The sequence below is a fragment of the Paraburkholderia sp. Clong3 genome (assembly GCF_050436485.1).
Lineage (GTDB): Bacteria > Pseudomonadota > Gammaproteobacteria > Burkholderiales > Burkholderiaceae > Paraburkholderia > Paraburkholderia tuberum.
The window spans coordinates 1,667,872-1,720,000 of record NZ_JBNDMH010000003.1 but is presented as its reverse complement, the minus strand read 5'-3'; the positions used below and the strand labels follow the sequence as shown (position 1 = coordinate 1,720,000).

The following is a 52,129-nucleotide window of genomic DNA, read 5'->3' as shown; positions in this document are numbered from 1 at the left end:
TCCCGCACCGCCGAAGCAGATCAGCGCAGCCTCGGCGCGCATCGCACTCGCACGGTCGAACAAGGCAGTCAGTAGACCCTTCGCCAACGCGAGGCGTTGGCCCGCCAGCATCGACCCGGAGCAATCGAGCACGAAACAATGCAGCACACCGCCACGCGGCACTTCCCGTACGAAGCGCAGATGCTCACGACGCAGCGTGTGTTCGCGCATCGCGGCGAGCGTCGGTGGCCATGCAATGCGCCTGCCCGGTTCGCCGCGCGACGTGTCGCGCGAATCCGCCCCCACGCCTCGTCGCCATCGAAAACCGCTGCGCGAGTCAGCGGCGGCGCCTTTCCGATGGCTCAGCGTTTTTTTGCGTCGAGCGCAATGACGCCTTTGACAGGCAAAGCCGCGGCCGGCTCGGGCGGCAGGTAGCCCCACTCGGAGTCGGCGGAAGGTGTCGTGGATCCAGCCGTATCGCCAGACGCACCCTCAGCGAGCTCCCGTGCCGGCGCCTCGCTTTCTGGCCGGCGCTGATTCGCATGTTGCGAATCATGCTGACGCCGCCGATGAAGCAGCACCGGATCGGCAACGCGCTCCACATGTCGCACCGTCACCGCACCTGCCCGTTCGAATGCGGCCAGCGCGCGCGCCGCGCGCAGCATCACGAGGTCGGCGCGCAGGCCGTCGACGGCCGCCTCGATGCATAGCGCGCTCACGCGCGCATGGACGGCGTCATCGAACGACAGCAGCGGCAGCGCCGCGCGCGCCGAGCGAATTCGCTGCACGTATGAAGCCTGCTGCTCCGCGTAAGCGGTACGAAACCCAGCGGGATCGAGATCGAACGCGAACCGCGCTTTGACGATCGCCTGCCGCACCTGCGGCTCGAACGCGTTCTGCAACTCCACCATCAGACCGAAGCGGTCGATCAATTGCGGCCGCAACTCGCCCTCTTCGGGATTCATCGTGCCGATCAGCACGAAGCTCGCGTCATGACTATGCGACACGCCATCGCGTTCGACGGTATTCACGCCGCTCGCCGCCGCATCGAGCAACGCATCGACGAGCGCATCGGGCAGCAGATTGACTTCGTCGACGTACAGCACGCCGCGATGCGCCTTCGCGAGCAGCCCCGGGGAGAAGCGCACCGAGCCGTCGCGCAACACCCTTTCGATATCGAGCGTGCCGATCAGACGATCCTCGCTCGCGCCAAGCGGCAGATTCACGAGCTCTCCCTCCGGCAGCAGTTCGGCGAGCGCGCGCGCGGCAGTCGACTTCGCAGTGCCACGCGGTCCGCTGATCAATACGCCGCCCAAGCCCGGATCGATCGCCGCGAGCACCAGCGCCTGCTGCAACGAGGCCTGGCCGATCAGCGCCGCAAACGGAAAAACGGGCCGCGCCGCCGTACCCGATACACAGGCGGAGCAACCCGCGTCGTCCGCTCCTCGCATCGCTCCATTCATGTTTGTCTTCCTTCGATCTGCTGTTCGCTCGCCAGCAGATGCGTTTCCACCTGCGCGCGATAGTCACCCGGCTGCTGCCACAGCCCCCGCTGCATCGCCTCGAGCAAACGCTCGCAGATCGAATGCAGCGCATGCGGATTGTGCCGTTGCATGAATGCGCGCGTATCGGCGTCATTCAGATAAGCATCGGCGACGAGCGCGTATTGATGATCCGCGATCACGCGCGCGGTCGCGTCGTAGCCATACAGATAATCGACGGTCGCGGCGATCTCGGCCGCTCCCTTGTAGCCGTGGCGCTTCACGCCGTCGAGCCATTTCGGATTGACCACGCGCGAGCGGATCACGCGCGCGATCTCCTCCTGCAACGTCCGCACGCGCGGCGCGGCCGGATTGCTGTGATCCGCGTGATAGACGCGCGGCTGCTGACCTGCCAGATGCCGCACCGCCGCGACCATGCCGCCCTGAAACTGGTAGTAGTCGTTCGAATCGAGCACGTCGTGCTCGCGGTTGTCCTGGTTCTGCAGCACGAGGTCCATCGCTGCGAGGCGCGTGCCAAACGCTTGATGCGCTTCCTCGCCCGCGCTCTTCTGCGCGTACGCATATCCGCCCCACGCCTGATACGCGTTCGCGAGATCGGCGTCGGTCTGCCATTGGCGCGAGTCGATCATCTGCTGCAGACCCGCGCCGTACGTGCCCGGCCGCGCGCTGAACACGCGCCAGCCCGCGCGCTTGCGCGCTTCGACCGGGTCCATGCCGCGCGCGATCAACGCATCGCGTTCGCGCTGCACGCGCGCGCGAATCGGATTCAGCTCCGCGGGCTCGTCGAGTTCGGCAACCGCTTGCACGGCCGCATCGAACAGATGCATCACGTTCGCGAACGCATCGCGAAAGAAACCGGATACGCGCAACGTGACGTCGATACGCGGCCGATCGAACGCGTCGATCGGCATGATCTCGAAGTCCGTCACACGGTGGCTGCCCGGCGCCCATTTCGGCCGCACGCCGAGCAGCGCGAGCGCCTGCGCGATATCGTCGCCGCCGGTGCGCATCGTCGCAGTGCCCCAGACCGACAGGCCGATCGCGCGGGGATAATCGCCGTGCTCCTGCAGATGCCGCTCGATCAGTTGCTGCGCCGATTTCAGGCCGAGTGCCCACGCGGCTTGCGTCGGCACCGCGCGCGTGTCGACCGAATAGAAGTTGCGGCCGGTTGGCAGCACGTCGGACCGACCGCGCGACGGCGAACCGCTCGGACCTGGCGGCACGAAACGTCCTTCGAGGCCCCGTTTAAGCTGCGTCATTTCCTGCGGGCCGCAGGCGTCGAGACGCGACAGCACGTCGTCGCGCAGGCGTGCGATCACCTGTGCCGCTTGCGGCAGACTTTCGTCGGCTACGGGGACGGCCTGCGAACGATCCGCGTCATCGCAATCGACACCGCAGACGCCGCGCAACAGCTCGCCCGCGAGCAATTCCAACCGCTCGCGCGTATCGCCGCAATGTCGCCACGGTGCATCGCTGACCCGCTGTAATACCTCGGGTCGCGGGCCGTCCCATGCGGCGGCCCAATCCACCGTCAACGGGTCGAACCGATGATCGATGCGCAGATCGCGCGCCAACGCGTCGACGAGCCCCGCCTTGCCGCCCTGCCCATCGCCGACCGGAAAGCGCCCGAGCGCGAGCAGCGTGTCGCGCCGCTGCACGCCGCGCGGCGACTGCCCGAACGTATGCAGGCCATCGCGAATCTGCGCTTCCTTCAGCTCGCACAGCCACGCATCGACGCGTGTGAGCAGCGCGTCTTCATCGTCCTGTCCGTTCGGCGCCGCGAGACTCAGCTCTTCGTGCAACCGATGCTCGACGATCGTCGTCAGAATCGTGCGACGCAAGAGCTTCGCGCGACGCGAATCGACCATCAATGCCTCGTAGTATTCGTCGACCTGGCGTTCGAGGTCCTGCAGCGGCCCATAGTTTTCGGCGCGTGTAAGCGGTGGCATCAGATGATCGATGATCACCGCCTGCGCGCGCCGCTTCGCCTGGCTGCCCTCGCCCGGATCGTTGACGATGAACGGATACAGATGCGGCATCGGTCCGAGAATCAGATCGGGCCAGCATGCGTCGCTCAAGGCGACGCTTTTGCCCGGCAGCCATTCCAGGTTGCCGTGCTTGCCGACGTGCACGACCGCGTCGATGCCGAACTGATGGCGCAGCCAGAAATAGAACGCGAGGTATGCGTGCGGCGGTACGAGCTCCGCATCGTGATAGCTCGCGTAGTCGCCGTGCTCGCGCGAACGCGCAGGCTGAATGCCGACGAACACCTGGCCGCAGCGCCAGCCGGCGATCATGAAGCGGCCGCGCCGCAGCGTGGGGTCCTGCTCGGGCTTGCCCCAGCGAGCGTTCAACGCGTCGCGCACGCTCGCCGGCAACGCGTTGAAATGCGCGAGATAGTCGTCGAGTGCGAGGCTTTGCAGGGCCGGACGCAGATCGCGTACGACCGGATCGTTGGTCACGCCTTCGGTCAGCCTGTTCAACAACGCGTCGCCGTTTTCGGGTAATTCGCCGACACGATAACCTTCATCGCGCAGCATCGACAGAATGCCGACCACCGACGCCGGCGTATCGAGCCCGACGCCATTGCCGATGCGCCCTTCGCTCATCGGATAGTTGGCGAGAATCAACGCGACTTTCTTGTCGGCGTTATCGAGCGAACGCAAACGGCACCAGCGCCGGCTCAGCTCGGCGAGAAAGCGCACCCGTTCGAGGTCGGGCTGATAGCGGACCACGTCGACCTGCGTATGCGCACAGCGATACGCGAGCCCCTTGAAGCTGATCGCGCGCGTGATGATGCGCCCGTCCACTTCGGGCAGCGCGATATGCATGGCGATGTCGCGCGAATTGAGGCCGTGGTTGTCCTTCAGCCAGTCTTCGCGATTGCCGCCGCTCAGGATTACCTGGAACACCGGCGCGTCGCCGGCGAGCGCGAGCGGCTCCGGATCGTCGATCGCGGAAGCGGCGAACGCGGTCGTGTTCAGCACGAGCGCGACACCATGTTGCGCGCACAGCGACTGCACGACATCGCGGCTCACCGCATCCTTCAGCGACGTAATCGCGAGCGGCAGCGGATTGAGCCCTTGCGCTTCGAGCGCGTCGATCAGCGCATCGAACACCGCGGTATTGGCGGCCTGCAGATGCGCCTTGTAGAACAGAATCGCGACGACCGGCGCGTCTTGCCGCCAACGCGCCTGCCAGTCGGCGACGATGGGGATATCGCGCTCGGGGTGATACAACGACGCGGCCGGCAACGCGCGCGGCGGATCGGGTTCGCGCCCCCAGTCGAGCGCGCGATACGCGATGCAGCGCAAAAACGCCTCGGCGTTCTGCGGACCGCCCTCGCGCAGATAGCGCCACAGCTGCTGACACAACTCCGCGCTCGCGGTGCTGCGCGCGAGCAGGTTCGGGTCTTCCTGCAGATCGCCGGAAAACATCGCGAGTGTTTGCTGTTTGCGCTGCGCGAGCGCGACCACCTGCTCGATGCCGTACGGCCAATACGTTTCGCCGCCGAGATGATCGACGACGACCACGCGCGCATGCCGCAACACGTCGTCCAGATAGAAATCGACCGAGGCAGGCTGACGCAGATACGTGACGTTCGCGAGCCGCACGCTCGGAAAGCCGTCGCCGAGACGCGGCACGACGCTCGCGAGCAGCGACAGCGTGGTGTCGGCGGAACTGAGCACGACGATCTCGGCGGGCTGCTGATCGATGCGGATCACGCCCTGCGTATCGTCGACGAAGCCGCCCGGCGTCGTGCGCAGCAGATGCATGCTGGTGCGCCCGTTTATGCCGTCGCGTTCGACGTCGCGCCGAGCGCCGCGTCGAACGCCTGTTGCAGCGCGTGCTGGTCGAGGTCTGCACCGATCAGCACGAAGCGGCTCAACGCGCCGTCGCCATTTTCACCCGCTTGCCAGCGCCGGTCGAAGTAGCTGTCGAAGCGCCGGCCCACGCCCTGGATCACGAGACGCATCGCCGCGCCCTGCAGTGCCGCGAAGCCTTTGACACGGTAAATCGTGTGGGTTTCGACGAGCGTCTGCAAGGCGGCGAGCGCCGCGTCGCGCGACGGTACCGATGCCTGCACGACGACCGAATCGAATTCATCGTGGTGATGATCGGGGTCGTCGGCGGAACCGTGGTGGTCATGACGCAGGTGGATCGTCTCTTCCGACGCCGCTTCGAGGCCCAGCAGCGTATGCAGGTCGAGCCGCCCCTGCTGCGCGCGCACGATCTTCACCTGCGGCGGAATCTCCGCGCGGATCGCGGCTTCGACCTCGTGCTGCCGCGCGTCGTCGATCAGATCGGTCTTGTTCAGAATCACCAGATCGGCCGCCGACAACTGGTCTTCGAACAGCTCGTGCAGCGGCGACTCGTGATCGAGATTCGGATCGGCCTTGCGCTGTGCATCGACGGCGAGCGGGTTATCGGCGAACTGGCCGCTCGCGGCGGCCGGGCCGTCCACCACCGTCAGCACCGCGTCGACCGTGAAGCCATTGCGGATCTGCGGCCAGTTGAACGCCTGCACGAGCGGCTTCGGCAACGCCAGGCCCGACGTTTCGATCAGCACGTGATCGAGTTCATCGCGGCGCTCCGCGAGCTTTTCCATCACCGGGAAAAATTCTTCCTGCACGGTGCAGCACAAACAACCGTTCGCGAGTTCATACAATTGCCCTTCGGTCTCGACGCCGTTTTCATCGCAACCGATGCCGCAGCCCTTGAGGATTTCGCCGTCGATGCCGAGCTCGCCGAACTCGTTGACGATCACCGCGATGCGCTTGCCGCCCGCATGCTGAAGAATGTGCCGCAGCAGCGTGGTTTTGCCGCTGCCGAGAAAGCCCGTGACGATCGTGACGGGGATCTTGCGCAATTGAGTTTGCATCGTGAGGTCCATCCCTTGGCGTTGATCGGTATGCCGGAAAGTCCGCGCGTGGGTCCGCGTCGGCTGGCGAATGGAGCGAATGAAGCACGCGCAGCAGTACCAGCGATCACCAGACACGGGGACGAACGACGGCATGGCCGCGACAACGGAAATACAGAAAGCGGAACTGAGGTCATGAACGCGCCGCCGCATCCCCGCGGCGGTCGTTCTGCTTCTTTGGGCCGGTATCCGGGCTGGCGAAAGCGCCGCTTCCCCTTCCCGGCCGAGTGGTTTCTCGTCCAGTGGTGAAATGTCCACGCGACCTTGCGCGAGGACATCGAAGCCGGCACTGCGGTGCCCGGCTATCAAGCCGGAACCGCTTTTCGCTTACCGTTGCGGGGACAGCACAGGTTAGCCGCTCCAGAGCAGGTGGCTCCCTGTTTCCCGTTTAACTGCATGCGCACGAGCGCGCACGCGAGCACCCAAAGTGCGTGCGAGTGTAGGCCCGGGGACTTGCGCAGTCAAGCAACGCACCGACCCGGAAAGCGCCGCCGAGGCTTATCCGGCAAGGCGCCATGTGCTATCGTATGCGCGCGTTTGGTGCCCGCACATGCGCTCGCGTGTGCAGTTAAACGGGAAACAGGCAGCGCCTCGCGCGTTCAACCTGTGCTGTCCCCGCAACGGTAAACGACCTGCGGCGCGCGATTCGATTCGCCTTCGATTCCGACGTGCCGCGCATGCGTTTTTTGATGCCACTGTCCCGCGAATCCACAAACCGGGACGGGAAGGCGAAGCGCATGAGGCCGCCAGCCCGGATACCGGCCAGACGCGGAGGCGGTGCCGCATTGCATCCGTGCATCACGTGGCGCCGCCGGCCGCCGGAATCCGCGGGGAACGGATGTGAAGGCGTAGCAGCGCGGCATCGCGCGTGCCCGGATTCGCAGTTGCGCATGACCTCTATATTCACCGCCGCGCGCGCTGTCGCACGCCGCTTCTCTTCTTCCATCACCGCATGGCGCGCGCCATGCACGCCGCGATGACGCGCGCCTGGCTGATCGGCGCCGGTCCCGGCGACGTCGAACTGATCACGCTGAAGGCCACCCGCGCGCTCGCGCAGGCCGATGTCGTGCTCGTCGACGATCTGGTGAATCCCGACGTGCTGCAGTTCGCGCGCACCGACGCGCAAGTCGTGTACGTCGGCAAACGCGGCGGCCATCCGTCGACGCCGCAAGCCGACATCGTCGCGCAAATGCTCGGGCATCTGCGCGCGGGGCGCAGCGTCGCGCGGCTCAAGGGCGGCGATCCGTTCGTGTTCGGCCGCGGCGGCGAAGAGTTGCAGGCACTACAGGCCGCGGGTAGCGAAGTCGACGTGATCAACGGCATCACGGCCGGCATCGCGGCGCCCGCGGCGCTCGGTATCGCAGTCACGCATCGTGATCACGCGCAGGGCGTCGTGTTCGTCACCGGCCACGGCGCCGGCGGCAGTGGTGAACCGGACTGGGCCGCGCTCGCCGCGACGCGCATGACGCTGGTGATCTATATGGGCATGCGCCGGCTCGGCGAGATCGCCCGCGAATTGCTCGCGGCCGGCATGTCCGCCGACACGCCGTGCGCGGCGATCGAGTCAGCGACGCGGCCTGAGCAGCGTCATGTGCTCGCGCCGCTTCGCGAGTTCGCCGAGGCGGTGGCGCGCGCGGGGCTCGGCTCGCCGGCGATCGTCGTGATCGGCGGTGTGGCGTCGCTCGCACTGGCGCGTCATGCGGCCAAACGCGAGGCCGGCGTTGCTCACGAACTGGCAGCGAGCGCGACAAGACACGGACTCGGACGCGCGATCAAAACGCTGAGCGTCGGCATCGGTTGCCGCTTGCACAGCGAAGCCGCTGAGATCGAAGCCGCCGTCCGCGCAGCGCTCGGATCGAATGCCTTCGAGCAGATCCGCGCGATCGCGACGATCGACACCAAAGCCAACGAAGCCGGTCTGCTCGAATTCTGCTCACGTCATCAGCTGCCGCTGCAACTGTTCAGCCGCGAGCAGATCGCCGCGGTACCGGTCGCGTCGCCGTCGGCGGCGGCACACGCGCATCTCGGCGTCGATGGTGTGTGCGAGCCGTGCGCGCTGCTGGCGGCAACGGCGCCGGACTCCACCACAACCGCGCAAAACGCGCGTCTGATCGTACGCAAGACCGCGCACGCCGGCATCACGGTGGCGATCGCAGCGGCGAACAACGCTGCCCTTAGCGACGCGACCCCATCCCATCCCGCCTCTCAAAACCAGGACCCCCGATGAAAACCGATCCGGAATCACATCAACGCATGACCGAACGCCGCCGCGAAGGCCACGAAAAGAAGCAGGCCAGCGCGACCGTCGAAAAAGGCCTGCTGATCGTCAACACCGGCACCGGCAAGGGCAAGAGCACGGCCGCGTTCGGCATGGCCGTGCGGGTGCTCGGCCACGGCATGCGGCTCGGCGTCGTGCAGTTCATCAAGGGCGCGCTGCATACGTCGGAGCGCGATTTCCTCGGCGCGATCGCGCAATGCGATTTCGTCACGATGGGCGACGGCTACACGTGGAACACGCAGAACCGCGAGGCCGACATGGCGACCGCGCGCAAAGGCTGGAACGAAGCGCGGCGGATGATCGAAAGCGGCGACTACCAGATGGTGATCCTCGACGAGCTGAACACCGTGCTGAAGTACGAATACCTGCCGCTCGACGAAGTGCTCGCGGTGATCAACGCGCGTGCGCCGATGTTGCACGTCGTCGTGACCGGACGCCATGCGCCGGACGCGCTGATCGAAGCCGCCGACCTCGTCACCGAAATGCGCGCGATCAAGCATCCGTATCGCGAGCAAGGTGTGAAGGCGCAGCGCGGCGTGGAGTTCTGAGCGATGTCGGCGTCCCCCAACGGGGCTTGGTCCGGGGCGCCCCCCAAGGGGAGTTGCTCCGCGGCGTGCCCCCAGGGGACTTGCTCCGCGGCGTGCCCCGCGCTGTTCATCAGCGCGCCCGCGTCGGGACAAGGCAAAACCACGATCACCGCCGGTCTCGCGCGCTATCACCGGCGGCTCGGACGTCGCGTGCGCGTGTTCAAGACCGGACCGGATTTTCTCGATCCGATGATCCTCGCGCGCGCGAGCGGCGCGCCGGTGCTGTCGCTCGATCTGTGGATGGTCGGCGAGAGCGCATGCCGCAACCTGCTCGCGCGGGCGGCGCAAGAAGCCGATCTGATCCTGATCGAAGGCGTGATGGGCCTGTTCGACGGCACGCCGAGCAGCGCCGATCTGGCGACCACGTTCGGCGTGCCGGTGCTCGCGGTGATTTCCGCGCAGGCGATGGCGCAGACCTTCGGCGCGCTCGCATTCGGCCTTGCGCGCTTCAGGCCGCAACTGCCGTTCCACGGCGTGCTCGCGAATCGCGTCGGCTCCGCCCGGCACGCGCAGATGCTGCAGGAAGCGCTGCCGCCCGGGTTGCGCTGGTGCGGCCACCTCGCCGCGAGCGACGAGATCACACTGCCCGACCGCCACCTCGGCCTGCACCAGGCCGATGAAATCGACGATCTCGAAGCGCGCCTCGAACGCGCGGCGGATACGCTCGCGTCGACCGCGCTCGCCGAACTGCCGCCGCCGGTCGATTTCGGCGTGCCCTCGCCCGAAGTGCTGCCGCGTCTGCTCGAAGGCAAGCACATCGCGATCGCGCGCGACGCCGCGTTCTCGTTCATCTATCCGGCCAACGTCGCGCTGCTCGAAGCGCTCGGCGCGCGGCTCAGCTATTTCTCGCCGCTTGCCGACGAAGCGTTGCCCGCCGGCACGCACGCGCTCTATCTGCCGGGCGGCTACCCCGAGCTGCATCTGGCGACGCTCGCGGGCAACTCGACCAGCGCAGCATCGATCCGAGCGCACGTCGAGGCGGACAAACCGCTGGTCGCCGAGTGCGGCGGCATGCTCTATCTGCTCGACACGCTGACCGACGCGCAAGGCACTAGCACGCCGATGCTGGGCCTGCTGCCCGGTCACGCGACGATGCAAACGCGCTTCACGTCGCTCGGCATGCAGCAGATCGATGGCGTCCACGGCACGCTGACCGGCCACACGTTCCACTACTCGAAGCTCGCGACGCCGCTAGCGCCGCAGCGCTTCGCCACGCGCGCGCACAGCGACGCGCGCGGCGAAGCGGTGTTCCGCGTGGGCCCGATTGTGGCAACCTATATGCACGCTTACTGGCCCTCCAACCCGGCTTTCACGGCCGCCCTCTTTCATGGCGAAACCTTTTGACGACTCCGAGCGCGATGCGGTCTATCGCGCGATTTACGAACGCCGCGACATGCGCCACTTCGTGCCCGATCCGGTCGATCCGGCGGTGCTGCGGCGTCTGCTCGACGCGGCGCATCACGCGCCGAGCGTCGGCTACATGCAGCCGTGGCGGATCGTGCGCATCACCGACGCGGCGCTGCGCACGGGCTTGCGCGACATCGTCGAGCGCGAACGGCTCGCCACCGCCGACGCGCTCGGCAAGCGCCGCGACGAGTTCATGAAGCTGAAGGTGGAAGGCATGCGCGAATGCGCGGAGCTGCTGGTGATCGCGTTGATGGACGGGCGCGAGCGACACGTCTTCGGCCGTCGCACGCTGCCGGAGATGGATCTCGCGTCGGTCGCGTGCGCGATCCAGAACATGTGGCTCGCCGCGCGCGCGGAAGGACTCGGGCTTGGTTGGGTGTCGCTATTCGATGTCGACGCGGTGCACGAGCTACTGGAGATGCCGGAAGGCGCGCGGCCGGTCGCGATTCTGTGCCTCGGCCACGTCGCTGCCTTCTATAGCGAGCCGATGCTCGAAACGGAGCGCTGGGCGAGCCGTCTGCCGCTCGCCGATTGCGTGTTCGAAAACCGCTGGCCGCGAGACGAGCCGGCGCAGGAATAACTGATACTCGCGGCCCCGGCGATCCGAGGCTGTGTTTTAACGCTGCAGCGGCTCCATCGAGTCGACGTTCGGCACACCGCTCGTCTTGTCGATGCTGAGCTTCACACGCCAGTCGGCCGGCGCATCGAACGGCAGCTTCGCGAGCGCGGTTTTCACGAGCAACGGCAGTGCATGCAGCGGGTCCGCATCGCGATCCATGAACACCGCGCCGACCTTGTAGCGCTCGGCGCCGCTCGCGTAGTCGAAAAAGCGCAGCGTCAGCGCGTGCTGATACTTGTGCCCAAACAGCAGCGCGCCTGGACCGTCGCTGCCCGCGCCGCAATCGGCGGGCGCGCAATCCTCACCGCCGATGCCGATCGACGCCGGCCGCGTGCTGTACGCGATCGACAGCAGATAATGCGCGGGCTTTCCCGCCGTATCGACGAACCCGTGTTTCGCCAACTCGTCGCGCAACAGCTTTTCGACTTGAGGATGGTCGACGCTGTCGTCCTGCGGCTGCGTGCGCGCGAGCGAATAGGTCTGCTCGCCTTGCAGCGCAACGGCGCGGTCGGCGCCGTTAGCGGAGACGGTGTGCACGTCGGCGCTCAGGCCCGCGCAAGCGGCGAGGCTCGCCGCGGCCAGCGCGGCACAGAGGTGAGCGATCTTTGCCATTTTTTGTTTTCTCTCTAGTACATCGAATACATCAAACGCGCATCAGACGCGCGGTGCGATCGATTCGTCGAGGGGCGCGTCGTCGAGCGCGGGCAGCCAGATCGTGAAGGCCGTCCCCTCGCCGGGCGCGCTGACGACTTCGACGCTGCCACCATGGCGCGTGACGACGGTTTTGACGAACGCCATGCCGAGTCCCGCCCCACCCACTTCCGGCCGCTCCGCCTCGTGAAAACGGCGAAAGCGCTCGAACAATCCCGCTTGCTGCTCCTCAGGAATGCCATAGCCCTGGTCGCGGATCGTGCACGACACGCGCGGCGCCTCGCTGCCCGCGCGCTTTGCCGCTGGCTGGCCAGTGAAGCTGCACACGATGCGCGTGTCGGGCGGACTGTACTTGACCGCGTTGTTCAGGATATTGACGAGCGCGCGTGTCATCAGCGAGCGGTCGGCACAGATCCAGGGATCGTCGTCGGCGTCGTCGCCGGATTCCGTATGCAGCGCGATGCGCTTCGCATGCGCCTGCGGCCAGACCTCGTCGCTCGCATCGATGACGAGTTCGGTCAGACTCAGCGGCTCGAGCACATAGGCCTGCGATTCGGCGCGGGCCAGTTGGACGAAGTCGTCGGCAAGCGTGAGCGCGCGTTGCGCGTAGCGTTCGATGCGCTCCAGCACGCTGCGCGCGAGCGCAGGCTCGGTCCGCGCGCGCTCGATCTCGACCAGCGCAATGATCGACGCCTGCGGCGAGCGCATGTCGTGCGACAGCAGCCGCAGCGCGTCTTCGCGCTGACGCTCGGCCGCATGGAGCGCCGACACGTCGACGAGACCGGCGATCCAGCCGGTCGTCTCGCCCTGCGCGTTGGTGCAGGTCGCATAGCGCAGCAGATGGTCGCGCTCGTTCGCGTCGCGCACCTCGACGCCCTGCGCCATCAGCGCCGCGAACTCGCCGCGCGTCGGATCGAGCAGCGCCGGCCAGTGCGCGTGCGCGGACAGATTGCGCTCGTGGTCCGTGGCCGCACCGGTGTCGATCGTCTTCACGAGCGTGAGGCCGCCGAGCACGCTCTGCATCGGCTGGCCTTCGGGCATCGGCGCGCCTAGCCGAGCGAAATGCGCTTTCGCCGCGTGATTCGCGATCAGCACGACGCCGGCCACGTCGCTGACGAGAATCGGCTCCGGCACGCTATCGAGGCTGTCCCACACGAAGCGCTTCATGTCCTGCACCCGTTGCGCGGCCTGCGCCATCAGCGCCATGTGCTGCGCGAGCACGTCGCCGCCGAATTCGCGGCGGCGCTTCGGCGTCTCGGGCAGCAGATGCGGCTCGTCGGCGAGACGTTGCAGTTCGCCGCGCAGATACGCCATCGTCATTTCGAGGCGTCGCCAGTTCCAGATCGGATAGACGATCACGACGCCGAGGATCGCCGGCACCGGCGAGATCCACAGCCTGCCGCCGTACAGCAGCAGCGCGCTGCCGGTCGCGGCGAGCAGCACCAGCGCGCCGGTCAGCAACAACGAGCGGCGCGGCGACAGCACGAGGAAGCCGGCGAGCAGCGCGGCGAGCGGCCCGAGCGCCGCCGCGAACACGATCCACAGCGCGACCGGCTGGATCTCGCGGCCGCTCAGCAGCGTGTCGAGCACGTTCGCGTGGATGTAGACGCCGGGCAGCGGACCGAGCTCGCCCGATACCGGTGTCGCGAAGCGGTCGTACAGACCCGACGCCGTCACGCCGATCACGACGATGCGCCCGCGCAACTGATCGGCCGGCACCTTGCCGGCGAGCACGTCGGCGAAACTGAGCTTTCGGTAGTTCGCGGCGTTCGGGCCGAACGGAATCAGGAAGCGCTCTTCGCCGCCGTCGTCGCTGCCGCGTGCGGGCTCGTTCGAGGGGCGCGGCGGCCTGCCGCCGCGCAGATGCAGCTTGCCGTGTTCGACCGCGTCGGCGACGAGCACCGTCAGTTGCGGCCAGCGCGAGCGCTCGTCGCCCTGGAAGCGCGCGACGCTGCGCACGATGCCGTCGCTGTCCACTTCGAAATTGATATGACCGAGCCCGGCAGCAGCCTGCGCGAGCGGCGCGACGGGTTCATCGACGGTGCGCTTGCCGCTCGCATCGGGCGGCGTCAGCAGCACGGGCAGATAGGTCGGGCTCAGCGCAATTGCGTGGGCGAGCTGGACGTCGTCGACATTGGGCTCGGTGAACAGTACGTCGTAGATCACCGCGGCGGGTTTGGCCGCGGCGATCTGCTCGAGCAGCCGGGCGTGCACGCTGCGCGGCCATGGCCAGCGGCCGAGTGCGTCGATGCTCGCGTTGTCGATCTCGACGACGACGATGTCGGACAGCCGCGGCTGCTCGCGCAGCTTCAGAAACTGGTCGTACACCAGCAGATCGATGCCGGCGCCGACGCGCCCGAACGACGTCAGCAGGATCACCACGAGACCGAGACAGCCAACGCTGACCCACTCGATCAGAAAGCGCCGGCCCGCCCGCCGTCCGAGACGGGCGCGCGGATCGAGGCTCATTCGCGTAGAAGTGGCGGGCACGGGACGATGTAGTCGGGAACGGGAGGACGGACCGGCCAGCAGGCCGGCCCCGAGAATCTACCAGCGTCAGCGCGCAAGCGTAAAGGACCGGACCGGACTGCTCTTTTCGTAGAAGCGGCCGTTGTCGAACTGCTCGGCGACGATCGTCCAGTAGTAGACGCCCGGGGGCAGATCGCTGATCACGAGTTCGCCGCCCGGCAGATCGGGGCGATCGATTACCGGATGGCTCAGTTCGGCCGTGTTCGCGAGCAGGAAGCGGAAACGGGTCGGCACGTTGCTGCGGCTGACGAACCAGCGGAACTCGTAGTCGCGGCTACCCGCGCGCTGCGCGGCCGAAGCGTCCAGCCCCAACTGGCGGCGCTCGAACGCATACACGTTCGGCAGGCCGTCGAGACCGTTGCTATCGGTCGACGCGACGCGCACGAAGTACGTGCCGTCGGGCAGATCGCCGAAGTCGGCATGCGGCGCGCTCACGCGCAGGTCTCGCACCAGGTCCAGTTGATCGGCGTCGTGCGAAATCTGCAGCCGATAGCCGACCGCGTGCTCGGCCGGGTTGACGTCGAACGCGACGCTCTTGCCGTCCTGCACGCTCGCCGGCCGCGCGAGCGCGGGTGCGGGCAACAGCTGGACCGGACTGCCGACCGCGCCGCCCGAGTGCGTGACGTTGCCGAAGCTTGCCTCGACCAGCTGCTCGGACGCCTGCAACGGCCTGCCTGGCGCCGGCGCGGCGCTCTGGCCATGCTGCGCGGCCGGATCGACGCCGACCGCGCCGTCGAGCACCGCCACCGCGGTGGTTTGCGTGTCGCCGTCGTAATCGACGCGGAAACGCGTGCCGCGCACCCCGGCGACCACCGAAGGCGAACGGATCTGGAAGCGATCATCGCGTCGCTTCGCATGCGTGACCTGGCTCTCGACCTCGCCGGCGCGCAGTTCAAAGACGCGATCGGCGACGCCGGTCAGCGTGACGTGCCGCAGTCTCTCGATATTGAGTTCGCCGTTCTGCGCGACCGTCACGTATGAGCCGCCCGGCAGTTCGAGCGTCGCGAACCCGTTCGCGCCGGTGCGCAAGCGATCGCCTTCGGCCAGCGTTTCACCGGTTTTCAGCGGCAGATAGGGGCTCGAGTCGAACGCGTGCTCGACCGGACCGCTGGTCGCGACCACGCGAGCCGTGTCCCGATCCTGGCGCAGCCTTCGGGACGGCAAACGCAGCACGATGCCGGCCGCCATGCGGCGCGGCGCGGGCACGTGATTGAGGCTGCTCAACAGCGCCCAGTCGGTCGGATCGGCCATGTAGCGGGCGGCGATGTCATACAGCGTGTCGCCCTCGTGCGTCGTGTACGAAGCGTAGACCGGCGACGCCTTCGCTCCGGTCTTGCCGCGCGCGGGCTGCGCGTGCGCGAGCGCGCTCCAGCCGGTCGCGCCCGTTGCAATCAGACAGGCCGCGGCAAGCCACGCGGCGGCGCGGCGGCCGGGCATGGCGGCGCTGCCCGATGCCGCCCCATCCACGCAGACCGTCACGCTTCCCCCGCGTCTTCAGTGGGTTCGTCGTCGGCGGCCGGTGGGGTGTCGGCTTCGATCCGCTCGAGGCGGTAGCCATAGCCGTAGATCGGCGTGAGCCGATAACCGTGCTCGGGGCGCAGACCGAGCTTGCTGCGCAACATCGACACATGAGTGTCCATCGTGCGCGACGGGATGTCCGTGGCCTGCTTCCAGATCACGTCGAGAATGTGTGCGCGCGACAACGGCCGGCTCATATGCTGGAACAGCAGCAGCGCGAGTTCGAACTCTTTCTGCGTGACGGAGACCGGGGTGCCGCGGACCACGACGTGCTTGACGCTCAGGTCGAACTCGAAGTCGCCGAATACTTCCCTCGTTGCCGGCGGCTTCAGGTAATACGCGCGCCGCAGCAGCGAACCAACCCGCGCGAGCAGCACGGCGCCCGACACGGGCTTGACGAGATAGTCGTCGGCACCGGTATTCAGAATCGAAGTGATGTCGGTTTCGCGGCCGCGGCTCGTCATGAACAGCACCGGCAGGCGCTCGGACAGGCTTTCGCGCACCCAGCGAAGCACTTCTTCGCCGGACATGTCGGGAACATTCCAGTCGAGCACGAGCAGATCGAACGTCTGACGACGCAACTGGCGCACGAGTTCGCGCCCTGCGCCATACGCGTGACAGACGTGTCCAGCGGCGGACAGCGTTTGACACACAAGGTCGGCCTGAGCCGAATCATCATCGAGGACTGCAATTCTCATAACACCCCACAACGCAACAGCGCCTTCATGGCTGATGGCCGATATACCGGCTGACGACCGGGATGACGGCGCAGCACCGCCGATCCGGCTTCCCAAAAAATTCCGGCTGTTACTTTCTGATTAATGGTCCCTCGCCGTACCCCGCCATGACGCTGCTTTCATGAAACAGAAATCAGCGCATAAATGTAATTTCCATAGCGATTATGCAGGGCAGATCATGATAATCGAAAACCTTCTTTCTTCCCGTTTGCCGTGTACCGGCAATCCGTCGCGAAAACCCTAATCAGAAACGGCTGACGCGCTTTTCAGGTTTTTCTGGTCTGCCAACACTAGCCGGCGCCGGAAGGAAGTGACACTGCGGACGGAAGATCCTTGCTGGAGCGGCTTTTTGACCACGCTCGCTTATCGGTTTTAAGATTCCTTTCAGGTACTCTTATTTAACAATTGCGTGTTCAGTATAAGAATAATCTCAAAATAAATCGTTTAAACATTGTTAGATTTTGTCCCGGTCGAGTTGTCATTCGAGGCAGTCGGCTTGACTGCTTCACATTGTTGGCCGAGCGATGACGCGCTGCGAGACGGACCGTCAGCGGGTGATGCGCAGCGTTAGGGCCGCGGCAAAAAAAATGCGGCGCTGCCCCTGTCGAAGCAACGCCGCCCATAAACACTACACACGCTCGCCGGGGTCTAACCGCACGAGTAACGTCACGTTAGCCCGCGGAAAAGCCGTGCTCAAGATGAAAGAACTTCCTTTGTAACCGTTGGCGAAGTAGTTATTACGCGCCGCACCAGCGCGCGCGACGCGCAAGTCCTACACAGCGCGACTTCGAAATTGGTATGAGTTGAAGGCTCCGTCGACGGTAATTTACATACACAGACGCTTTGTTACAGTGTGGCCCCCATTGGCGTTGCTGCGGCGCGTCAGATTTCCCCTTGCGTGTCTGCGTGGCCCGTCTGCGTTGCCTCGTTCGGTCGCTTGCTCGCGCGTTCAACGCGCGCCTTCGATGTCCGGCATCGGCGCGAACAGCGCGTCGAGATCGTCGTCCGAGAACTTTGCGGCGCCGGCCGCATCTTCCGCGAGAATGCTGTCGGCGAGCCCGGCCTTGTGCTCCTGCAACGCGACGATCTTTTCCTCGATGCTGCCGGCCGCGATCAACTTGTACACGAATACCGGCTTGTCCTGTCCCAGCCGATGCGCGCGGTCGGTCGCCTGGTTCTCGGCGGCCGGGTTCCACCACGGGTCGTAGTGGATCACCGTGTCGGCGGCGGTCAGGTTCAGCCCCACGCCGCCGGCCTTCAGGCTGATCAGGAACAGCGGCACCTCGCCCTGCTGGAACCGCTCGACCGGGCTCACGCGATCGGCCGTGTCGCCCGTCAGCATGACGTACGGGATCGCGGCTTCGTCGAGCGCCTCGGCGATCAACGCGAGCATGCCGGTGAACTGCGAGAACAGCAGCACGCGGCGTCCCTCCTCGATCAGCTCGGGCAGCATCGACAGCAGCAGATCGAGCTTGGCCGAGCGCATCGCGCGCTCGCCGCCGCCCGTGGCAGCGCCGTCCGCGATACCGCTGGCGGTGCGCACGAGCCGTGGATCGCAGCACACCTGGCGCAGCTTCAGCAACGCATCGAGCACGATGATGTGGCTGCGCGCGAGCCCCTGCGCGCTGACCGCCGCGCGCACCTTCTGCTGCATCGCGGTGCGCACGGTTTCGTACAGGTCGCGCTGCGCGCCTTCGAGATCGACCGGACACACGATCGTCGTCTTCGGCGGCAGCTCCTTCGCGACCTCGTCCTTGCGACGGCGCAGCATGAACGGCCGGATGCGGCGCGCGAGCAACGCGCGGCGCACGTCGTCGCCGTTCTTTTCGATCGGATTGCGCCAGCGTCGCGTGAAGTCCTTCTGGCTGCCGAGAAAGCCCGGCAGCAAAAAATCGAATTGCGACCACAGCTCGCCGAGATGATTCTCGAGCGGCGTGCCCGTCAGGCCCAGCCGATGCCGCGCCCGCAAGCCGCGAATCGCCTGGGCGGCTTTGGTGGTCGCGTTCTTCACGTACTGCGCCTCATCGAGAATCAGCAGATGATAGTCGTGCTCGGCGAGCACCTTCTGATCGCGCCACAACAGCGCATAAGTGGTCAGGATCAGCTCGGCTTCGCCGATCTGCTGGAAACGCTCCTTTCTGTGCGGCCCGTTCAGCACCAGCACTTTCAGCTCCGGCGCAAAGCGGCGCGCTTCCTCGCGCCAGTTGTGCACGAGCGTGGTCGGCACGACGATCAGCGCGGGATGCGTGAGCCGCCCCGCTTCCTTCTCGGCGAGAACGTGCGCGAGCGTCTGCACGGTTTTGCCGAGGCCCATGTCGTCGGCGAGCACGCCGGCCAGATCCTGCTCGCGCAGGAACTGCATCCAGTTCAGGCCCTGGTGCTGGTACCCGCGCAGCTCGGCCTTCAGCCCGCGCGGCACCGGCACTTCGCGCAGGCCCGGACCGGCTTGCAGACGGCGTGCGAGCTCGCGGATCGAATCGTCGCCGCTGAACTGCCAGCGGCCGGTGTCGTGCAGCGCATCGAGGCGACCCGCATCGACCGCGGGCACGCGCAGAGGCGCGCCTTCGGCAAGCGCGCCGCCGAGCGAATCGAACAGATCGACCAGCACGCGCACCACCGGCTTCAGACGATCGGCGCGCAACCGCAGGCGCTTGTTCTCCTCGGTCTTCAGCTCGATCGGCTCGTCGTCTCGAATACGCTCCAGCGCGCCAGAGAGCCAGCGCCGGTCGCGCCGGAACAGATCGGCCAGCAGCGGTTCGAGCCGCACGTTGCGCTCGCCGACGCGAATGCCCATCTCCAGATCGAACCAGCCGTCGCCGGCCTGCTGCGCGGTGCCGTCGATCGCGTCGATCTCGATCACGTTGTAGCGGAACTCGGGCGCCATCGTCACGCGCCAGCCCTTCGCGACCAGATCCGGCACCGCGTCGTTGACGAACCCGGACCACGCGTCGGTGTCGGGCAGACCGAGCATCGTGTCGGGCAACAGACGCGACGCATGCAGGTTGCGCGTCGGCACCTTTTGCAGACCGGTCTTGCGCAATTCCAGCAGACGCTTTTTCTCGGCGTCGTAGCGCCGGCGGATGTGAATCACGTCGCCGCCCGGCAGCGGCACCAGCGTCACGCTGCTGTCGGCGTTGATGCTGACACCGTCGTAGTCGAAGCTCGCGGCCGCCAGTTCTACCGCGGCGGACTTGCGCTCCGCGGCCTTCGCGGTTTTCGCCGTTTTGATGCCCTTCCCCGCGCCGGGCAGCGCATGGCTGTTCAGCGTCAGCACCGGCACCGGTTCGACGTCGATCACCCGAATCGCGGGCGCGTCGTGGGTCGGCGGCAGCGGCAACTCGGGCGCGATCTCACGCAGCACCGACGCGACGAGCGGCGCCTCGGCGAGCGAGATCGGCGGCATCGCGAGGTAGTCGGGCAGTTGCTGGAACGGCAGCGACAGTGGCACGACGCCCGCCTCGTTGGCGACGCCGTCCACGTACCAGACCGGCTCGGTCGGCAGCACCATGCTCGCGCGCGGTTCGGTGCGCAGTACCGGGCGCAGGCGCTCGTCGGCGAGCGGCTCCCATTCGATGCGCCCGAGGCGGTCGGCGGCGCGCGCGAGCGGCGTCGGTCCGGCCTGGCCCGGCGCGATCCCGAAGTCGAAGAACAGGCGCCCGGTCGCGATCAGCTTCTGCAGCGTTTCCGCGCCACTCGTGCCACGCAGCACGAACTGGCCCAGGTCCTCGCGCGAGCGACCGAGCCATAGGCCGCGGAGGATCGACAGGTCTTCGTCGGACACGAAGCGCGGCTGCCTGAGCAGCGCGCCTTCGACGTCGCCCCAGCTGTCGCCGACTTCGACGATCACGCCGTCCGCGTCGCAACGCGCGCGATGCAGCACGACTTCGTGGCGCATATGAAAACGCGACCAGTTGAGCCGATAGGCGAGCGTTTCCTTGCGCGTGGCGTCGAGCTTCCGGGCGGCGTCTTTTTCGGCGGCGTCGGCCGCGCGGGCGCGCGCGCGAAAACGCTCGAGCCAGCTGACCAGTTCGGGTCGCACACCTTGAGATGAAGAGGGAGACGGTGATGGCGCCGGCGGCGCGCCCGGCGCCGCAATCCGTCGCGCGATGAACACCTCCGACGTCGCCGGGTCACTGTCGTCCTCGACCTGCGTGATGTGATCCATCTCGTCGTGGTAGTCGAGTTCCGCGAGCAGCAGCGCCGCGACGTGCTTGCAATTGCGGCCGACCGGGCACGTGCATTTGCCTTCGGCCCACGGCGACCCGCCATCGGTACGAAAGCGAACCCGTGTCAGGTACGGCCGCGGCTGCGAGCCCTGCACGTCGCCCGACAGCGTGTCTCCCTGCCATTTGACGTTGCTGACCGCGCCCACCGAGCGCGCCTTGGCGACGGTGCGCTCACCGAGCCATGCCGCAATCCTTTCCCGATCGAAGAAAACTGATGACATCCGCGTGCATTCCTGTTCAAACCGGCGAAGGCAAGCGCGCGTGGACCATGACGGGGCGCCGCGCGACGCCCGGCCGATTCTGTCCAGTTGCGATTTGCCAGTGATAACCGGCCATTTTACGCGTTGGACGAAAATCGCCAGGGCGGGCGATCTGGACAGTTCGGGAGCAACCCGGTCAAGCCGCGGTTCGACCCATGTTAGCGTTCGCCGCGGGCCATGCTGCCCCACACCCCGTCGCGCAGGATCAGCCCATGCAACAACGCCGCCGCCAGATGCAGCAGCACCGTCGCGAACAACGCGAACGCGAGCCACGTATGTAGCGCGCGCAGCAGCGCGAACAGCGCGACGTCGTGCGGTGCGATCGGCGGCAGATGCAGCGGACCGAACAGCGTGATCGGATAGCCGGCCGCCGATAGCATCGCCCAGCCGATCAGCGGCATCGCGAGCATCAGCCCGTACAGCACGAGGTGCGACGCATGCGCCGCGATTCGTTGCGGCTTCGACATGCGCGCGGGCAATGGCGGACTGCCGCGCATCACGCGCACCGCGAGTCGCACCAGCACGAGCAGCAGCAACGCGATGCCGAGCGGCCGATGCAGCGCGACCAACGCATCATGGGCACGCGATACCGTCGCCACCATGCCCACGCCGATAAACAGCATCGCGACGATCAGCGGCGCCATCGTCCAGTGCAGCAGCCGCGCGAGCGGACTGAAGTGAGTGCGGGTGCGCGTCATGAAGGCTCTCCGTTTGGCTGGGTTCGATGGATCGCGGGATGCAGCGCCTCCTCGCGCGTGCGGCGTTGGAACGACTGTGCGTAGGCCGCAGAGCGCGCGGCGAGCAGCGGATCGTCCGATGGCGCGACGCCGGCGGGCACGATCGTCGGATCGAAGTTGATGTCGCGGCAGGCGCCGTCCTCCTGCGACGTGGTGCGTTCGATCACGAGCGTCCCCGCGTCGACGCGCTGGCGGTCGTCGGGCCACTGCAGCGTCGCGTCGCTGGTCGGGTCGCCCGGTTGCGCGACGGTCAACAGCAGATGCCAGCGCAACGGTCCGTGTTGCAGACGCTCGTCGAGCTCGGCGGCGAGGAAGTTCTTTTCGGCCTGCTGCGCCGCGGTGATCGGCGCGTAAGGCGTGTCGGGCACGACGGCCCAGCGCACGGCGCGCGTCGTGCCGTGGGCATCGGTAAACAGAAACGCGTCGATGCCGTAGTATGCGGCGTTCGCGAGGCTCGACGACGGCGCGTGCGACTTGACCCAGCGCTGGAACGGCTGCGTCTCGGGATTGGCCGCGTAGAACGCCTTCAGCTTCGCGGGGTCCGGTTTGCCGGTCGCAGGGTCGGGCTTCGTGGCCAGCAATTGCTGATAGAACTGCGCTGGCGTATGCACCGCGAACACCGGCGTCGAGTTCATGCCGGTACGCCACTGTTCGCCATCGCGAAGCCGGAACTGCAGCGCGAGACTGCGCACCGGCGAGCTCGTATCGGGCGCGGACGGATTGCCGCCGGGCACCGCGAAGCGACCCGACACCGGCGTGCGGCCCGGCGCGAACACTGCCGCGTGCGACAGCGCCGCGCCATTGCCGTTGCTGTCGAAATAGCCGTCGACGCACAGGCCCTTGGCGTGATTGCGTCGATAGCCGGGATGCGGGCCCGTGACCGCCTCGAACGTATCGATGATGCGCGGGGCGGTCAGACGCGCGGGCGTCAGCCACCCCGCGGTGTAGGCGAAGCCGCCCGCGAGCGCGAGCGCGACCGCGCCGATCGCGGCGAGCCGGCATGGCACGCAGATCGGCCGCGGGTCGGAACCGGCGGGGTTGGGTTTGGGTGCGAAGGGTGGTGTCACGGAAACTCCTTGCCGGATGGATCGATGATTCGATCGATGGGTCGATCGAATCATCGACCAACGTACGGGCGAACACGCCTCGCTACGGTCTATTCCATCCGGCCCTGGCGCGCACATTCAAACCCATTCGCGCGCCAGTGGCCGATGCTGCTTCAATGGGTGCCAACGGCCGGCGCTCCCGAGTTCGCGACGTGGCTCGCGGCGAGCGCCGCTTGCGCGGCGAGCGCCTGCTTGCGCTGCTCGACCTGACGTGCGAACACGGGACTGACATCGGGATACGACGCGTCGGTGATGTAGTCGAGACCGTTCTGCTGCGCCTCGATCAGTTCCTGGTACACCTGAGCGCGTGTCTTGCCCTGCGCAAACGCGCTCGACGAAGCGGCGAGAACGACGAACGACAAAGCAACGAACGAAAACTTTTTCATGATCGACTCCTTGGAGAGTTGTGCGGGTTCGCACCAGGGAGAACCACGGGTGGGCAGCGTTTATTCCTGTATTCGCGGCGTGAAAAAAACATCGCCGGCGCGGGGAATAAATGTCCCCGCCGCTGTGTTTGCCGTCCGATAGCAGCAATCAAGACCGCGCATCATCATGACCTCGACTTACCGCCCCTCCGGCGCTCCGCTCTCCGAAGACGACATCCAGGCCTATGCGGACGGCACGCTGACGCCCGAGCGCGCCGCGTCGCTGCGCGACTACCTCGGCAAGCATCCGGCGGAAGCACGGCGTGTCGCCTTTTACGACCGCTTGAACGCACAGATCCAGGCCACGTTTCAGACCGCCGAGGAGCCCGCGCCTGGGCACCTCGGCGGATCGCGCCCGCTGCGCATGCGCCCGCAACCGGGTGGTCGCGCACGCCGAACGCTCGTCGCGCTCGTCGCGCTCGCGCTGATGCTGAGCGCCATCAGCGGTTGGCTCCTGGCGACTCAGGTGTCGGCACGAGCGCTCGATAATGCCGCCGTGATGGCGCTCGCCGAAGCCACCGCACGGCCCTTTTCCTCGGCATCGCCGACGCGCGTCGATCCAGCCGCGCCGGATCTCGGCGCGATCGGCCTGCGCCTCGTCGAGCAACGCGTGCTGCGGCTCGGGCCATTGCAGCGTGCGGACCAACTCGTCTATCTGAACGGCGATCAGCAACCGGTGGTCGTGCTGTCGGCCGCGGCGCCGTTTGCGCGGGAAGAGCCGCAGTGGGCCGCGCGCCGCATCGGCGAGCTGCGGCTGTTGACGTGGACCGCGCAGCGGCAGCGTTTCGTCGTCGCGGGCAATGCGCGCACCCACGGCCTGATGCGCGCCGCCGACGTGATGAGCGCGCGCTGACGCCGGTGCGCGCGGCCCTCGCGGAATAAAATGCGCTGACAGGTGTTTGCAGTTCGAACGCATCGTGCGACGGAAGCCTCCGCGACCGGCCCGGCGCGTATCGATACCGACGCGAGTGAAGCCGATGCCACCCCCACGCCCCTTGGGACCGGGAGCAACCATGGATGTCCGTGACGAGCTGATCGAGCACGTGCCGCGTCTGCGGCGCTATGCGCGGGCGCTGATCAACAATCGAGAGCTCGCCGACGACCTCGTGCAGGACACGCTCGAGCGCGCGCTCGGCCGCACCCGTCTGTTCCAACCGGGCACCGATCTGCGCGCGTGGCTGTTCACGATCATGCACAACGTCTTCGCGAATCAGGCGCGCAAGGCGTCGGCACGCGCGGTCCACGTCGCGGTCGACGACGACAGCATCGCCGAAAGCGAGCTCGCGGTGCCGTCGGGCCAGACGCGTTCGCTCGAAATGCGCGACCTCGACTACGCGTTGCAGCGGCTGCCGGTCGAACAGCGCGAGGTGGTGCTGCTGGTCGGTCTCGAGGAGATGAGCTATGCCGATGTCGCGCTCGCGCTGAACGTTCCGATCGGCACGGTGATGTCGCGGCTCTCGCGCGGACGCGAACGGCTGCGGGCTTTGATGGCGGGCGCCCAGCCCGGTGCGAAATTACAGGTGGTGCGATGAGCGAGCCGCAAATGCCGATCGGCGAAGAAGACTTGCACGCGTACGTGGACGGCACGCTGTCCGGCGAGCGGCGCGACGAGGTGGAGCGCGCGCTCGAACAGAATCCGGAGCTGGCCGCGCGCGTCAGCGATTACTTTTCGCTCAATGGTCTGCTTCACGAGCGCTACGACCGCGTGCTCAGCGAGCCCGTGCCGAAGCGTCTGCAGACCGGTGTGCCGCGCCGCGCGCGAGCGGCCGCGAACTGGCCGCGTTTTGCCGCGCAGTTCGCGGGCATGGCCGCGGCGCTCGTGCTCGGCGTGGGCATCGGCATGCACAGGAACGATCTGATTCCACTGATTGCGATCGATCGAACCGACCCAGGGGCCGAAGCGCAGGCCGGAAATCGTCCGGTCAGCGCGGACAGCGCCGAGGGCTTCGCGCGCCAGGCGGCGCTCGCGCACGTCGTCTACATGCCGGCGATCGACCGGCCGGGCGACATGAGCGCCGATCGCGAGCAGGACTTCGTGCAATGGCTCGCGAACCGGCTCGGCACCGAGGTCCATCCGCCGATGCTGTCGAAGAGCGGATTCATGCTGTCAGGCGGCCGCCTGCTGCCCGGCGACGACGGTCCGACCGCGCAGTTCATGTATCGCGGACCGAACGGCGAGCGCGTCACGCTGTGCATCGCGCATCGTCGCGAGAACGCGAATACGACCGCGTTCAAGCTGTATCAGGCGGGGCCCGTCAACGTGTTCTATTGGGTCGACGGCGATTTTGGCTACGCGGTGTCGGGTGGGATCGATCGCAAGGAGCTGCTGCAGCTCGCGCATGATGTCTATGCGCAGTTGACGGGGGCCGCGCCCGGTTGAAGCGGATGGGTTCCGCGCCGCGCCGTTCGCGCATCAACGTCGTGTCTTCTCCTGCCCCGACATGGCCGCGTCATCGCGCGCGGCGCCGCGCAGTTCACGCGGCGTTGCACCGAGCAAACGCGACATCCAGTGCGCCATATGGCTCTGATGCGCAAAGCCCGTTTCGAGCGCGATCTGGCTTGCGCTGAGGCGTCCTTGCAGCAGCAGCGTTCGCGCGCGCTCGACCCTGCGCTGAACTACGTACTGATGCACGGGCACACCGAGCGTGTAGCGAAACAGCGCCTTGAAATGCGGCACGCTCAGTTGCGCCTGCGCGGCAAGCTCGTCGAGCGTCAGACGCTGATCGAGATGCGCGTCGATAAACTCGATCACACGTGCGGCCGTGCGCGGCGCGAGCGTACGCCGCCGGTTGCCCGGCATGGGTTCGACGCCGATCAGACGCACCAGCATCGCCGTACACAGACTTTCGGCGTAGAGCGGATCGGACGCGTCGTCCGCTTCGAGCTCCGCGCGCAGCGCCCAGGCGAGATGCTGAAAGCGCGGATCGCGCATCTGGAAGCGCGGGCGCAGCTGCGCGTCGGCCGAGTTCAACGCGAGTTGCTCGACGGTCCGTCGCGCGAAGTCCTCGGCAAACCAGACGCTGAAAATCGTGCAGGCGGCGTCATCGTTCCACTGACCTTCGAGCCCCGCGGGGATCACGTCGGCGTCGCCGTGCGCCTGAATCCGCGTGTGGCGGCGCGCATCGCACAGACAGCGCGCAGTCACCGGCGCACCAACGTGCACGCCCACGCGATGATGGCGAAACGCGGGCATCCGATGCAAACCGGCCGACACGTTGACCAGCTCCGCACCGAAGCCTTGCCAGCCAAGCGCCCTGCTCGTGCGCACGGCGATGCGCGAGCCGCTGTGCGGCGCAGGCGCGGGAATCGGGGTGACGGCGTTCATCGCTTGTCTCCTGAGTGAGCTGAATGACGGCGAGATGCCTGCATTGTGCGGCGGTTTTGGCAGGTTCGCCGGCGTGACGGAATTTCGTAGCTCGCGAACAGCCAACGCGACTCGCGCGACCTGCGCGGCATCGGCGTAAAAAATCATCCAGATCTGCGCAAAGTCATCCAGATCTGAGCGCCTCGCGAGCACCGCGTCCCTACCATCACGTCATAGCGATCCTCAAAAGGAGCACAACGTGTTCGTCATTTTCGGAGCGACCGGTCACGTGGGACACGCGAGCGCAACCGCCTTGCGTCGCGCGGGCCACCAGGTACGCGCGGTGGTGCGCGACGCAACGCAAGCCGAAGCGCTCGCGGCAATCGGCTGCGAGATCGCGATCGCCGACCTGAACGACCCACAGCTGGTCGCGCGCGCGATCGACGGCGCGCAGGCAGTGCAATGGCTCTGTCCGGTGCCGCGAGCGCATGACGATCCCGCGGCCGCGATGCGGCGCATCATCGACGCGGGCGTCGCGGCTTTGCGCATGAGCGCGCCACCGCGGCTCCTCGCGCTGTCCGACTATGGCGCCGAGCACGCGGATGGCACCGGCATCACGACGCTGTTCCACTACCTCGAAACGCAGTTGCGCACCGTCGCGTCGTCGCTGATCTTGTTGCGCGCCGCCGAGCACATGCAGAACTGGGCACGCGTGCTGCCGGTCGCGCTCGGCCGGGGCGCGCTGCCGAGTCTGCATGATCCGCTCGACAAGCTGTTTCCGACCGTCGCGGCGCAGGACGTCGGCGAGCTTGCCGCGCAGTTGCTGCTCGATGAAGGGCCTTCGCGCGCGACGCCACGGGTGGTCAGTATCGAAGGGAAAGAGCGGGTAAGTGCGCTCGACGTCGCGCGTACCTTGGCGGAACTGTCCGGGCGGCCGGTTATCGCCCACCGGGTGCCGCGCGACGAATGGAGTGCCGTGCTGCGCGGCGCCGGGCTCGGCGAGCGGCACGCCCAACTGATCGTCGATCTGTACGACGCGCACAACGCTGGACGCATCGACGTCGAGGCGAATATCAGCGAGCGACGCTTCGGCGCCACCACGTTGCGACAGGTGTTGAGGGCGCTGCTATCGGGCGTGGCCGGTACGGCAGCGGCGGCGCGGTGATCCGCGTGGATGTAGGGCAAGCGGACGGCGTGGCGCGGCGCAAACAGCGTCGAAGGCGTTCAACACTGGAGAGATAGCATGCAGACCTGCCCGTTGCTTCGCGCATCGATCGACGCCAGATCAACGAAAAATGCACTGCGACGGATGCAGTGCGTAGCGTCAACACCGTCAATGCACCCGAGCTTACGCGCCGAGCGCTGGCTGCGCATAGCGATAAGGCTATCGAGCTTCATGGGCTGGCGTGCGCTTGCCAACCTGCTCGTGGCGATTCCCAACAGCAATGACGATTTCGGCGTGTTCTAGCTTCTCAGTCATGAGCCGCGGGCGGGTCAAGCGGCGCTGACGGTGCCGGCCTGGTGGCAAGCACCGCGCCGCAAGCCGCCACCAACCCGCTTATCGAGCCGGTTTACTCGTTCTCGTCGAAATGGTGACGCGGGCGAGCCTTCTCGTACAACCCTACGCCAACGCTTACGCCGGACCACTGAGAGGTTGATACTGTCAGCGATACAGTCGGGTCACGGCCTTTTTCAACGCGATCAACCCTGAACCAGGGTTTCGAGCTTCTCTGACCACAACGACGACTTTTAAGATACAACCACGAGCTGAGGTCTTAATGCAGCGCCGCTACGTAGCCGCGCTAGCTACGATCGGTCTGCTGTGACATTCCGCCGGCAAGCTTCGGTTCGCGCCGGCGCCGGTTCAGAACAGCTGGTGCAACAGAAAACACCTTACATCGGCATCCCATCTCAAGTCGCGCCAGCTCATTCCTGTCTTTTCACCGCGCTGTTACGCGTATTGCGCTCGATCGCTGTGAGCAGTAGCAGCAAAGTCAGGAAACCTGTCAACGCGAGAAGAATTCCCAGCGACGAACCGAACTGAGCGTTTTTGCCCTCTGCCGCCTGAACGGCGCTTTGGGCCGCATCAATCCGCCCAATCTTGACACGGGCATACTGATCCATGGCCGCTGCAACATACCGCTCGCGGTTGTCCCATTCCCACGTAGCAGCGTGCTGCCCGGCAGCCGCAACAACGTCGGACAGTTCATCCAGGAACTGCTGTCGGTCGGCTTGGGGAATACGCTCGAGCCACGCCTTGAGCAGCGGTTGGCTTGCATTATTCTGGTTCAACAGGGCATTAAGCGGAGCGGGGATAGTTAATCCCGCGGCGCCAGCGACATCCGCCATGGCGTTGCCGTTCGCGCTGCCGATCTTCAGACCGTCATTGGCCGCCTCCGAACCCGCTATCGAAGAGAGTACCTCGCTCGCGCTGACGGGCGGATCTGTGATAACAGCTGCCGTCCTCGGAACGCCAAGCGCAAACATTAATGCGATCATCGCCAGGATGGCGCCAACTAGCGCGATGAGACATAGCACGCGCGCCATGCCCAATAGACGCTTTTCGATTCTGTCTGCGATCCCCATATGAACTCCGTCGATGTCTGTTCGACCTACCGTCGCCTTTGCCTCACGGCTTGCGCAGATAACGCTCCGAGAGCGCCTCGTACAGCGGTGGCGCAAACAAGCGCGAGACGCGACTCGCGATGAGCGCCGTGGCCATCAGCGAGATAACGAGCGCGTGCCCGTTGATCATCTCGATGACGATCACGAACGCCGTGATTGGGCTCTGGGTGACCGCCGCCAGATAGCCGACCATGCCGAGCGCGATGAGCATCGGAAGCTGGATCTGCGAGAACGCCATGTGAACCGTGTTGCCGATGCCAGCCCCGATCGCAAGCGACGGGGCGAACAGGCCTCCGGGCGCGCCTGGCAGATACGATCCCACCATCGAGACCATCTTCAGGAGCGGGTATGCCGCGCTGACATGCGCACTGCCTTCCAGCATGCTCCGCGCTTCGGCATAGCCGCTGCCAAATGTATGGCCATTTGCGCTCACGCCGACGACCGCAATGACCAGGCCGCATAGCGCGCCGAACAGCACAGGCCGCTTCACGCGCAGTTCAAGCAGAACTTCGGGCATCCAGCGCTTCGTGTTGAGCAACAGCCAGCAGAAGCATCCCCCTAGCGCGCCCGCAAGGACACCGATCAGCACTACGGCGAGGCTGATCCATCGGGGCAATCCCGACCCGATATCGATCGTGCCGAAATACACATAGTTTCCCTGAAGCCCAAGTGAAACGACGCCAGCGAAGATGATTGCCGTGATCAGCACGCCGCTCGCGCGCTCCTCGAAGCTGCGCATGAGTTCCTCAATGGCGAACACCACGCCTGCGAGCGGAGCATTGAATGCCGCCGACAAACCGGCGGCCGCACCCGCGAGCGCGAGTCTGCGCTCCAGCACGCCCGGCCGGATCGCCAGAAAACGCCTCGGGTAAAAGCGCCTCAGGCTGAACATCAGGGCGGCGCCAACATGAATGGTCGGACCTTCGCGGCCGATGGTAAAGCCACCGAGCAGGGCCAGGAACGAGACCAGAATCTTCCCAACGAGAATACGCAGTGTAAGCAGCCGTGGCCCGAGTTCGTTCGGCCCGTGCAGCATGGCGATCACCTGGGGGATACCGCTGCCCTCGGAACCGTCAAAGAAGCGCCGTGTAAGCCACACCGTAACGGCGCCTGTTGCGGGCGCCACAATCAGAGGCAGCCAGAACCGGTCAGCCGCATAGCGAAGGAACACAGCGTAGCCGAAATCGATCAGCTTCGCGTAAAGCACCGCGACCAGGCCTACGGCGATCGCCCCCAACCAGAACACGCCATAGTGGAGCCATAACCGGTTGATGCGCTGCAGCTTTCGACGGTCCATCAGCGCGAGAATGCGCACGATCTGTTCCCCTATTTTTCTTCTGGGTTTTTTCCGGCGACGCCCTCACCGGCTGCATTTCGCGCCGGAAGCGCGACTCAGGCTTTCCGCGGTGACGGAACCTTCATATTGAACGCGATTGCGAGCCAGCACAATACGAGCCCGGAGCACGCGTAAAACACCGCGTTCGCGCCATTGTGTTTTAGAAGCCAGCCGCCAACCACGCCGCCGAGGGCAAGGCCGATCGACTGCGTGGTGTTGTACACGCCCGTGGCCGCACCCTTCCGATCGCCCGGCGCGAGCTTCGAGACGAGCGAGGGCTGCGACGCTTCGAGGATGTTAAAGCCGAGGAAATACACGAACAGCACGGCGGGCACGATAACGAGTGTATGTTCGAGCGAGCCAAGCAATAGCTGGCCAATGAGGATCAGACCGATTGCAGAGACGACCACGGCCTTCATTTTCCCCCGCTTCTCCGCGGCAATGATGGCCGGCACCATCATGACGAATGCAATACCCATGACCGGCAGATAGATCTTCCAGTGCAACGAGACCGGCAGCCCTGCGTCGACGAGCAGGCGAGGCACCACAAGGAACAGCGCCGTTTGCGTGGCGTGCAGTACGAGCACGCCGAAGTTCAGGCGCAGCAGCTCGACGTTGTGGAGCACTTCGGCAAATGGCGCCCGCAAGTGGACGGGCCGGTTCGGCGAATCCGGCACGACCCAGATCACCACGCCCACCGCGAGAATCGAGAGCGCGCCGACCAGCGAGAACAGGCCGCTCATCCCGAGCCAGTGGAACACCAGAGGCGCACCCACGATCGCCACCGCAAAAGAAATGCCGATCGAGGCACCCACCATCGCCATTGCTTTTGTGCGGTGCTGCTCGGTAGTGAGGTCGGCAATAAAAGCGAGCACCGCGGAGGAAACGGCGCCCATTCCCTGGATCACGCGACCGACGATTATCCACACAATATCGTGTGCCCCCGCGGCGACGAAGCTGCCGATCGCAAATATTACGAGACCCGTCGCGATAACTGGCTTGCGGCCAACCTTGTCGGAAACCCAGCCGTAGAAGATATAGAAAAGCGATTGAGTGACGCCGTACGCCCCCAGCGCGATGCCGACCAGCAGGAGATTGTCGCCGCCGGGAATGGTTTTCGCATACACCGAAAACACCGGCATGATCATGAAGAGACCGAGCATGCGCAGTGCAAAGATCGCTGCGAGCGACAGCGTCGCTCGCAGCTCGAGCGCACTCATGCGCGAGCGGGAAGTGGCCGATGTGGAAGTTGCGCTCATATCGTGTAAAAAAAAACCCAGCAGTCGCTGGGTGAAGATAGCTGCCGATGCTGCAGTCGGACGTGCTTGACCGGCAAGCTGAGGACACGTCGAAGTCACGCGATTCCGCGGCGCACCCGCTGAAAGCCTGGCGCAATATTATGGCACGACATGACATTTCTCGGAATTTAGACGCGAAAACTTAAACGAAACTTAAAACCCGGCCCGTGAGCCCTCGCTCCTGTCGCGCGCGGCACCGCCGCCGGCGTGCTGCTTGAGACCCTGGTGATCTGGGACCGCGCGCTCTTTTATGCGGCCTTCAACGATCCCCAGACGGTCATTGGAACCCTGAGCGCCGCGAGGGCTCCCGCTCCCGGAAGCGGTTCGGATGCGGCCAGACCTCTCGTCCTACGGCCGCACGACGAAGGGCACGCGCGATTTACCGCTCGCGCAGATTACGTCGGATCGCAATCATTTAGCTTCGCGACATGTCGAGAATTATTGGTCCGATGCGGCAGGTCGCTAATAGATGATGCGCCGGCGCCGGGTTCGATGCGCGTGGCGACGATGATCCTTTGAACGTCAGGTCGCATCTGCAGACTTATCGCGTCTATCCCCTGGAACGCCCTTGCGCTGACAAGGGCATCGGCGTTGTCTGGCGATAACGAAGACGTGCGCCTGCGCCGCAGCGCTCCAACGGTCTAAATACCCCAGAGAATATCGTCGCCATGGCGATGGGCCTCGCGCATCATGTCGAGCAATGGCCAGGCGCGATGTTCGACGGTCGCGGCCGCACTGTTTGAACTATGGTCGTTCGGCACGTGATGGAGGACGTTGAGGGCTAATTCAGTGCGTGCCTGATCTTCGATAGCGCGTTCAAGTCGCGTTATCACCGTACCCAGTTCGTCGTGGCTGATGACGCCACGAGTGGCGACTTGCTTACCAATGGCTGCGAGGAGATATTCCGCGAGGTTCCGCAGCATGACGACGTCCGGAGTTGAACGGCACTTGAACGTAACAAGCATACAGACCTCTCCGCGAAGGACAACTGTGCCGTTGCGACGGCCGCCGAGACGGCCGCCTGATGCAATCGACGCTTATAACCAGTAACGAGGCTTGCGCTAATCCCGATATCCAAAGTGTAGGCCAATGTAGCACATTGTGCTATATAAAGATCAGATGCGGGGACCATACCCTACCGGCGAACAGGCAGGACGACATGAATCTAACTCGCGGGCAGCGCTCATTAGCTGCGCACGACGCTCGTTGTGTTGTGGCATAAGCGGAGGCAATAAATGCCATGATCGACTGCTCTTTGGGGGCGTGATGCCCCTTCAGAATAAGCTAACGCTAAATTGTCCCTCTGTACCGCCAGGGACGCTTTGGCATCGCGGACAGATTCATCGTGCGCTCGCGGACGAGGCGGGATGCTCGGCAGGCTTCGAAGCCAATTGTGCGGTTTGTGCGTGCTGAGGAATGGCGTCCAGGTCGACCCAGTCATACCGCACGCTCGCCACCGCCTGCCGGAGCGCGTCATTTGCCTGATAGTACTGGTGATGAGAGATCAGCCTCGCAGCGTCATTGACGTCCGCGATCACCAGTTTTAGCGGAACGAGTTCCATGGTGTAGGCAACGTTGATATTCGCGACCTTCAGGGCGTTGAGCGCCTGATCCCGCTGACCTTGCTTGATGTGCTCATTCGCGGATGCCACCGCTTTGGATTTCTCGGAAGACTGGGCGAGATTGTCGGTGATAGTTACGTCAGCGCCAACTGGAAGCCACATCAGCTCCTGCGAAGCGCGAGCGACGTCCGCTTGGACATGCGGCGCGCTGGAAGCCGTGGGCGGAAGTTTCAAGTCTTTTTCAGCCTTGGTAAAAGCAGTATTGTCAGCCTGCGCTTCCTGCAGTGATTTCTGGGCGGCTTTTACAAGCGTGGCGGCCTCCGAACCGTTACCGTTGAAGATTGCGAGTCGCGCAAGTTCGATCTGCTGGAAGGCCTCGTTTCCTTTCCCCGAGACTTTGCCCATGTCCGACGCGACGGCCCGCGGGGACTCGGCGGCCTGCACGGTCGCACCACAATAGGCGGCGGAGAGCAACGCGCACGTGACAGCGATAACCTGATGCCTTTTCATGGTTCATTCTCCTCAGCGAGTGTCCAGTTCCAGACGTCCCATGCGGCCTTGCGCGCTCACATCGGCGGCGCATATGGCATGCGAGACTTTCACAGGGCTTGAACTTCGAACAGTTGACGCTTTAAAGCTAGGCCTTGGTGCTTAAAGGACGCTTAAGAAGGAGCCATCCGGACGCAAGGCGGCAGCACTGGGTAGTGCGAAGAACCGGACCTCGCCAGATAGCGTTCGCATCACGGCTCGACATATTGTAATGGTCTAATTCCCTCGGACAGGTCGATAGGAGGACAATCCGGAATCGACGAGGAACAGAGCTAGATGACAAGGAAGCGCCGACAATTCGATGCCAGCTTCAAGCTGGAAGTGGTGAAGATGATACGAGACCAAGGCTTGTCGGTGGGCGAGGTTTGCCGGTCGATGGACCTTGGCGAGACGGGGGTACGGCGCTGGCTGGCGCAGTACGACGCGGAATGCGCGGGCGGTGCTGGCGCGGGCAAGCCGCTGACGGCCGAACAGCAACGCATTCGGCAACTGGAGGCGGAGAACCGGCAACTGCGTGAAGACAACTCCCTGCTAAAAAAAGCCTCGGCCTTCTTTGCACGGGAACTGAAGTGAGTTACCGCGCGGTAGCCCACTTGCAAGAGAAGGCCGTATCGGTCAGTGCCGCGTGCCGGGTATTGGGGGTAAGCCGCTCGGGCTACTATGCGCACCGGCGCGCCAAGCCGAGCCCAAAGCGCCTGCATGAGCAGACCCACATCAGGGCAGCATTTGCTGCCAGCGGCGCGAGCTACGGCAGCCGGCGTGTGATGCATGCCGTACGCGAGCAAGGGCTTCGCACGGGCCGCCATCGGGTGCGCACGCTGATGCGCGAAGCGGACTTGCGCACGACGTGGAAGCGCAAGTTCGTTTCGACGACCGACAGCAAGCATACGTTGCCGGTGGCCGAGAACGTGCTGGACCGTCAGTTTGACGTGGCTGAGCCGAATCGGGCGTGGGTTTCGGATATCACGTATATCCGCACGGCCCAGGGCTGGCTTTATCTGGCGGTCGTGCTGGACCTTTACTCGCGCAAGGTCGTGGGCTGGTCCATGGCACCCAGCATGCCGGCCGGATTGGTCATGTCGGCACTGACCATGGCGTTGCAGCAACGCCGGCCAGTGCCGGGATTGGTCCTGCATTCGGACCGTGGCAGCCAATATGCAAGCGACGCATATCAAGCCTTGCTCAAGCGGCATCACGTGGTTTGCAGCATGAGCCGCAAGGGAAATTGTTGGGACAATTCGGTGATGGAACGCTTCTTCCTGAACCTGAAGATGGAGCGCGTATGGCAGCGCCGGTACGCCAATCACGACGAGGCACGGCAGGACATCACGCAGTACATCGTCGGCTTCTACAACCCCGTGCGCTTGCACTCGACTTTGGGCTATCTGTCGCCCGCCGCCTACGAGGCGAAATCGACAGCAAAAGAACCTATCTGCCTGTCCGAAATTACTTGACCACCACAATATGACCTGGCCGGCCGTGTGTTCAGGGACAAACCCGCCCCCCAGAATCTTGATGTGCCCCGCTACATGTTTGCGTCTTCCACTACCGTTACTATCGGGAAAGATGAACAAGGCGAGGCATAGTCTGGCATGAGCCCGTACAACCTTCTTACTTGCAGCGCATCGCGTTCCAACCACCGCACGCGTCCGAGGCGCCGAGTCCGACTGTCGTGGAGGGCGAACAAAGAGAGCGTGCACGCTGGCCGCCTCTGCTGCGGTGGTCTGCCGTGCTCGACAACGGTGGGGTATGCATGAAGAGGGCGCTCATTCTGCCCTTCGCTTCCGGTTAGACAAGTCTTGCTCGATCCCCGCTCATTACATGAGCGCGACTCCCTGACCAGATCTCACCGTTGGAAGTCTGGCTTGCAGTTCAGGCGGGTACTCGGGTAGTCCCTTCAAGCGCCCGCTAACGGATAGAGCTTCCGTTGACTCCTCCTTCGCTGAACGATGGCGTTGCCAGTCAACTCGTCGCGTCCATTCGCTCCATCATTGCTCGCGTCTGCTCGACGCCCAACGCGCAGCGCATTGCGAGCCTCATCACGATCACGCTCCAGAGCGCCACTAGAAGAATGTCCCAACCGAATCCGATCACACCGAGTCCGCCACCGATGCCGCCGAGCCACGACAATAACCAGATGCCCCCAAACCACGGCAACAGCCACGCAATGTTGTTCCAGCCGAAGTCTTTCGCAGCTTTGCGCAAGACGATGTGGTAGTACGCCGCGTAGAGTACGAAACCGATCGCCACCAGCGCAAACAGAAAGGTGTTCGTTGCAAAGCCAGTCCAATATATTACGAGGTTGCTGCAGATAAATGCGACTGGCGCCAGCACGGGCGCGGCCCACATGCGAAATGGACGATGCAGTTCCGGAAGGTTACGGCGCAACACCAGCAACGCGACCGGACCAAGACCATATGTCAGCACCGTAACCGACGTAATGTAGTCGACCATCTTCTGCCATGCAGGAAACGGCAGCAGGAAAATGGTGCCAACGACCCACATCACGAGAACCGCCAGCCATGGCACCTTGTTGCGGTTCAGCTTTGTCAGCATACGGGGACCTGCCTCCATTTCGCCCGTAGCAAAGAGGACGCGCGATCCGCCGGTTACATACATCAGCCCCGTGCCGCCAGGCGATATATAGGCGTCGATATATAGAAGCGTCGCCATCCAGCCGAGCCCGAGCGTCGCGGCAAGTCCAGCGAACGGTCCCATTTCCCCCTTGAAGCTGAGGTGTGCCCATCCGTGCGCGAGATCGACCGGCGACAGCGCCCAGATAAAGGCCACTTGCAACATGATGTAAACCACTGCAGCGAGCACGACCGAGCCAATCACGGCTAGCGGAATGTCGCGATGTGGATTGGCCGTTTCGCCGCCGAGGTCGATCGCAGTACGGAAGCCCAAATAGCTGAAAACGATACCTGCTGCGGGAAGTGCCGTGAACATGCCGGAGAGCTTGTAGGTGTCAGGCGCCGCACGCACGACATCCCAGTGGGTGCTCGCTGCCATCAAGCCGACGATGGTCAGTATCGGCACCAGAATTTTCCACCACGTAATGGTTGAATTGACGTTGAGCAGCCACCTGATCACCATCAGATTCAGCAGCGCGGTGATTCCGAGCAAACCGGCGCACACGAAGAAGCCCGCCAAACTCAGCACCCCGGCGGAGCCAGGACGGATCAGCCATGGCAGATAGTTGCTTGCATAAGTGACGATTGCTTCGGCTTCGACTGCAGGCACCGGGACATAGGCGAGGAAGAGCAGCCAGCACCACAACCTTCCGAGTCCGTCGCCATGGCTCGCGTGGCTCATATGAACCAGCGCCCCACTACGAGGAAAAACGGCGGCAAGCTCCGCAAAACATAGCGCAATCAGCATGATGATGACAGCGCCGAGCGCCCAACTGCCTATGCTCAACGGACCGGCTATTCTCGATGCATGGTAGGCACCGAACAGCCACCCTGAACCAATCATGCTAGTGGTGCTTGCGAACAGCAACCCCACTATCCCAGCATCGCGACGCAGTTTGCCCGATAGCGTCAGGTCGGGAATCGTGCTCATTTCTGGTCTCCTTGCGCCTGCCCCGAAGTTCGGTTTTTGAACCGGCGTTGCGCGAAAGAGGCGGTGCGCATCCGCGCACCGTCATACATGAACGGCTCACCCTGAACGCTTCGACCGTAAAGACGGCGATAAAATCCCCGCCGTGAACCGAAGCGACAATTAAAGGGCTTGGAAATGCCTGTGCGCTTCGACGAGCGTTAGTTCACACTGTGCCATTTCAGATTCGTGGCATGGCTTCATGCGATTCAAGCATCGTCGAGCATGCGCCAATCGCTCGCACTGGCCCCGGCCAGAGTACGCACACGAGCTTCGTCGCGCGCAAGTTCTTGCGCGGATCCGGAAAAAACGACCCGACCATCGTCCAGCACGCAAGCCGCGTCGGCAATCTCGACAGCCGCTCGAACGTTCTGCTCAACCAGAAGCACCGACATGCCTTCGGCGCGCATTCTGACGATAACTTCAAACACTTCCTGCACCATCAACGGTGCGAGACCTTGAGACGGCTCATCGAGAAGCAGTACGCGTGGGTTGAGCAGCAGGCCGCGTGCGATCGCGAGCATTTCCTGCTCCCCTCCGGAGAGTTGCCGGCCCTTGCTGTTCCGACGCTCGCGTAACCGGGGAAAAAGCTCAAACACACGTGCGATCGTCCAAGGACCGGTGCGCCCGTTGGGCACAAGCAGATTTTCTTCCACGCTGAGACCCGCGAATATGCGCCTCCCCTCCGGCACATATCCGACACCGAGCGACGCGACCCGGTCTGGCGGCCAGCCGGTCGTTTCGCGGCCTAGAATGTTCACCCTTCCCGCGCGTGGCCGGGTCAATCCCATCAGGCTTCGCATGGTTGTCGTCTTGCCGGCGCCGTTGCGCCCTACTAGGGCGACAATCTGGCCGTCGTCAACGTCCACCGATACGTCATGCAGAATGTGGCTCTTGCCATACCAGGTCTGCAGTCCCTCGGCAACCAGGGCACTCATTTTGCTGTTCCCAGATAGGCTGCTTGCACGGCTTGATTGCCGGTGATTTCTTCGGGCGTTCCTTCTGCCAGAATCCTGCCTTCGGCGAGCACCATGATGCGCTGTGCCAGCTGGAAGATGACGCGCATGTCGTGCTCGATCAGAATCATCGTCAGCGATCGATCGCGGTGCAGGCGTCGTATCAGTTGCGTCACGTCGTAGGTTTCCTGATCTCCCATCCCCGCGGTCGGTTCGTCGAGGAGCAGGAGCCTGGGTTCGAGTGCGAGCGACATGATGATTTCCGTGGCTCGCTGGTCGCCAAGCGACAGCTCACCCACCAACCGGCGCGCACGCTGCTCGAGTCCGCCGAGCACGAGCAATTCTTCCAGCCGCTGGTTGACGGTCGTGCGCGCCGCCCTCGAGAGCCACGGCGAGAGCCTGTGCCCGGCCCGAAGTTCGACCGGAATCCGCAGATTATCGCGAACGGACAACTCAGGAAAAACTTCCGTAATCTGGAAGGTCCGCGCCATTCCCATGGCAACGCGGCGATGAGGCGCAAGCCGGGTCACGTCGCGTCCGTCGAACACGATACGCCCCGACGTAGGCGGAAAGAACCCACTGATCAGGTTGAAGAACGTCGTCTTTCCTGCACCGTTAGGCCCAATTACCGCGCGAAGCTCACCGGCTTCCACAGTCAGGCAAACATCGCTAACCGCGCGAAGATTGCCGAACCGGTGAGATACGTGATCGACTACGAGCAGGCTCATGAACGCACCCCGCCCGTCCGGATGCCCAGCACGCCACGGGGAAAGAACAGAACGACGAGGATGAACAGCAGGCCGATAAACGACATCCAGTTCTCAGTCCGTGTGGAGATGTAATCCTGAACCAGCACGAAGACGGCCGCGCCGATCAGCGGTCCCCACAACGAGCGCATTCCCCCCAGCACGGCCATGATCACAAAATCGCCTGACTGGTCCCACCGCAGATCATGCGGATCGGCGAAGTTATTGAGCAGCGCGTACAAGGTACCGGCAAAACTCACGAAAAAGCAGGAGATCACGAACGACAGCCAGATATGCTGCTCCACCGGCAGCCCGAGGAAGCGCGCCCGCTTTTCGTTCTCGCGTATCGCCAGAAGCGTACGGCCAAACGGAGAGCGCAACAGCGCAGTCATGACGCCAACCGACACGGCAAAGCAAAGCAGAACGAAATAGTAAAACACGGTGCTGTTGCCAAGAATGTCGATTCTCTGCTGGCCAAAGTGGAGAGGCATGCGATGCCATCCGGAGAGTCCATCGTCGCCGCCAGTCACGGCGTTCCAGCGAAAGGCGACGAAGTAGAACACCTGGCCGAATGCGATCGTCGCCATCGCGAAATAGACGCCCCGAAGCCTGACAATCAGCGCGCCGATGAGCGCCGCCGCCAGCGTGCCGGCCGCGACCCCAATGACGATACCAAGCGGCGTATTCGGCACCAGATAACGGATCGTCATACCAACGCCATACGCGCCGAGACCAAAATATGCCGCGTGACCGAACGACAACACGCCAGTAAAACCGAGTAGAAAATTGAGCGCCATCGCCGCCAATGCCATTACTACTACGCGTGTACCAAGTGCCGTATAGCCGCCGAGCCAGGTGATCCAGTACGGCATGGCAGCGAGCGCCAGCCAGACCGCCGCATTCCCCGCGAGTTGCAGTGATGATCTCACTGGACCCTCCCTTCCTCACCCAGCAGTCCGCGCGGACGTACGAGCAGCACTAGCCCCATCAGGACGTAAATCACCGCTTCGGTCGCGGACGGGAAAAAGACAGAAGTCAGGCCAGAAGCGACGCCAATAAGAATGCCGCCGAGCAGCGTACCCGGCAGGCTGCCCAGTCCCCCGACGATGATCGCAACGAAACTCGGCATGATGAGCGAATCACCGATGGTCGGTTGCAGTCCGAGCATGCCGGCTGCCAGTACGCCAGCCAGCCCCGCGAGAAAGATGCCGAGGCCGAAATTCATGCTGCGAAGCCACCGTACATTCACGCCCAGTGTCGCGACCGTTTCGAGGTCTCCGACACCAGCGCGGATACGAATGCCGGATCGAGTGAACTTCAGGAACATGAAGAGCGCCGCCACGACGATCACAACCAGAACGACCATGAACACACGATAGCCCGTTAGAAAGAATAACGAGGACGTCAACGGCTGGTTCAGCGCGTCCGGAATCTGGTACGGCAATGTCTGAGGCCCCCAGATATAGCGGCTACCGTCCTGCAGCAGAAACGCGAGCCCGAACGTGAGCAGCAGACTGTATAGGGGATCTCTTCCATACAGCGGGCGAATCAGTACCCGCTCGATCAGCAGTCCGATAGCAGCCGTCAGCAAGGGTGCAATAACAAGCGCCGCCCAAAAGCCGACATACGGCATGATCGTGTAGGCGAGGTAAGCGCCAATTGCCAGGAATCCGCCGTGCGCGAAGTTGATGACACCGCTCAGATTCAGGATCAGCGACAGGCCAAGCGCCATACCGTTGAAAACGTTGAACAGGATCAGTTGCGTCATACCGTTACCTGTGCTGCCGACGTCCGCTTCCGATGTCCCGGCTCATCGGTCGCGCGGCAGTTGCGGCAGCGCGACGTCATTAGGCACTCAGCCCCCTGTCTGGCTTCCCGAACCGGTCATGCCCATGTGAGACGGCAGCCGGTTTCGCTGACCGGCAGCGCCGCGTCGATGCCCTTTACCAGCTGATCGACGTGGAATAGATCATCAGGTCTAGGTCCCTGCGCTACCGCATGTCCCACATAGAGATCCGGCATGAGCTGATGGTTGCCGGCCCGATAGAACGGTGTGTCCGGCATCAGCCCTACGTCCGGCGGCAACTTGAAGCCTTCGAGAGCCCGCGCCAGTTTCACTGCGTCAAGCGTCTTCTCCTGATTAGCGACGAGTGCAACGCTATTGACAGCGACGTGCCCGAACCAGTGTCTGGCAGTCGGCACTCTCCCGGCCTTCTTACGGATGCCGGCCACGTATTCCGCTACGTGGGGTACGTTGGGCTGGTCCCAGTACCATTCGAATACCCACGTACCGATTCGCGCATCCGGCGGCAAGCCCTCGAGCACCTCCAGTTCCTGCTGCGCCCCGGCGATGTGGAAACGCTTGTTAAGGCCGAACTGCACCGCCTGCTTAAGCGAATTGACAGCATCCTGACCTGCGGTAAGAAACAGGATGACGTCAGGATCGGCAGCCTGCGCCTTGATCAAATATGACGAATAGTCGGTGGTGCCAAGCGGCGCCAACGCGGCTCCAGCCTCCACCCCTCCGAACTTCTTCAGGCTCGCCTCGAAGCCGAGTTGCAAGGTGTGGCCAAATGCGTAATCGGGGGTGATGAAAAACCATTTTTTCCCGTACCGGTCGAACAGGACCTTCGATACCGAGTTGGTTTCCATCCTCGTCGTATTGCAGACCCGAAAGACGTTCCAGTGACAATCTGTACCGGTCACGGCGTCGGTATGCCCACCCGTCACAATATGCAGTGTTTTCAATTCGTTTGAAACCTGCCCGATCGCAAGCGCCATAGCCGAGTTGACATTGCCGAGCAGGAAGTCCACCTTGTCACGTTCGATCAGCTTGCGCGCCTTCTGTACAGCAGCGCCAGTATCCGCGCTGGTGGAATCCTCCACGATGAGCTGAACCGGACGACCCAATATGCCCCCGCGCGCATTGATCTGATCGATCGCGTATTCGCAACCCATTTGCTCGTTCTTGCCGAGTTCGGCGTAGGTACCTGTCAACGGGTCGTCGAGCCCGAATTTGATTGGAACCTCTCCGCGCGCCTTGATGATGAAGGGTGCGCCGATCTGCGCAATTCCGGCTGCGGCAGCAGCCTTCAGTACGAGCCGGCGATGCCGTCGGCCCGCGGTCGATAGTCTTCTCATTTCGGTCTCCCACAGAATGGACACGTCCGAGCAATGCTCGCGCTCTCCTCCTGGGAAAGCTGGTTCCGATTTCTACGCTTCGGATTTCCAACGCATATCAAATGTTAGTGCACGATATGACATAATTCCATGAGATGTAACGAAACATCTGAGTGCCAGCCGGTCTATCGCGGTGATTCAACGCACACCGGCGCGGTGCGCGGGTAAAGCGCTTCAGTAAATGTCCCGGGATGCGCATGAAAGAGACTCGGGAAAACCTCCACTCTGAAGAACCCTTCCTCCATTGAGGCATCTGGAACAACTCCGATGCTCGCGCCGGGTGTTGGGAGATCTGGCAGCATCGTCGGCAGTGGTCGCGCTCGCAACCGATCCGGTTGTCAAAGATTGCGCCAACGCGGCGTACACGCCGTCACGTAATGCGTTTGGGCTGGCAATCAGCGCGGTCGCCATCAGCGAATGACCAGTGCGTCCCTATTGATCATCGCGATGACAATCACGAAGGCCTTGCCAACCCGGAGATGACGCTGATCAGCAGCACCGCGACGGCAAGTAGACCGGGCATGTAATTGCCTACTTCGATTGCGCCGAAGTAGTTGTAGCTGCCCTGCAGACTGAGCATGCAAACTGAGCGAAACGACCCCGGGGAGAACGATGGCCGTAATGATCACGCCGCTCATGCGTGCCTCGAAGCTGCGGGTCAATTCGTTGATGGCAAAGACCGCGTTCACAAGCGGCGCATTGAACGCCGCCGACAGGCCTGTGGGGGCGCCGGCGAACGCGAGCCTGTGCTCGAGATCGACGCCGCGGATGGTCCGAAGTCGCGCGGGTTGGAAGTGCCGCAGGTTAAGCATCAGCGATGCGCCGACGTGGATCGTCGTCCCTTCGCGGCCGATGGATGATGCCGCCGAAAATGGGCAGGAATGACGCCACGATCTTGCCGATCAGGATCCCGAAAGCGGCGGCGCAAGTCTGCCGCGACCATACAGCGTGGCGATCACCTGAGGATTGCCGCTGCCTCCCGCGCCGGGAATGAACCGGCTTGTGATCCAAACTCCGGCTGCGCCGATAGCCGGCGTGAGCAGCAGAGGCAGCCATCAGTAGACGGTGGTAGTACGCCGTAATATGTCACGATCTGCGTCAATCAGATGCGCTTCCAGCACTGCGACGAGAGCGGTGACCAACGGGCTCACCCAGAAGATTCCATAGTGGAACCAAAGCCGCCGAACATGTTGCAGCGTTCTTCTGTCCAGGACGCGGAAGAAAGTGGCAGACGGTTTCAACGTCAGATATGGATCAACGCAAAAAAAGCCCAGCCGTGAAGCTGGGCGGAGGGGAATCGCCTTCTGTCGCCTGAAACGAGTGGGCTTGCTGCCGGACCATACGCCATAACATGCAATATCGGCACGCCAGGTCCCACACCACTATCCCGTAGGATAAGCACGTTGTGACATTTATTCAAGCGACTCCTGCACCTTTTTCGTAAAACCAGGAAGGGGGAACACGGCAGGAGTTCATTCAGATGACCTTCGCGAGATAACGGCGGCTGCTCCGATGGCGGCATCGCCTGGGAAAATACGGAGGCACACCACGCAAACGCCACATAGACTTCAAGACGTCGCTTCCCTCGACGTACCGTCCTGCTCCACGTCGTCACTTTTCTGGAAGACAGAATGAAAAAATGCACGATCCGGCTCACGTTCGTGATGCTCGCGCTGCTCGCCGGATGTCATTCGGAAACGAAAACGCCGCAAACGGTCACATCGAGCGGCCAGGCTGCCAATGCGTCGGCGCTCAGTACCGGTCCCTCGACGATCGACGAACTGAACAATCCCAACAGTCCGCTTGCAAAGCGAAGCATCTATTTCGATTTCGACAGCTATACGGTCAGGGATGACTATCAGGCGCTACTCCAGGCACATGCGGACTATCTGCGCCGGCATCCGTCCCAGCATGTGCTGATATAGGGCAACACCGACGAGCGCGGCACCACCGAATACAATCTCGCCCTGGGCGAGCGGCGCTCGCAGGCCGTCATGCGTGAGCTGGAAACGCTTGGCGTGCCCGGGACGCAACTGGAAGCCGTCAGTCTGGGCAAAGAAAAACCGGTTGCGCTGGGGCACGACGAGGCGTCGTGGTCGCAGAATCGCCGCGCCGACCTGGTATACCGCTAATTGCGCAGCGCACGACGCGCGGACCAGTTCAAAGCCCGAAGTACCAGAGCCGCACGTCCTCTTCCTCCGACCATATCTGCACGTCCAGCATCTCGTCGAATTCGACCGGCTCGCCCCGGTACATGCAGCAGAACCCGCGCTCGGTGCGATAGACGATCACCCACTCGCGCGGGTCGGGGGTTGCGTCGGGCGAACGGTCTTCCCGTGTGCTCCCGGAATCCGCAAGGTGCGCCGCGGCCTTGAGCCGCTCGCGCAACGTCCGCCACTCAGTTTTCAGCTTCACGGTCGCTCACCTTGAGACCCCTGCCGTGCACGGCATACGAAGCGTCGTTGACGCGCACGGATTGCGTCGACGTGGCGGTCCTTGCGCGAGCCCGGGGCTGGAAAATATCGATACTGCGCGCGACGGCGTCCGCAATATGCTCCTTCGCAATCACGCCGGACACGTCGAACGCACCATCGACAGCGGTATCGACGAGGACCACCGCCATCACCGCGCGGCGCTGCCGGATTTCGCTGATCACTTCGAACGCCGCATCGGATCGCTTCACGACGATGAAGTTGCGATGCGCGAGCTGCCCGATCGTGACCGTCGGATTGTCATGGCTGACCGCGCGGCGCAGGCCGGTGTTGATGCGCAGCACGCCGTACAGCATGCCTGCCTTCGTGACGACGATGTGCCGGAACGGCGCGACGCCCATGCGATCGAGGAGATCGCGAAACGGCACGTCCGCGTCGAGCACCAGTATGTCGGCCTCCATGATCGCCGCCGCGTTCTGCACGAGAAACATATTGGCGTGCAACGCATCCGGAATGACATGACCGCGCCTGACGAGTTTCATCGTGTAGATCGTCTCGCGCGAGAGGAGCCGGCGGGTTCCGATGCTGAACGCAACCGCAAGTATCATCGGCAGCACGATGTCGTAATCGCGCGTCATTTCGAAGATCATCGCCACTGCCGTCATCGCGGCACCCGTGCCGCCCGCGACCACCGCCCCCATGCCGACCATCGCGAATGCAGGCACGCTGACCGGAGCGGCCGGCACCAGCAGATGGAACAGGGACGCCAGCGCGGCGCCCAACGTCGCGCCGATGAACAGCGACGGCGAGAACACGCCGCCCGACGAGCCGGAGCCGAGGCTAACCGACGTCGCGGCGATCTTGCACAGCGCAAGCAGCAGCAGGAACAGGCCACCTTGCAACTGTTCATTGAGCGTCGCCTGGATCGTTGCGTAGCCCACGCCTTCCACGTAATAGTGGCCTGCGTAGCGCATCAGCAGATACATCATTGCGCCGACGAACAGCATGCCGAGCGCGTGGCGCGCAAAACGCCCCGGAACGCGCTCGAAGGCGTCCTCCGCCCAGTGCAATACGCGAATCAGCAACGCGGCCGCCACGCCGGCCACGACCCCGAGCAGCGCGTAAAGCAGCAGCGTGAAGCCGCTCGCGAGATGGTTATCGAGCGCTCCGAGCTGAGGGGGAACCAGGAAAGCCGCTGCTCCGCCAAAGAACAGCCGTCCCACGAACGTGGCGGTGCCCGTTGCCAGTGCGACGGGCAGAAAAGTCCCCACGCTGATTTCCGGCATCATCAGCTCGGTCGCGAACAGTACGCCGCCGATCGGCGTATTGAACGTCGCGGCAATGCCGGCCCCCGCGCCGCTCGCAACGAGAATGATCCGCTGACTGGCGGGCATCCGCAGCCACTGACCCAGCGTCGAGCCCAGTGCCGAACCGATCTGGATGATCGGACCTTCCCGGCCCACCGCCGCACCGGTGCCGATCGCGATCGCCGATGCGAGCGACTTGACGACCGCCACGACCGGACGGATCACGCCGCCCCCGAAATAGATCGCGTCCATCACTTCTGGCACGCCATGCCCTTTTGCTTCCGGTGCAAAGCGGCTTACCAGCCACGTGACCGCGAAGCCGCCTGCTACCGGCACGAGAATCACCCATGCGCCCCACGGCGACGGCGGGGTAAACTGGCTCGCGTCGTAGAGCGGCGAAAGGCGTCCGAGAAACGCCGCATTATGGATAGTGCCGATCAGCAACCTGAACACGACCGCGCCAAAACCGGTCACGATCCCGAGGCAGAACCCCAGCATGCTCATGCGATAGAGGTCGAGCGGCTTCGCGACTTCTTGGGCGTTTTCAGGAGGCGCCGAATCTCCTTCCTTGCCGTCGAGCTTCGTGGGGGCCATATCCCGCCTCTCCTCGCATGACAACACCGCGTCACCGTTCGGCGCGGGAGCCTCGAGCGGTCCCATGCACGCAATACAAGGTCCACGCAGAAAGAAGCCGAGCGGTCTTGGGGGGATGATCGAACATCGCACCGCCCGCCTGAATCGGTCGGTGCGACCGGGTAGACAGGCCTCGGCAATCATGTCATGCCGTGCCATGCACTATAGTCCTATCAACGCGTGTTCACCAACCTTGATGGTCGTGGCGATACGGAACACCCAACGCTCACTGCATCTCAATCCGGCGCGGGCACGCAATCCATCTGATACGATTTTGCGCTGTCACCCCGTCACGCCGCATTGCCGGTGCGCTTTGCGATAGAGCAACAGGATTTCAGCAAGGCTGCAGAGAATCCGGTTTCAGGCGCCTGGTCCATGTTCCGAACGAGACAGGTAGCAAAGTGAAGCAAACATCACCGCACATCCGGGTCGGCATGCCCAACAAGCAGGATCTCGAAGCCATGTCGGCATTCCGTTACCAGTTACGCAGGTTCCTGCGGTATTCGGAAGAAATTACTCACGCGGAAGGAGTCACGCCTCTGCAATATCAGATGCTCCTTCACGTCAGGGGATTTCCCGACCGTTCCTGGGCCAGTATCGGCGAACTGGCTGAACGGTTGCAGGCAGCGCCCAACGGCACCGCGGCGCTCGTGTCCCGCTGCGAAGCCGCCGGGCTCGTCGAGCGTCGCCCCGACGCTTCCGACCGGCGACTCGTGCAGGTCCATCTGACGGAAAAAGGCGAGCGGTCCCTGTTGAAGCTCGCGATGCTGCACAAGCGGGAAATCGAGTCATTCGGTTGGGCTCTGGGGCAGTTTCAGGTTCAACAGACACCACTGGTTGGCGGAGCGGCCAAATCGCCAGATTGGTGATCATGCAGCGTCGCCAGGGATGAGCATTTGTCGACGGCCGGCGCGCCAGCGACGATCTCCGCGTGCCAGCCCTTTAGCCCGTGTACGTACGACCCATTCTCAAGACATCCAAGACCGCTTGGGCTAATGGGTGATTACCCTCGCACGGACGCGCCAGAAGCTTTCAGGCCTGCCTTAATTGGGGCGATCGTACTTGTCATGCCAGGAGCGGCGCCTGTGGCGCGAAGTCCGCTGGATGACATTTTCCGATGGACGCGAGTGGCTCGACGCCCCTCAGCGGCCACCGCTCGCCGCTTCGTGTGGAGCCGCAATGCACGCGCCTTCCGATTCGGCGGCACGTTCGACAGGTGGCCAAAGTGCCTTGCTAAATGCCCTATCGTGCGCTAAAAAACATTTACTTCCTTCGCGTGTCTACTGGCCGTCCGGCCAATGCCATGGACGCCCCCACCCAGCGAGCACGACTGTCCATGAGTCTTCTTGAGCTCAGAGGCGTTTCCAGGCATTTCGGCGCCATTCAGGCCCTGACCGACGTGACGCTCAGTCTGGAGCCAGGTCAGGTCGTGGGGCTCATGGGCGATAACGGGGCCGGGAAATCGACTTTGGTGAAGGTCGTCGCCGGCAACTTTCCACCTTCGCACGGCGAAATTCTCATCGATGGAAATCCCGTGCATTTCAACAAGCCGGTCGACGCGCGCGCGCGCGGCATCGAAGTCGTCTATCAGGATCTCGCGCTCTGCGACAACCTGACGGCAGCCGCCAACGTTTTCCTTGGCCGCGAACTGCGGGTCGGGTTCGGGCCTATCCGCGTGCTCGATCACGCGACCATGTATCGGCGTGCGGGTGAACTGTTCAATGCACTGAAGTCCGAGACGCGCCCGCGCGACCTCGTCAGGCAAATGTCGGGGGGACAGCGGCAGGCGGTGGCCATCGCCCGCACGCGCCTCTCGGAAGCGAGGCTCGTTCTCATGGACGAGCCGACCGCCTCGATCAGTGTGCGCCAGGTCGTCGAGGTGCTCGATCTCATCAGACGCCTGTCCGAACACGGTATCGCCGTCATCCTCATCAGCCACCGCATGCCTGACGTATTCGCCGTCGCCCACCGGGTGGTTGTCATGCGGCGCGGGCGCAAGGTCGCGGACAAGAAGACCGAAGAGTCCTCCCCGGAAGAAGTGACCGGACTGATCACCGGCGCCCTCGCCGCTGCCTGAACCTGCCTCGCATCGGAGCCACCACATTGAACGACGCGCCGCGAAGGCCCCCTACAGTGCCGCCATTGCTCGATGATCCACAGTCCGCGAGGACGCATACTCGCTGGTCGGGATTGCTCGCAAGCCAGGTGTTCTGGGTCGTGCTGGCAACGATCGTCGCCTGTATCGCCCTGTCTTTCGCGACCTCGACCTTCGCGACCTCCGAGAATCTTTTCAACGTTACGCGAAACTTCGCCTTCGTCGCCATCGTGGCGCTGGGAATGATGGCGGTGATCGTCACGGGCGGCATCGACATTTCGGTTGGCTCGACGATCGGCATCAGCGGTATCGTGCTCTCGGTCGTCATGAACGCGGGCTACCCGATCTGGGCCGGTATCGGCATGGGACTACTGACCGCCGGGCTGGTCGGCCTCGTCAACGGCTTGCTCATCGCGTATCTCGGCATGCAGCCTTTCGTCGTGACGCTCGCCATGCTGAGCGTCGGCCGCAGCCTCGCACTCGTGATCTCCCGCAGCCGGACCATTTTCGATTTCGGCCCCGACGGGAGCAAGCTCCTCGCGCTCGGCGGCGGCGCGACGCTCGGCGTCGCCAATCCGGTGTGGTTCCTGATCCTGCTTGGGCTGTTGTTCTGGTTCGCGTTCGGCTGGACGCGCTGGGGCCGCTATGTGTTCGCGATCGGCGGCAACCGTCATGCGGCGACTCTCACCGGCGTACCGGTGCGCCGCATCGTTTGTTCCGTCTACATGCTCTGCGGCCTCATGGCGGGCGTCGCGGCGATTCTCGAAGTCGGCTGGCTAGGCGCGGTGACGACAGGCCTCGGCACGGGCGACGAACTGCGCGTGATCGCTGCTACCGTGGTCGGCGGGACCAATCTGGCCGGCGGGGTTGGCAGCGCCTTCGGCACGATCGTCGGCGCGGCACTCATCGAGGTCATCCGCAACAGCCTGATCCTGCTTGGCGTCGACGCGTTCTGGCAGGGCACGGTCGTCGGCAGCTTCATCGTCGTCGCGGTGCTCTTTAACAGGCTCGGTGGCGAGCGGCAAGGAGATTGAAATGTCGTTGGACGCACCGGCCGCTTCCCGGCCGGTGCCGCGGGAAGCGGGTGCGGCCGGATTAGGCGCGGAACTGCCGCACGCATGGGTTCACAAGACCGCGAGGATCCGCTCCAAGGCCGAGTTCCGATTTCGGGCCTGACGTTCGATCGTTATGAAGACTGTGTAGGCCGACATGGGCACCGTAGAGCCGGCGCCGAACAGGAGGAAGCAATGAAGAAACTGTGGATGTGTCTTGCTGCGGCTGGAGGACTTGCGATGCTGGCGTCCTCGGGCTTCGCGGCCGATAAGACCCTTGCGCTGGTGGTGAAGGGTCTCGACAACCCGTACTTCGACCTCATGCATCAAGGATGCGAACGGGCGAACAAGGAACTCAACAAGCAAGGCTACAACTGCTACTACACCGGTCCCGCGACCGCCGCGGACGAGAGCGCGCAAGTGCAGATCATCGACGACCTGCTGACCAAGGGCGTCGCGAGCATGGCGATCTCGCCCGCGAACGCGCCGGCTGTGGCGGAGGTGCTGCGCCGCCGCGGCGGATCGGTCCCGATCATCACCGCGGATGCCGATCTGCTGCCGAAGGATGCGTCACTGCGCAAGAGCTATGTCGGCACCGACAACTACGAACTGGGCGCCAAGCTTGGCGAGCAGTTGAAGATGCTGATGCCGAAAGGCGGCAATGTCTGCCTGGTGATGGGCAATCCGGCAGCGGAGAACATCAACCAGCGGGCCCAGGGCGCGCGCGATGTGCTCTCCGGGAAGAAAGGGATCACGAAGCTCGCTGGCGAGAACGGCTGGCATGAGATCAGTGGCTGTCCGCTCTACGTGAACGACGACGCCGCCAAGGCGAACCAGATGATGCAGGACACGCTGACCGCCCACCCTACCGGTCTCGACGCCTTTCTGCTAGCGGGCGGCTGGCCTCTTTTTGCGCCGCAGGCCTTTTCGCAGGTTGTCGCGCCGATAATGGACAAGATCAAGAACGGCAAGTTCGTGATCGTCTCGGCGGATACGCTCGGGCCCGAACTGCAAGCGCTCAAGGACCACAAGGTGAATGTGCTCGTCGGCCAGCGGCCCGAGGAAATGGGCTACCGCGCCGCGATGGTCATGCGTGACCTCGCGGAAGGGAAGTCGGTACCTCCGGTCATTCACACCGGACTCGACGTCTGCACATGGAAGAACGCCGACACTTGCCTGAAACATTGAAGGCCGGCGGCCCACATCATCACGATAACGCGGGAGCCGGATCGACACCGAGCCGACTCTGCGCTGCCTCAATGCATCGACGACACCATTTGCCTGCTCTTCCTGAAAGAGGCCGGGCGCGGCATTGAACACCAATAGCGCGCCGACAATGCACGCTACGACATGTTCGCCGTTGATCAGTTGAAGGGCGATCGCCGCCTCGAGCATCCGGGGTACGGGCGCCCAAAACGGTGCCGTGATACGCGTCGGCCATCCGATGCGATGCTCGTTGAGCTCGTTCCTGCCGCGCTCGCTCAGCAGACGCGCGGCTTGCGCGCTGGTCAGCCCCAAATGCGACGTGCTGCCGGATGTCGTTGTCATGGGCCCGCTTCCAATTTTTGCCTGCTTTGTACCCCACAGTCACAATGATGCCGGCTGGGCCTGTTCCTGACGCTTACCCCGGTCACAAACGACCGTCACGCGACCAACACGCGCACCGTCGATTGAAGCAAGTTAGCCATTTTTCTCCACTGAAACTTGATCTATCGCAATCGAGGTCACGGTAGCGGCTGTTCGTGTAACGCAATGCACATGAGAAATCCCACGGCTCGAAGCATCGCTCTGGTTTGTTCAGTCATCCCAAACATGACTTCGCTAAGCATCAGATAAGCTTCGCATCCTGGACTTCTCTCACGTTCTTCTCATTGCACTGACCACCCCAACTGGAGGCGTTCATGAAATCGACGCCGCGGCGTAGCTCTTGAACCTGGTGGTGATCAGTACGCGTGGAACGCGGCCGTGCCTG

General features: G+C 64.0%; 42 protein-coding genes, 3 pseudogenes and 2 riboswitches (2 of these 47 running past the window's edge). Of the genes and pseudogenes, 16 read left to right on the top strand and 29 right to left on the bottom strand.

Translation table 11 applies throughout. From position 1 onward, the window contains the following. The 4 genes in view from OKW30_RS31290 to cobW are tightly spaced (at most 56 nt apart) and all read right to left on the bottom strand, a layout consistent with a single transcriptional unit that may run on beyond the window. On the bottom strand, positions 1-285 hold the 5' portion of the coding sequence (locus OKW30_RS31290) for a vWA domain-containing protein (RefSeq protein ID WP_187610298.1). The gene continues 330 nt to the left of window position 1, outside the view; only the first 285 of its 615 coding nucleotides appear in the window; the start codon lies at positions 283-285; the stop codon falls past the left edge of the window. Positions 286-341: 56 nt separating this feature from the next. Further along, complete coding sequence (locus tag OKW30_RS31285; protein ID WP_429348514.1) at positions 342-1,442, bottom strand: ATP-binding protein; 1,101 nt, start codon at positions 1,440-1,442, stop codon at positions 342-344. Further along, a complete protein-coding gene (gene cobN, locus OKW30_RS31280; protein ID WP_429348513.1) occupies positions 1,439-5,257 on the bottom strand; it encodes a cobaltochelatase subunit CobN in 3,819 nt (1,272 codons plus the stop codon). The genes OKW30_RS31285 and cobN overlap by 4 nt, the downstream gene beginning before the upstream one ends. 14 nt (positions 5,258-5,271) lie before the next feature. Beyond that, positions 5,272-6,363: a cobalamin biosynthesis protein CobW gene (cobW, locus tag OKW30_RS31275; protein WP_429348512.1), complete on the bottom strand. Its 1,092-nt coding sequence runs from the start codon at positions 6,361-6,363 to the stop codon at positions 5,272-5,274. A 202-nt stretch (positions 6,364-6,565) separates the two neighbouring features. Continuing rightward, positions 6,566-6,843: riboswitch (cobalamin riboswitch) on the bottom strand. Between the two features lie 80 nt (positions 6,844-6,923). Next, positions 6,924-7,183: riboswitch (cobalamin riboswitch) on the top strand. A 195-nt stretch (positions 7,184-7,378) separates the two neighbouring features. Between cobW and cobA the strand changes: the two genes are divergently transcribed. Genes cobA through bluB form a run of 4 tightly spaced genes read left to right on the top strand, consistent with a single transcriptional unit; the run spans position 7,379 to position 11,254 of the window. Next, complete coding sequence (cobA, locus tag OKW30_RS31270; RefSeq protein WP_429349199.1) at positions 7,379-8,629, top strand: uroporphyrinogen-III C-methyltransferase; 1,251 nt, start codon at positions 7,379-7,381, stop codon at positions 8,627-8,629. After that, complete coding sequence (gene cobO / locus OKW30_RS31265; RefSeq protein WP_018421084.1) at positions 8,626-9,228, top strand: cob(I)yrinic acid a,c-diamide adenosyltransferase; 603 nt, start codon at positions 8,626-8,628, stop codon at positions 9,226-9,228. Before cobA ends, cobO begins: the two co-directional genes overlap by 4 nt. A gap of 3 nt (positions 9,229-9,231) precedes the next feature. Beyond that, entirely contained in the window at positions 9,232-10,611 is a 1,380-nt protein-coding gene (locus OKW30_RS31260) for a cobyrinate a,c-diamide synthase (protein ID WP_429348511.1), read from the top strand. After that, positions 10,595-11,254, top strand: a complete 660-nt coding sequence (gene bluB, locus OKW30_RS31255; RefSeq protein WP_429348510.1) for a 5,6-dimethylbenzimidazole synthase — start codon at positions 10,595-10,597, stop codon at positions 11,252-11,254. Before OKW30_RS31260 ends, bluB begins: the two co-directional genes overlap by 17 nt. A 36-nt stretch (positions 11,255-11,290) precedes the next feature. On the opposite strand, the gene OKW30_RS31250 is transcribed toward bluB, so the two are convergent. The 8 genes from OKW30_RS31250 to OKW30_RS31215 form a co-directional block, all read right to left on the bottom strand. Continuing rightward, positions 11,291-11,905: a DUF4136 domain-containing protein gene (locus tag OKW30_RS31250; protein WP_429348509.1), complete on the bottom strand. Its 615-nt coding sequence runs from the start codon at positions 11,903-11,905 to the stop codon at positions 11,291-11,293. Between the two features lie 42 nt (positions 11,906-11,947). Beyond that, positions 11,948-14,434: a CHASE2 domain-containing protein gene (locus OKW30_RS31245; protein WP_429348508.1), complete on the bottom strand. Its 2,487-nt coding sequence runs from the start codon at positions 14,432-14,434 to the stop codon at positions 11,948-11,950. Positions 14,435-14,500: 66 nt separating this feature from the next. Then, entirely contained in the window at positions 14,501-15,952 is a 1,452-nt protein-coding gene (locus OKW30_RS31240) for a FecR domain-containing protein (protein WP_429348507.1), read from the bottom strand. Continuing rightward, on the bottom strand, positions 15,949-16,689 hold the full coding sequence (locus OKW30_RS31235; protein ID WP_187629247.1) for a response regulator transcription factor: 741 nt from the start codon (positions 16,687-16,689) through the stop codon (positions 15,949-15,951). The genes OKW30_RS31240 and OKW30_RS31235 overlap by 4 nt, the downstream gene beginning before the upstream one ends. Positions 16,690-17,677: 988 nt before the next feature. Further along, entirely contained in the window at positions 17,678-21,175 is a 3,498-nt protein-coding gene (locus OKW30_RS31230; RefSeq protein ID WP_429348506.1) for an SNF2-related protein, read from the bottom strand. Positions 21,176-21,372: 197 nt separating this feature from the next. After that, positions 21,373-21,912 (bottom strand): cytochrome b, encoded by a 540-nt coding sequence (locus OKW30_RS31225; RefSeq protein ID WP_184069397.1) that lies wholly within the window; start codon positions 21,910-21,912, stop codon positions 21,373-21,375. Further along, a complete protein-coding gene (locus OKW30_RS31220) occupies positions 21,909-22,964 on the bottom strand; it encodes a catalase family peroxidase (protein WP_429349198.1) in 1,056 nt (351 codons plus the stop codon). Before OKW30_RS31220 ends, OKW30_RS31225 begins: the two co-directional genes overlap by 4 nt. Before the next feature lie 206 nt (positions 22,965-23,170). Beyond that, positions 23,171-23,443 carry a DUF4148 domain-containing protein gene (locus OKW30_RS31215; RefSeq protein WP_184069395.1) on the bottom strand — a complete coding sequence of 91 codons (273 nt, stop codon included), beginning with the start codon at positions 23,441-23,443 and terminating at the stop codon, positions 23,171-23,173. Positions 23,444-23,609: 166 nt separating this feature from the next. Here OKW30_RS31215 and OKW30_RS31210 point away from each other — a divergent pair, with 166 nt between their 5' ends. The 3 genes from OKW30_RS31210 (at position 23,610) to OKW30_RS31200 (ending at position 25,862) form a co-directional block, all read left to right on the top strand. Next, positions 23,610-24,335 (top strand): anti-sigma factor family protein, encoded by a 726-nt coding sequence (locus OKW30_RS31210; RefSeq protein WP_429348505.1) that lies wholly within the window; start codon positions 23,610-23,612, stop codon positions 24,333-24,335. Between the two features lie 160 nt (positions 24,336-24,495). Continuing rightward, positions 24,496-25,014, top strand: coding sequence for a sigma-70 family RNA polymerase sigma factor (locus tag OKW30_RS31205; protein ID WP_018421072.1), 519 nt, complete (start codon positions 24,496-24,498; stop codon positions 25,012-25,014). Next, positions 25,011-25,862, top strand: a complete 852-nt coding sequence (locus OKW30_RS31200; protein WP_429348504.1) for an anti-sigma factor family protein — start codon at positions 25,011-25,013, stop codon at positions 25,860-25,862. Before OKW30_RS31205 ends, OKW30_RS31200 begins: the two co-directional genes overlap by 4 nt. A 33-nt stretch (positions 25,863-25,895) precedes the next feature. Here the strand turns inward: OKW30_RS31200 and OKW30_RS31195 are convergent, their stop codons facing one another. After that, positions 25,896-26,807 carry a helix-turn-helix domain-containing protein gene (locus tag OKW30_RS31195; RefSeq protein WP_429348503.1) on the bottom strand — a complete coding sequence of 304 codons (912 nt, stop codon included), beginning with the start codon at positions 26,805-26,807 and terminating at the stop codon, positions 25,896-25,898. Between the two features lie 238 nt (positions 26,808-27,045). Between OKW30_RS31195 and OKW30_RS31190 the strand changes: the two genes are divergently transcribed. Beyond that, entirely contained in the window at positions 27,046-27,951 is a 906-nt protein-coding gene (locus OKW30_RS31190; protein ID WP_429291131.1) for an NAD(P)H-binding protein, read from the top strand. A 78-nt stretch (positions 27,952-28,029) separates the two neighbouring features. Beyond that, a complete protein-coding gene (locus tag OKW30_RS31185; RefSeq protein ID WP_429348502.1) occupies positions 28,030-28,254 on the top strand; it encodes a hypothetical protein in 225 nt (74 codons plus the stop codon). Between the two features lie 458 nt (positions 28,255-28,712). On the opposite strand, the gene OKW30_RS31180 is transcribed toward OKW30_RS31185, so the two are convergent. The 5 genes from OKW30_RS31180 to OKW30_RS31160 form a co-directional block, all read right to left on the bottom strand. Then, positions 28,713-29,372 (bottom strand): hypothetical protein, encoded by a 660-nt coding sequence (locus OKW30_RS31180; protein WP_187629241.1) that lies wholly within the window; start codon positions 29,370-29,372, stop codon positions 28,713-28,715. Positions 29,373-29,415: 43 nt separating this feature from the next. Next, positions 29,416-30,708, bottom strand: coding sequence for a chloride channel protein (locus tag OKW30_RS31175; RefSeq protein WP_184069442.1), 1,293 nt, complete (start codon positions 30,706-30,708; stop codon positions 29,416-29,418). Between the two features lie 95 nt (positions 30,709-30,803). After that, positions 30,804-31,967: an MFS transporter gene (locus OKW30_RS31170; protein WP_429348501.1), complete on the bottom strand. Its 1,164-nt coding sequence runs from the start codon at positions 31,965-31,967 to the stop codon at positions 30,804-30,806. A 719-nt stretch (positions 31,968-32,686) separates the two neighbouring features. Beyond that, entirely contained in the window at positions 32,687-33,010 is a 324-nt protein-coding gene (locus tag OKW30_RS31165; protein WP_090805945.1) for a DUF1840 domain-containing protein, read from the bottom strand. Positions 33,011-33,385: 375 nt separating this feature from the next. Further along, on the bottom strand, positions 33,386-34,117 hold the full coding sequence (locus OKW30_RS31160) for a YfdX family protein (protein ID WP_429348500.1): 732 nt from the start codon (positions 34,115-34,117) through the stop codon (positions 33,386-33,388). 315 nt (positions 34,118-34,432) lie between these two features. On the opposite strand from OKW30_RS31160, the gene OKW30_RS31155 reads away from it, so the two are divergent. Both OKW30_RS31155 and OKW30_RS31150 read left to right on the top strand, forming a co-directional pair. Continuing rightward, a protein-coding gene (locus tag OKW30_RS31155) for an IS3 family transposase (RefSeq protein ID WP_429346789.1) occupies positions 34,433-35,610 on the top strand; the annotation gives its coding sequence in 2 pieces (ribosomal slippage) (positions 34,433-34,700 and positions 34,700-35,610; 1,179 coding nt in all). Between the two features lie 9 nt (positions 35,611-35,619). After that, positions 35,620-35,742, top strand: a pseudogene (locus OKW30_RS31150) (ubiquinol-cytochrome c reductase iron-sulfur subunit); the annotation flags it as partial. A gap of 376 nt (positions 35,743-36,118) precedes the next feature. On the opposite strand, the gene OKW30_RS31145 reads toward OKW30_RS31150, so the two are convergent. The 7 genes from OKW30_RS31145 to OKW30_RS31115 form a co-directional block, all read right to left on the bottom strand. Then, positions 36,119-37,720, bottom strand: a complete 1,602-nt coding sequence (locus tag OKW30_RS31145) for an APC family permease (RefSeq protein ID WP_429348499.1) — start codon at positions 37,718-37,720, stop codon at positions 36,119-36,121. Between the two features lie 245 nt (positions 37,721-37,965). Then, complete coding sequence (locus tag OKW30_RS31140; RefSeq protein ID WP_184069375.1) at positions 37,966-38,694, bottom strand: ABC transporter ATP-binding protein; 729 nt, start codon at positions 38,692-38,694, stop codon at positions 37,966-37,968. Then, positions 38,691-39,440 carry an ABC transporter ATP-binding protein gene (locus tag OKW30_RS31135; protein WP_184069373.1) on the bottom strand — a complete coding sequence of 250 codons (750 nt, stop codon included), beginning with the start codon at positions 39,438-39,440 and terminating at the stop codon, positions 38,691-38,693. Before OKW30_RS31135 ends, OKW30_RS31140 begins: the two co-directional genes overlap by 4 nt. Then, complete coding sequence (locus tag OKW30_RS31130) at positions 39,437-40,330, bottom strand: branched-chain amino acid ABC transporter permease (protein WP_260330577.1); 894 nt, start codon at positions 40,328-40,330, stop codon at positions 39,437-39,439. Before OKW30_RS31130 ends, OKW30_RS31135 begins: the two co-directional genes overlap by 4 nt. Before the next feature lie 53 nt (positions 40,331-40,383). Further along, positions 40,384-41,226, bottom strand: a complete 843-nt coding sequence (locus OKW30_RS31125) for a branched-chain amino acid ABC transporter permease (RefSeq protein WP_429348498.1) — start codon at positions 41,224-41,226, stop codon at positions 40,384-40,386. Positions 41,227-41,342: 116 nt separating this feature from the next. Further along, entirely contained in the window at positions 41,343-42,599 is a 1,257-nt protein-coding gene (locus OKW30_RS31120; protein WP_187618219.1) for an ABC transporter substrate-binding protein, read from the bottom strand. A 449-nt stretch (positions 42,600-43,048) separates the two neighbouring features. After that, entirely contained in the window at positions 43,049-43,450 is a 402-nt protein-coding gene (locus OKW30_RS31115) for a chloride channel protein (protein WP_429348497.1), read from the bottom strand. A gap of 819 nt (positions 43,451-44,269) precedes the next feature. On the opposite strand from OKW30_RS31115, the pseudogene pal reads away from it, so the two are divergent. Beyond that, positions 44,270-44,770: pseudogene (gene pal, locus OKW30_RS31110) on the top strand (peptidoglycan-associated lipoprotein Pal). A gap of 28 nt (positions 44,771-44,798) precedes the next feature. Here pal and OKW30_RS31105 read toward each other — a convergent pair. Together OKW30_RS31105 and OKW30_RS31100 are read right to left on the bottom strand one after the other, a co-directional pair. Then, positions 44,799-45,053 carry a hypothetical protein gene (locus OKW30_RS31105; RefSeq protein ID WP_184033945.1) on the bottom strand — a complete coding sequence of 85 codons (255 nt, stop codon included), beginning with the start codon at positions 45,051-45,053 and terminating at the stop codon, positions 44,799-44,801. Next, entirely contained in the window at positions 45,037-46,971 is a 1,935-nt protein-coding gene (locus OKW30_RS31100; protein ID WP_429348496.1) for a chloride channel protein, read from the bottom strand. The genes OKW30_RS31105 and OKW30_RS31100 overlap by 17 nt, the downstream gene beginning before the upstream one ends. A 473-nt stretch (positions 46,972-47,444) precedes the next feature. On the opposite strand from OKW30_RS31100, the gene OKW30_RS31095 reads away from it, so the two are divergent. The 4 genes from OKW30_RS31095 (at position 47,445) to OKW30_RS31080 (ending at position 51,345) form a co-directional block, all read left to right on the top strand. Then, the gene (locus OKW30_RS31095; RefSeq protein WP_184069440.1) at positions 47,445-47,879 is read left to right on the top strand and encodes a MarR family winged helix-turn-helix transcriptional regulator; all 435 of its coding nucleotides are present in this window, start codon (positions 47,445-47,447) and stop codon (positions 47,877-47,879) included. Between the two features lie 467 nt (positions 47,880-48,346). Next, complete coding sequence (locus OKW30_RS31090) at positions 48,347-49,087, top strand: ATP-binding cassette domain-containing protein (RefSeq protein ID WP_184069360.1); 741 nt, start codon at positions 48,347-48,349, stop codon at positions 49,085-49,087. A gap of 113 nt (positions 49,088-49,200) precedes the next feature. Beyond that, a complete protein-coding gene (locus OKW30_RS31085) occupies positions 49,201-50,139 on the top strand; it encodes an ABC transporter permease (RefSeq protein ID WP_221311512.1) in 939 nt (312 codons plus the stop codon). A 213-nt stretch (positions 50,140-50,352) separates the two neighbouring features. Continuing rightward, the gene (locus tag OKW30_RS31080; RefSeq protein WP_184069356.1) at positions 50,353-51,345 is read left to right on the top strand and encodes a sugar-binding protein; all 993 of its coding nucleotides are present in this window, start codon (positions 50,353-50,355) and stop codon (positions 51,343-51,345) included. A gap of 195 nt (positions 51,346-51,540) precedes the next feature. On the opposite strand, the pseudogene OKW30_RS31075 reads toward OKW30_RS31080, so the two are convergent. Beyond that, positions 51,541-51,705: pseudogene (locus OKW30_RS31075) on the bottom strand (cation-transporting P-type ATPase); the annotation flags it as partial. 351 nt (positions 51,706-52,056) lie between these two features. Continuing rightward, positions 52,057-52,129, bottom strand: the final stretch of a protein-coding gene (locus tag OKW30_RS31070) for a DDE-type integrase/transposase/recombinase (RefSeq protein WP_429348495.1). It continues 194 nt past the right edge of the window; 73 of the gene's 267 nt are visible here — the last part of the coding sequence; the start codon falls outside the window, past its right edge; it ends in the stop codon at positions 52,057-52,059.

Coding starts and splice junctions, on each gene's coding strand:
- OKW30_RS31260 (WP_429348511.1), top strand. CDS start 9,232: ATGTCGGCGTCCCCCAACGGGGCTTGGTCCGGGGCGCCCCCCAAGGGG.
- OKW30_RS31135 (WP_184069373.1), bottom strand. CDS start 39,440: ATGAGCCTGCTCGTAGTCGATCACGTATCTCACCGGTTCGGCAATCTT.
- OKW30_RS31215 (WP_184069395.1), bottom strand. CDS start 23,443: ATGAAAAAGTTTTCGTTCGTTGCTTTGTCGTTCGTCGTTCTCGCCGCT.
- OKW30_RS31235 (WP_187629247.1), bottom strand. CDS start 16,689: ATGAGAATTGCAGTCCTCGATGATGATTCGGCTCAGGCCGACCTTGTG.
- cobN (WP_429348513.1), bottom strand. CDS start 5,257: ATGCATCTGCTGCGCACGACGCCGGGCGGCTTCGTCGACGATACGCAG.
- OKW30_RS31250 (WP_429348509.1), bottom strand. CDS start 11,905: ATGGCAAAGATCGCTCACCTCTGTGCCGCGCTGGCCGCGGCGAGCCTC.
- OKW30_RS31225 (WP_184069397.1), bottom strand. CDS start 21,912: ATGACGCGCACCCGCACTCACTTCAGTCCGCTCGCGCGGCTGCTGCAC.
- OKW30_RS31210 (WP_429348505.1), top strand. CDS start 23,610: ATGACCTCGACTTACCGCCCCTCCGGCGCTCCGCTCTCCGAAGACGAC.
- OKW30_RS31125 (WP_429348498.1), bottom strand. CDS start 41,226: ATGACGCAACTGATCCTGTTCAACGTTTTCAACGGTATGGCGCTTGGC.
- OKW30_RS31175 (WP_184069442.1), bottom strand. CDS start 30,708: ATGGACCGTCGAAAGCTGCAGCGCATCAACCGGTTATGGCTCCACTAT.
- cobW (WP_429348512.1), bottom strand. CDS start 6,363: ATGCAAACTCAATTGCGCAAGATCCCCGTCACGATCGTCACGGGCTTT.
- bluB (WP_429348510.1), top strand. CDS start 10,595: ATGGCGAAACCTTTTGACGACTCCGAGCGCGATGCGGTCTATCGCGCG.
- OKW30_RS31195 (WP_429348503.1), bottom strand. CDS start 26,807: ATGAACGCCGTCACCCCGATTCCCGCGCCTGCGCCGCACAGCGGCTCG.
- cobO (WP_018421084.1), top strand. CDS start 8,626: ATGAAAACCGATCCGGAATCACATCAACGCATGACCGAACGCCGCCGC.
- OKW30_RS31285 (WP_429348514.1), bottom strand. CDS start 1,442: ATGAATGGAGCGATGCGAGGAGCGGACGACGCGGGTTGCTCCGCCTGT.
- OKW30_RS31140 (WP_184069375.1), bottom strand. CDS start 38,694: ATGAGTGCCCTGGTTGCCGAGGGACTGCAGACCTGGTATGGCAAGAGC.
- OKW30_RS31100 (WP_429348496.1), bottom strand. CDS start 46,971: ATGGCCCCCACGAAGCTCGACGGCAAGGAAGGAGATTCGGCGCCTCCT.
- OKW30_RS31165 (WP_090805945.1), bottom strand. CDS start 33,010: ATGCTTGTTACGTTCAAGTGCCGTTCAACTCCGGACGTCGTCATGCTG.
- OKW30_RS31090 (WP_184069360.1), top strand. CDS start 48,347: ATGAGTCTTCTTGAGCTCAGAGGCGTTTCCAGGCATTTCGGCGCCATT.
- OKW30_RS31160 (WP_429348500.1), bottom strand. CDS start 34,117: ATGAAAAGGCATCAGGTTATCGCTGTCACGTGCGCGTTGCTCTCCGCC.
- OKW30_RS31145 (WP_429348499.1), bottom strand. CDS start 37,720: ATGAGCACGATTCCCGACCTGACGCTATCGGGCAAACTGCGTCGCGAT.
- OKW30_RS31095 (WP_184069440.1), top strand. CDS start 47,445: ATGCCCAACAAGCAGGATCTCGAAGCCATGTCGGCATTCCGTTACCAG.
- OKW30_RS31115 (WP_429348497.1), bottom strand. CDS start 43,450: ATGCTTAACCTGCGGCACTTCCAACCCGCGCGACTTCGGACCATCCGC.
- OKW30_RS31080 (WP_184069356.1), top strand. CDS start 50,353: ATGAAGAAACTGTGGATGTGTCTTGCTGCGGCTGGAGGACTTGCGATG.
- OKW30_RS31180 (WP_187629241.1), bottom strand. CDS start 29,372: ATGGGGATCGCAGACAGAATCGAAAAGCGTCTATTGGGCATGGCGCGC.
- cobA (WP_429349199.1), top strand. CDS start 7,379: ATGACGCGCGCCTGGCTGATCGGCGCCGGTCCCGGCGACGTCGAACTG.
- OKW30_RS31120 (WP_187618219.1), bottom strand. CDS start 42,599: ATGAGAAGACTATCGACCGCGGGCCGACGGCATCGCCGGCTCGTACTG.
- OKW30_RS31130 (WP_260330577.1), bottom strand. CDS start 40,330: ATGCCGTACTGGATCACCTGGCTCGGCGGCTATACGGCACTTGGTACA.
- OKW30_RS31185 (WP_429348502.1), top strand. CDS start 28,030: ATGCAGACCTGCCCGTTGCTTCGCGCATCGATCGACGCCAGATCAACG.
- OKW30_RS31205 (WP_018421072.1), top strand. CDS start 24,496: ATGGATGTCCGTGACGAGCTGATCGAGCACGTGCCGCGTCTGCGGCGC.
- OKW30_RS31200 (WP_429348504.1), top strand. CDS start 25,011: ATGAGCGAGCCGCAAATGCCGATCGGCGAAGAAGACTTGCACGCGTAC.
- OKW30_RS31170 (WP_429348501.1), bottom strand. CDS start 31,967: ATGAGTGCGCTCGAGCTGCGAGCGACGCTGTCGCTCGCAGCGATCTTT.
- OKW30_RS31230 (WP_429348506.1), bottom strand. CDS start 21,175: ATGTCATCAGTTTTCTTCGATCGGGAAAGGATTGCGGCATGGCTCGGT.